Below are 57671 nucleotides of genomic sequence, written 5' to 3' on the forward strand. Positions count from 1 at the left end.
TGAGCAATTAAAATTAGCAGTCAAACTTTATCAAATGCACTCAACTACAACATTTAATCAAAATATACCAGCTGATTTAAAACAAGCGCTTAAAGAAGTTCTATTGACTGGAGAATATGGTTTAGAAGAAATAAACCTATTAGTCTTACTGAAATTGAAGTTTGACAACGTTATATTCCGAGAAGCAGAATTTATCAATATTATTCATAATTTGTTATCAAGTATCGAACACAATATTGATAAGACTGAATTGTTGGGTGATTTATCTGCGGCGCAACAAAATGTCGTTTATGCTAATCAATCATTAGGATTGCGATTTGCATTTAGTGCGCTCTCCAGTATTACAAGCCCTATTAAAGCACAACAACATGTGGCGTCACTTTTCCATGTCATTGAACTCAACGCACGCGCAAAATACACACCAAATTCACTCTATAACTTTGCTTCTCAAAAACTGATTTATATTGGCGAATCATATTTACTTGACTCACCAGATTACACTCAAGATTATTTAACATTCCGACAAGCTATTTTCACAATTTATCCCGATAATATACATCCCTTCATAGAAAATTTGAATTACGATTTATTAAAAATAAATTTATTCGAAAATACGATTTCTCCAGAAATGAAAAAAGCTTATCAACAATATGTTGTTGATAAGCAAATATATTAAGCATTATAAATGAACTACAGTAATTTACCATCCTTGATAACCATTGAACTAGAATGACCCGGTCCTCTTCTATCCGGATCAAATCTACGAATAGCAGCATTGACAGCATTTGGTGCTTCCCCAAAACCAATAGCAATTAAATCTGATTTGCCCACATAATGGCTAGCATCTCCAACAGCGTATATTCCAGGTATGCTGGTCTGCATTTCTTGATTAACATCAAATGCCAATCCTGCAACTTTTGGTTGAATATCCCATCCTTCGATGGTCTTGTTTTCTGAAATGAAACCATAATTAACAATTAAATCATCGACAATGATACGATTAGTTATGTCATCATTCTTGACTTCAGCCAAAGTAATTTCTAGTTGACCATTTGTTTGTTTCGTGACTGACACAATCTTTTTCGGTGTTTCCCTCACAACTGTTGACATCATAAGCTGATTCACACTTTGTTCCATTGCGCGAAATGTATCACGCCGATGTATAATTGTTGTTGATGCTGCCACACTGTTTAACATAGTTGCCATATCAACAGCTGAATCACCACCACCAGCAATTGCAATATGTCGATTTTCAAAATCATGGACATCATTCACAAAATAATGAACGCCCTGTCCCACCAACTTATCCACGCCTTCAATTTGAATTTTTCGTGGTTCAAACGCACCTTTTCCAGTAGTTATGATCACAGTTTTTGCTTGTAACGTTTCTCCTGAATGAGTAGTAATTGTGAACAACCCATCTGATTTTGCAATGTTAGTCACAGTAGTCTCTGTTTTTATTTCTACTGGAAATACATGTAATTGTTTATTTAATTCTGTAATAAATGCTGACCCTTTAATACCATAAAATCCGGCCACATCCAGTATGTTTTTTTCAGGGTAAAGTGCTGTGACTTGTCCACCAAGCGTTGCCAAACTCTCTATCAATACAATTTTTGTATCACGTAAACTCGCATAAAATGCAGTAAACATGCCAACTGGCCCACCGCCAATCACTGCTATATCATATATTTCCTGTTTCATAATGGAAGACACGTTTCCTTTCAACGACAATATCTTATTATATCACGCACTTTTCGTACAAAACCTTTCGTGAGTCGGTATAATAGAATTATTAATTCATGTGGAGGAAATGTGTCAGCAAGTAATATACGACACACAAACAATATGGCTCACAAAAAAATGATTCTCGATCTTGATACCGGTATTGATGATGCACTCGCTCTAGCCTACGCTGTAGGTGATCCAAATGTTGATCTCATTGGTATTATCTCTAGTTATGGTAATACTTTGATGACAACAGCAGCACAGAATTCACTCAATCTTTTACATTTACTCGGTGCTGATGACGTACCTGTCTTTCTTGGTGAAAGTCACTCGTCAACAACCAATCACTTTGATGTCATGCCAATTTCACAATTAATTCACGGTGAAAACGGTATTGGTGACGTCACTTTGGAAACGTCACCGCGATCTGTTGAACAACAATCTGGTGTCGATTTTCTAATTGAATCAGCACACAAGTATAATGATGACTTAATTTTTATTCCAACCGGTCCACTCACTAATCTAGCTTCAGCCATTAAAAAAGATTCAGCGGTTGCCACACTTATTGGCAATACGACCTTGATGGGTGGCGCGTTGACTGTACCAGGAAATGTGACACCATTTACAGAAGCAAATATTCACCAAGATCCAGAAGATGCTGATTTTGTATTCACACGTCAAAAAAACTTAACGATGGTTGGCTTGGATGTGACATTGCGCACGTTGCTCACTAAGAAGGAAACTACTGCTTGGCGTGCCTTAGACACAACGGCTGCCAATAAATTTGCTGAATTAATGGACTTCTATATTGATGCCTATGCTAACCTTAATATTGACAAAAAAGGTGCTGCACTTCATGATCCACTAGCCGTAGCTGTTGGAATCGATCATACTTACGTCTCAACTTTGCCTTTATCTATGCATGTAACATATGATAAAGAAAGTGGTGATTATGGTCGCACTATCGGGAATAAAGATAAACTATTTGAACCAACAACCTCAAAAGTAGCTGTACTTGTAGATACTAATCGCTTCGTATCTGATTTCCAAGCTATGATGCTCAGCGTACTAAAAAAATAATTTAATAGTTATTATGGCATAGAACCACTTAATAACATTTTTAAAAAGCGTCGAATTTTTAATAAATTCGACGCTTTTTCATGTAAAAAATAAGTGAAATATATTTAAAATATTGTTGTCAAATCGTTGAACTCATCAACAGTCAGATTGCCCTTTGAATCAAGATTAAAGACTGATACCGAACCGTTTTTAGGTCGATCTGCAGTTTGTAAATGAGCATAAGTTTTAGCTAAATTCCAGATTAATTGACCGTGTGTCACTAACAAAATAGTGCTATCGTCAGCGTAATTTTGTTGTAATTTAGCTAACGACGCATCCATTCTCTGCCAGAAATCAGCAGCATTTTCACCAAGACTTTGCGGATCAACATTATAAATTGTATCCATAATTTTTGTCATATCAACTTGTTTTGCCACTTCATCATGTGTCTGGCCAGTGATTTTTAACGCCTTTGCAACCGTGCGCCACATCTCTTTATTATCAGTACCTTCAAAACTACCGAAAAAGAATTCGCGCCAATCTGGTATGGCAACTAATTCTGGTTTTTTGTGTTCATTTTTTGACAAAATAAATTCTGCTGTGTGTATTGCACGTGACGTATCTGAAGATAAAGCAGCATCAAATTTAACATGTTTTAAACGTGCACCAGCTGCTAAGCCATCTTGTTCACCTTGATTAGTCAATGGGGTATCGGCCCACCCTTGAACCTTATCGAGCATATTAAAAATTGTTTGTCCGTGACGGACTGCATAAATTTTCATAATTATCCTCCTTACCTACTCTTAATTTTACCATACAAAAAAACAAACTATTATTATGATAGTTTGTTTTAAATCATATTATTCTCGAATTTGACCATCACCAAAAACTTCATACTTAATAGTCGTTAAGGCTGGCAGGCCCATAGGACCACGCGCATGTAACTTCTGTGTTGAAATACCAATTTCAGCCCCAAAACCGAATTCAAAACCATCAGTAAAACGGCTAGAAGCATTTTGATAAACAACTGCAGCATCAATTGTGTTCATGAATTTAACGACATTTTCTGTTGTTTGACTAATAATTGTTTCAGAATGATGCGTTGTATGAACATTAATCCATTCAATAGCCGTATCGATATCTTTTACAATTTTAATGCTCATGATCAAGTCATTATATTCTGTATCCCAATCTGCATCAGATACTGGTGCGATTTCTGAACTAATTTGACGACTGGCTTCGTCACCACGTAAGACCACATTTGACGCCAATAAATTAGCTACAATTTTAGGTAAAAATTCATCAGCAATTCTTTCATGAATTAACAATTTTTCAGCAGAATTACATACTGATGGTCTTTGTGTTTTAGCATTATGGATAATACGTAACGCATCTTCTTGATTAGCCGAATCATCTACAAAAATATGTGTATTTCCTGCGCCAGTTTCAATAACCGGAACGGTGGCATGCGTTACAACAAAATCAATAAATTTTGCAGAACCACGTGGAATTAAGACATCAATGTACTTTCTCATATGTAACAATTCATTCACCGATTCATGTGATGTATCAGTGATAAGCTGAATAATATCTGGATCCAATTGATTATCTTTTAAAACTTGTTTTAAAATTGACACCAAAAAACTATTAGTCAGAATTGCTTCTTTTCCGCCTCGTAAAATAACCGCATTACCTGATTTCAATGTTAAGGCAGCAGCATCAACTGTAACATTGGGACGCGCCTCAAACACCATTGCTACAACACCGAGTGGTACTATTTTTTTAACAATCTTTAGATCCACATGTGTCCGCCATTGATCATATGGTCCAGCCAATGGATCTGGTAGCTCGACAACTGAACGCAAAGAAGCCACAATATCTTGAATTGCTGGAGCATTTAAAGTCAGACGTTTTTGCATAGGTCCGCTTAAATTATGAGCATGATTTGCCAAATCTTTTTGGTTGGCAGCAATAATACCTTCTTTTTGTGCCAATAATGCCTGCCCCATCTCTAGTAACAATGCATTTCGCTTTTCAATTGATAAGAAAGCAATTTGACTACTTACTTTTCTAGCACGTTGCCCAATTTCTTGTACGGTCAATACCATAATATTACACTCCTTTAAATAGTGTGCCTATCTTCTTACCATTTACAACATCTAAAATGATGGCTGGATTTTTACCGTTAATTAATACCATCTGACGATTATTTGACATAAGGTACTCAGCTGCATAAAGTTTTGTTGCCATGCCGCCAGTTCCTAAGTTTGATGAACCAACTGCACCATCTAATAATTGCTGTGTTATTTCAGTTACAAGTGGTATGGCTACTGCTTTATCATCAACATGGGGATTAGCAGTGTATAACGCATCAATATCGCTTAACACAATTAAACCAGCTGCATTGGTCTCATGTGTTACAATTGCTGCCAAACGATCATTGTCGCCAAATGAATGTTGATGATCCAATTCGTCAACAGCAATGACATCATTTTCATTAATGATTGGTATAACTTGCTGTGACACCATAGCTTCAATAGCATTAATCGTATGTTGCAACATTTGTTTATTATTAAATACATCATATGTCAACAATACTTGTCCGACATGTTGCTGATAGAAAGCAAAACTTTGATTGTAAATGGCCATCAAGTAACTTTGACCAATTGCCGCCAATGCTTGTTGTGCGGGAATATCTGTTGGCCTTTTGGTCAAATTCATTTGTTGTAAAGCGACACCGATAGCACCAGAAGTAACTAAAATAACTTCGTAACCATTCTTTTGTAATTGTGTCAATGTTTGGGACAGTCGATTAATCACAGGATACTTAATTTCGCCTGCTGTATCAACAATTGTACTCGTGCCAACCTTAATAACTAAACGCTGCCATGACTTGGCACGGTTATTTTGTTCTGATGATACATGCATAATTTTCTCTTTCAAACTTTGTAGCAGCCGATTTGCATTTGTCGTTATTTTGATGTCTAAACAATCGTATAACGATTTCCTCATTTAATATCCATTATTATATCATGAAAAGCGATATTAAAATAAAATAGTCATAAAAATACGTTATGAAAGTTAAAAATTTCAACTCTCATAACGTTTACCTAACTATTACAATCTACTGATCATATTGTTTTAAAAATGATTGGATTTGCTGGCGGTATGCAACAGGATGATCATGAAAACTTTGAACATGTTCTGACCCTTTTCCAATCCACAGTTTTTTTGGTGCATGTAATGCATCGTATAGCGGATAAACCATTGCAGTTGGTACGAAAGTGTCAGCACCTCCTTGTATGAAAAAGGTTGGTCGCGTACTTTTTGCTACCTGCTTTAGTGGGCTAGCCTCACCGTAGAAATAACCTGCACGTACCTTGGAAATACCGGACACAATGTTAACCATTGGGAACCAAGGTAAATTATACATATTGCCTGCTTCATGCTTAACTTCATCTAAAACACTTGTATAAGATGAATCAGCAATCACTGCCTTAACTTGTTTTGGTAAGTCAGGTTCACCAGATGTTGACAGTACTGTTGCTGCACCCATACTCATGCCATACATGATGATATCTGAATTTTGTCCATTTTTAGTAATGATCTGGTTCAACCACTTAATGTAATCACGCCGGTCAAGCCAACCATATCCTATCATTTTCCCACTTGAATCACCATGAGCTCGGTTATCAGGAATCAAGACATTGTATCCGAGCTCATGAAAGAGCTCACCATAAATAGCCATGGTGGTTTTGTTATTGTGCCAACCATGGGCTAAAATAGCGGTTTTATTCGTTTTATCGGCTGCCGGTACATACCAGGCATCCAATTTCAAGCCATCATTTGATGTTTCATGCCACGTTTGTTTTGGACGCGCCAAAAAAGTACTTTCATAATGGTAGAGCGGATTACTTTTAGAGCGCAAAGTGTCTGGTTGATTTGCTGCTATATCGCGTACCTGTGCCACATGAAAGAAATACATGCTAGCTATCAATAAGGCTATCGCGATAATCAAAACAAACCCTATTAGCCATTTGACTAGGTTGTGCATATTCGTTTACCCCTTAAAACAATAATTTTACACCTCATGGACCATTGTCGCAACAAAAAGCATATATGGTAAATGACCTCTTACCGATGTTATAATAATTTCATTTGATTGCCATTATTAAATCATGGAAAATGGTATACTAAAATAAAACTAAAAAGAGGATTATAAATGAGTTACTCGCAAAAATGGGACTTAGAAAGTATCTACCCAGGTGGTATTGAATCACCACAATTAGCAGAAAAGTATCAACTTGTTGCTACCCAAATTAAAAATTTTGATACACAAGTAGCGGTAAGTACTGGTTCAACAGAAGAAATTGCTGATTTATCTGATTTAGCACAAACAATTGGATCTGGTCTAGGAACCATCAATATTTTTGTCAACGGTCTATCATCTGTTGATTATGGTAACAGCATCTATACACCACATTTTGATAAGATTGGTCATTTATTCGCTGACTTCTCATCGCCACTAAACAAGTTTCAAAAATTATTACTCTCCATAGATGAAACGAAATTTCACGAGTCACTTGAGTCACCAAGGCTCAAACCGATTGCTTTTTATCTCACTGAATTGCGTACCAACGCTAATCTACTCCTTGACGATACCACTGAATCATTAATTAACAAGTTTGATCTCGATGGCCAACAAGCTTGGTCTCAGCATTACGATACAATTTCAGCTTCACTATCAATGCAGTACACAGATGCAGACGATGGTAAAACACGCGAGATTTCTGCAGGTCAAGCTTTAAATATGCTTGATGGCGAAACAAACAGTGACACGCGTGCAAATATTATGTCCAACTATGAAAAAATGTGGGCAAATGCTGAAAATCTCACTTCTGACACACTTAATCATTTGGCAGGATTTCGCCTAACTAACCAAAAAGCACATGGGCGCCACTCACATTTAGAGCAACCACTAGAAATGAACCGCATGTCACAAGCTACTCTAGACACTATGTGGCGTGTTGTTGATGAAAACAAACACATCTTTAAGCCGTACTTTGATCGCAAAAAACAGTTGCTTAATATAGAAAAAATTGGTTGGCAAGATCAAGTTGCACCACTGAATAACGTTGGAGACTATCAACCAACAGAGGTATCATATGATGATACTGCTGCTTTTATTATTGAGCAATTTGGTAAATTTTCTCCAAAAATGGCAGCCTTTGCTAAGATGGCTTTTGAAAAAAACTGGATTGAATCTGAGAATAGACCCGGCAAACAACCCGGCGGCTATATGGAATCCGTACCTGACCTTCACGAATCACGTATTTTTTTAACTTACACTGGTTCCGTGAACGATGCAGCAACAATTGCCCATGAACTTGGACACGCTTTCCATTCATCGCAATTAACAGATTTGCCCCTATGGCGTGATGCTTATGCTATGAACGTAGCAGAAACTGCCTCAACGTTTGCTGAGTTAATTGTTAATGATGCTAATGTTAAAAGCGCACAATCAGATGCGGAAAAGTTGGTCTTACTAGATGCTAAAATGACTAACCCAATTGCAATGTTCTTAAATATTCATGCACGTTTCTTGTTTGAAGACGCCTTCTATACTGAACGAAAACAAGGTATTGTAACACCACAACGTTTAAATGAATTAATGGATGAGGCACAAAAAGTTGCATTCGATGGCATTCTTGATGTTCGTCACCCGCATTTTTGGTCATCTAAACTTCACTTTTTCATTGATTCTGTACCTTTTTATAATTTTCCATATACTTTTGGTTATCTATTTTCGGCTGGAATTTATGCTCAAGCACAACAAGATGGTGCCGGTTTTGAAGACAAGTATATTGCTTTACTTCGCGATACAGCAAATATGACATCTGAAGAACTTGCAAAGAAGCATCTCAATGTTGATTTAACACAACCTACTTTTTGGCAAAATGGCGCAGATCTTATCAAAGCAGACATTGATGAATTCTTAAAGTTATCCGAACAATTCATATAAAAAATAAATCTATAACGTAAAATAAAGTTGGAAACGTTGGAAAAACGATTGATATTGCAACAATTGCGGCTGGTGCTGGTTTTTCAGCGAAAAGCACTACTGCAGTTTTGAAATCTATTAAAGCACATCGTGCAAATATTAACAGGGCTTTATACGGCAAAATCAAAGTAATGCTAGGAACATCGGCGGTATCTTGGGTAGGCACGGCGTTAGACCTTGCTTCAACAATTTCAGGATACAGCATTGGTTCAGTACTAGCAGAAACACTTGATCGTCTGGATGGGGAAAATGATAATTTCGTCTTTGCATAAAGAAGGTATTTTTAATGAAAAATAAAAGTGTTTACATGAATACAAACGTCCCATATGTCTATGCAACAATTTTGTTAGCTGGACCTGTTGGTTGGATGATGTTAGACATGTTTGATTCTGCACCGTCTCAACATCAAGTCATTACGACGTTTATCAGTATTTTTGGTCTTTTCGCAGTTGGCTTCTTCTGGGGTCGGACATCGCGAACAAATGAAATTCTAAAATTATCGGAAGAAATTGATAAATTAGAGCAAAAGACTCATCGATTAGATTAGTTATTAATGTTGAAAGGGCATTCTGTGGATGTCCTTTTATGTTGGAAATACTATATATTTATCAAAATAATTAGACCGCTGCTTTTGTGTTAATAAGTGGCGCTATTACTCATAGTGATCAAGTGTTCAGATGTTCATTAACACGTTGAAGGATTTTGGCATGACGCAAATCATGAGCCGTAACCCGACACCAGTCGACAATGCACCGATTAAGAGCTTTTTCCATGTTTTAAAAGCCAATATCGTGCATCTTAAACAGTACGAATCGTTTCACGATTTCAAAGTGGTCGTGATGCCTTTATTAATTATTACAACAATCAACGCATCAAGCAAAAACTCAATGGTCTGTCGCCGGTTCGATATCGGCAACTCACCACTGAGTCTGTTAGTTAATTAATTCTATTTTGTCCAACTATTGGGGTGCACTTCAAAATAGTGTATACGATACGTTTTTTTATTTTAACTTTTGTTCTAAATGACTCATCCAATAACCCAACCAAATACCGATTACCAATAAAACAATACTGGCTACCACACTGATAGCTGTGAAGCCAGAATAATCTGCCACCGGTGGTACCACAATCAATAACGTTGATACAACAACAATACCTAAGATAAAATGATAAACTTTGGCATGATAATGTTGCAGTAGGTAATTCATAATTTTTGAAAATAGAATCAATGTTATCAATCCACCAATAGCCATTGGTAGAAAAACACCAATATCGGCATTTTTAAAACCTTTAATCATGGGATCAAATAAACCAAGATAAAGCAAAAGATTAGATGGACTCAAACCTGGTACGATCACACCCAATGCAATTAGACCTCCCGCTAAAATCCACGAGAAGAAATTTACTGGCATGTCACCAAATATTGCTGTCATATTATACAAAAATAGGCCACCAAGAACCATCGTTGCCAAAAAAACATACCAATCAGATCGTTTGCGACCATATTTAGCGCTTTCTCTAAACAATGACGGTAGCGTACCGATAATCGCACCAGCAAATCCCCACAAGACAATAGCTTTATAAGTTGTTAGGAGATACTCAAGTGGATTACTCAACAGAATAATACCCGCAATACCACCCAATCCAACTGGTACAAAGTACCAAAAGTCTTGTTTAAAGTTTTGTCGAATGTGTGCCATAAAGTTTAACATTCTCTCGTAAAGACCAAGAATGGCTGCTAAAACGCCACCTGAAACACCTGGTAGTATAAAACCTAACGCAATAAAAATACCTTTTATAAAACGCGTCAGCCAATTTTTGATATTATCTTTTTCCATCATTTCCTATATTCTAACTAATTTAGTAAACCAATCGAAACCATATAATAAAGCAAAACTATAACAAGCTATGCCTATTGGTTTGCTCAATACTAATATCCACGTAAATTTCTTAAACGACATCTTCGTCAAACTTGTCAATAAAACTAATGTATCATCCGGTGCCATTGGCATAACCATCAAAATGATAAATATTTTGGTCCAACCATCACTATTAAGTTTATCAATATATTTGTGATGTGTCTTGCGCGAAACAAATATATCAACAAGTGGTGTACCAAAGAGACGTCCAATTTGAAATAAAACTAAAGATCCAATAATAATACCAATATAATTATAAACAAATCCTAGCCAAGGACCAAACAACATTGGACCAACAGCCAGTGTAATGCCACCTGGAATAATTGGAATGATGACTTGAACCATTTGTACACCAATGAAAGCCAAAGGCCCCCATACGCCGAGACTATGAATAGTTTGACGTAATAATGTTTGATTTGTTAACAAACCGATACGCCAAAGGTATAAACCAACACCAATTGTAGCAATCAAACCAACAATACTAACCAATTTTATCAACCTTCGTGACATTTGGCGTTTTCTAATACTTAATGTAATTTTTTGCATACTGAATAATCCACACTTATTATTTCATTAACAGCACACATTTTTTTGGAAATTCTGTGTACTATTCAATTTCAATATCCCCATTCTCATTTTGAATAACAAATGCAACCTGCCCTGATTGTTGACCCGGAACCGTTGGTGATATTTCAGTTTCGCCATTTTCAGTATGTGCTGAAAATGTTGGTAACTGTGTTGTTTCTATTGAGATATCACCATTTTCATTTCGTAGATAACCGCCCGTTTCTATTTTACTATGTTCGAGCTCAGCATCACCATTTTGTAAGTCAGCTTTTAAAGTTTTAATTGTGCTTCCTGCAAGTGTCAAGTCGTCATTCTCTAAACCAACCTGCAAGTTATCAGCTGTCAAATTATGAAGATTAGCTTCCCCATTTTGTACATCAAGGGTAATATTTTTTGAAATCACACGCGTTAAATTAACATCTTCATTGTCAGACTTAACGGTAATATTTTCAGTATTTAAATCAGACAGTGTTACCTCACTATCACTTTGTGTGACATCAATTGTATCAATTTTTGACGTTTCCGGCACGGTTATAATTATTCGTGGCATCCTGATATCTGAGTCATCTAAGTCAAAAGATAAAATACGACGTACACCTGTTGTTGCCTTAACATTTAATTCACCATTTAAATAGGCAACTTGTGCTTTATCCTTACTATCAACATGAGTTTCTGTCACTGAAAATTGATTCCCTCGTTGAATATAAACGTTTTTACTATTTGATTCGATTTTAATTTTTTTGATAACTGATGTATCTTTTGGTAACTGATTAGACAAATTTGTTTCTTTCATATCAGTTGTTTTTTGATATGAAATACCATTATCCCAGACCACTGTTCCGGGTTTTTCAATTATTGCAGCAGTTGTAGCCATCACAACACCAACTGCTAATAATGATGCACCAACAATGACTTTACGCTTCATAATTCTCTCCTTTTTTTATAAACTGTCGACCAATCCACTTAATTAAACTGGCAAACCCATTAAATACTACGCGCATACCGGCAATAAATAAGGGACCAACAAGTATTAACAATCCGATTGCAGCTAGACCGATACCTATTGAAAAAATACCGCCCGTAACCGAACTAAATATAATAGCAACACCGCTCACAATGCTAACGATGGCAATAATTAATATTGTAAACAAGACAGCTAGTATAGTCACAATAACTGATCCAACAACTGCAACTATCGCGATTAATATGGCTATTATCAAAATAGCTACTGGTAAAATAACTGGTGAGGCTAATATAGCCAATATGACCATCCAAATCATTTTTATTTGATTTTTGGGTTTCAATTCAGTCGTGTTTTCAGTATTCATATAGTAATCAGCTACTAGACGTCGTGCAAAATGTTTTGGTGTTCCAAATTTTTGTTTTGCTTGCTCGTCCGTCAAATGAGCATCTGTAAAATATTCATCATAATACGCCAATATCTCGTCACGCTCTTCACGTGGCATTGCATATAATTGTGTTTCTACATCGTTTAAATAACTCATTTGTGTTCTCCTAAAATTGCATTGATACCAGATGAAAAATCTTGCCAATCACGCTTTATATTTGTTAAATGTTGTCGGCCATCATCAGTTAATTGATAATATTTTCGCATACGACCCTCAAATGGTTCACTATATGTCTCCACTTCCCCACCTTTTTCAAGTCGACGTAATACCGGATACATAGTTGATTCTGAAATTTTTACATGTTGCTTTACCTTTTTTGTCAGTGCATATCCATATAGATCTTGTACGTCTAATATTGCTAAAACTGTGCCATCAAGTAATACGGTTGGTGCTTGTATACTCATATCAATTCCTTTTTCTATTATCATATTGTTTATACCTATACTATACAGGATATAATATTGTTTTTCAACTAAAAAAACAGCAATTAAAATTGCTGCCAATACTGTAATATATTACTAATATCATTATTTTGACTAATCATACTGATGACTGCCACACCAGCAACCTTTGTCGCTACAACAGCCGCCAGGTTATCACGCTCAATACCTCCAATAGCCACCACTGGCCACCTACTTTTTTGAACTAATTCTTTGAGGCCAATCAGTCCTATAGCAGGATTTGCATCAAATTTGCTTGTTGTCTCAAACACTGGACCAACACCAATATGATCAATCCCTTCAAACTCCGCAATATGATTATATTCTTCTAGCGTAGAAACTGATACACCAACAAACAATCCTTTACTGGCGGCAATATTTGCTTCAACGCTGCCATCCCCTTGCCCAAAATGTACACCGTCAGCTGCAACAAGATGCGCTAACGCAATATCATCATCTATTACAAGGGGTACTTGATATGCTGCGGTCATCTTCCTGACACGATACGCGACGTTTATTTTGTCCTGCCCAGTTAAAGATCCTACACCCTTCTCACGATATTGAAATAAGGTAATACCATGACGTAAAGCTTGTTCTAAAATAGAATAAAAACTCTTTTCATCAGAAACATCTTGTGTTCCTAATATAAAGTATCGCGTTAACATTTTTTTATCAAATTTCATCTAAAACCTCTGGCTGATTTAATGCCGATACAATCGCTAAGTGATTCAGTGGTCCATGACCATGCCCCACCTGAATACCATTTCGAATAGTCGCATCAACATAGGCTTTTGATTTTATAATTGCTGTTTTCATATCTAATCCCAATGATAATTGTGCTGTAATCGCAGCTGAAATCGTATCACCTGTACCATGTGTTCTTTCAGTTTTAACACGACTATTTTTCAACCAAAAATGATGACCATCAGCTAATAACACATAGTCATAAACATCATTGCCTTCTCCATGTCCGCCTTTTAATAAGATATTTTTTGCACCAAGTACTTGTAGTTTTTGGGCAGCTTGATCGATATCTTCTGGTGTATGAATCACCATATCAGCTAACACTTCGGCCTCTGGTATATTTGGTGTTACCAGTTCTGATAGTGGTAGAAGTTGTCTTTTTAAGGCTGAAATTGCATCATCATTTAATAACTTTGCACCACCCTTTGCTATCATCACTGGATCTAGCACATATTTACCAAAGTTATAGGATTTTAACGCGTCTGCAACAACACCGACCGTCTCAGGATCGCCTAACATCCCGGTCTTAACAGCACGAATATCTAAATCAGCAACAATAGATTGTAACTGTTTTAAAATAATATCAGGTGTCAGCATCGCAACATCCTGTACACCGCGCGTGTTTTGTGCCGTGACTGATACAACAACATTAGCACCATACACACCCTGAGACATAAATGTCTTCAAATCAGCTGATATGCCTGCACCGCCACTTGAATCTGTGCCGGCAATCGTCAAAACTTGTGGTGTCTCATTACTCATGATTCACCTCACGCTTGATGAAGTCTTCAAGTTCTGCTTGTTGTAATAAATATAATTCATCTAGTAGTTGATTAACAAAAAAACCTGGTGTTGTCACTTTTTCACTGGCTTTTTTACCGGCCAATTTCATTGTTGCCATTGCACGCACTGTATTATCAATTGAAATAACGTCACTATTGTAAGTCCCAATCAATGCTGATAAACCATCACCAGTTCCAACATTTGTTGCCAGTAAAGGCACATCAACTGGTATCACCTTTGTTGTGTCACCATCACTAACGACGTCTATTTTCCCACTCAAAGCAATTATTGATCCAGTTTTTTTAGCAGCCAACGCTGCTATTTTTTTAACATCCCCATTGCCTGTCGCATCAATACCTTGACTCAAAAATTCGATGCCTGCAAACCAGGCAATTTCAGCAGCATTACCGCGAATAATATTCACTTGTGCATCAGCCATCAAAGCCGTTACTGGTATACTTCTTGATGGTATACCCACAGCAACAGGATCTAAAACAACAACCTTACCTGCATGATTCGCTAATTGTGCAAGTTTAATGGTTTCAAGTAACTCTGCACGACGCCAAGTACCACTATTAATCACTACAGCATCACTTGCAGCAACCAAGTCTGGAAATTCTTCAATTTCACGTGCCATGAGTGGCGAACCACCAACGACATTGACCACGTTAGCCACAAACTGTGGTGTAACATAGTTGGCATAATTAAATACAAGTGGCTTTTTGTTTTTTATTTCCAATAGATTCATAAATTCATTCTCCTCGTGTAAATACCGGTATTTACTATATTTGTTAAAATATATCCAAGGTACACCAATAGTTTTTGAGTGCCTGACGAGACAAAAAACCGTCGACTGGTTTTCACGTAGGAAAAAACAGTCAACGGTTATCAAAAAGTGCTTAAATTTAATTTTCGTGAACGTATCTCCCTTCGCATGCATTATCATGATCAGGTTCGATGGGTATTTCTCAGCCAAAAGGCACCCCAGATATATTTATTTAGTTTATGAACTCATTGTAACTTAGAAAAAATGCTTATGCAAGACAATAATTGCTTAACCCCACCATAACTTATCATCAAAATCACGCATTTGTCGTGACAACGATAACTGTTCTGCTGATGTCACATGAATATAACTTGTTGTATAAGGATTTTTCATTAAATTTTTCATTTGCTTGTAAATGTCACCATTTAAAAATGTTGCTAATGCTTCATGATCAGGCCAAAAGCTCCATAGCATATAATCTGCGTGGCCGTTACTATTTTGTGCAAGAATTCCGTTTTTTGGTACCAGTTGTGTAATCAACTCATCTTGACGTCCTTTAGTCTGAAAAGCGATTTGATGTACAACTGTCCCTGTTGGATTAGCCATCACAACCAAACTATCAAATGACATCGGACGTTTAAAGTTTTTTACCAACTCTGGTGCATCAAAAATCAAGACATTTGTACCAGCTAACTGTGATTCTTTGCCAAGATAGAAAAAATTATTTGGCTGTGTGGCTTGCAAACTTAGTAGTTCAGCCGATGATTGTTCTGGCGCTAATACTAAATTAATTTTCATAAAAAAGGCTCCTTAAGTTTTTTTACAACATCTACGGATAAGCGTGATTGATTATCAATAATAAATTTATTGATACCTGCAAAAGAAGTGAAATCAATATCAGATGCAACGAGCTGATGGTGCAACAAAACTTTGGCAAAAGTAATATCTGCCAATGTTATCATATTCATTCCCCAATGTTCACTTAATAATAGTGTTTCCCAATGATTTGTTAATAACGCCTCTGCTCGTTGAAAACGCATATCTTTATCAATAAAACTACGTAATTCACTCGGATTTAATTTTTCATTCATTAAGTTAACCTGATAATACGTATCACTTCAATACGATTACCTGACTCCTCTCTTAGCGCTACATCGTCTCAATTTTACCAAAAGGCTGACTAATACTTAACTTTTTACCCCTTGGTAATAACCAATAGACACGCCCAAATTTTGTTTGCAACTTCTTTTTTTCGCCGTCACCATCTGTTAAAATCACAACAACAGTACGGGCTGGATCAAACTTTTCTTGTGCTAACTTATCAAAAATACTTTGAAATGTGGTGCCACCGCCTGTATGTCTAGACCAGTCATTGATTTTTTGAACTTCCTGCACCTGTGTATCAAAAGAAAAAACATGCATATCCGCATCAAATTGTTTGGTTATTTGCAATACTGTGGCTATCATCTTCCCAGCTTCCTGATCTGAAATGGATGCCGAATTATCAATAAAAATAGCAAGTTGCGTACTAAATGAACTCACTTCCCCCGCCAAATCTAATCTATAGGGTTGTCGTCGATTGAATCTCGCCCGAGAATCTTGTTTCTTATCTGGTACTTGACTGAGACCTACACGTAAAATAGCACGCCAGTTGCGTCTGGGCTGGTTCACTTCATCAACTTGCCTACGCACAGCACCTGGTAAAAAACCACGACCTGATCGTTTTGTATCCTCATCTGCTTTTTTAATCACCCTGTTAAGTGCTGATTTAGCTTCAGTTTCAGATCCACTCATATTTTGCCAATCATCGTGACCATCAATATTATTTCCACTAGGTATTGATTTTTTTTTGAGAAGAGTTGACATGTGATCAATATATACTGACGAATCTTCATATTCAGGTAAAAGTTTACCGTATAGATCAAAAATAGTCTGTAACGTTATTGCACCGGGTAACTTTCCTAATGCTTCTGGTAAATATTGATTAACAGCAAGATCTGTCCCTAAATCTATCAGCTCAGCTTGATTAATCTGTTGACGTTGTTCAGCATAACGTAACGGATGTTGCCAAATAACATGTAGTGCTTCATGAGCTAAAGCCAGCGCAATTTGCCTATGATTGGCAAAACGCTTTGTTAATAAGTCTGGATTAATGATTAGAAACCAACGATGATTTTGCCATTTTAATGATAATGCATTCAGAGACTTTGAATTACTCTCACGAGATAAATTCATAATGATGTTACCATATAATGGTGACTCATCTAACAAAGTTTTAATGCCATCAACAATTAAATTGTCTCTTTCAACTTTATTCATCGTGTCGCAATATCCATAATTTGTTGGTATAAAACATTCGCATAATGCGCATCAGAGGCATACAAGTCATCCAAAATAGGCGCACTAGTCATTTGCTTAACAATTGCATATTGCCCATCTGCAGACACCATGTTCAACAACTGGCTAAAGCGGCCAGCATTGTTATCTACTGTCATATCAGCTGTTAAAAGTAAGGTTTTCATCACTGTTAACTTTTGAATTTCAGACATCGCATTAAATTGTTCATAAATGTGCTTTGCTACTTGAGGACCGTCAGGTTTTGATTCAAATACCTCAATTGCTGTCAAACTTACCGTTTTTTCGTGTATAAAACTAACAAATTGTGTTGCCACAGCCTGACCCAAGTCACCGGCAACAATGTCAAACAACAACTCGCTTTGAATTTTAGAAGGTAATAGTTCTAACTCATAAAAGTTATCTGACACACGTTGCCACGCACGCGGCGTTGGATTAAGATCTATACTTCGCGTATCAGGATAAAGCAATTCGGCATTTTCAGCAATAAAACGATAGACAAGTTCATGAATATTTTGTCGTTGGTTTCCTTTTTTAGCCCAGTTCAACCAATCGCTAACTGACACAGACATCACTAATCGGGTCGTACGATCTTTAATTGCGGCATCTGATGATTGCACGGCATAATTGGACTCTTCAAAATCTGTCATTGAATCATCGGGATTTTCAGCCAACACTAATTTAACATTACTTGGCAAAATTAAATCATTGATTTGACGTTGTAACACCAAATTCATTAATTCTCCTTGTGCTGCTTGTGACCCACGATTAAATTCATCCAAAAACCAGATAATTGGTTGATTTGGATGACGTTCTGCTTGTTGGATAATTTGAATCAATGTATGTGTATATCCAAATTTGATATCAGCTAATTGGCCATAATTTTTAGTCATCAAAAAAGATGTATCTGTTAATGGCGGGATTGGAATCGCCAAATCACCTTTCTCTGATAATGAAACGACTGTTGTAAAAAGCTTAGCATTTAAATTTTTAGCAATATCTAGTACTAAAGCTGATTTACCAATACCCGCTTCACCAATAATGTTTGGCACATTACCGCCACGCATGACTAAAGGCACCGCTGTTAATAATTGTTGGTATGATAGTGACATTTATATCCTCTTCTGTTCTTACATCAATTTTACCGCTTATTACAGTTTCGTGCTAAAATAAAAGCATGACAAAACTATTAATTCTCGGTGCTAATGGTCAAATTGCAAAACTTGTAATTCCTATGTTAGCTAATACCGACACACAACTCAATCTCACTTCACTTCATGCTCGCCCAGAAAAAAGTATTAAAGCACTTGATGCCGTTAATGAAGACGCTTTAATCAAAGCATTAACAGATATTGACATTGTCTATGCCAATATTGGTGCTGAAGGACGACAAAAGTCAGCCGCAAATAGCATCGTTAACGCCATGCACCATGTTGGTGTTAAACGCCTAATTTGGGTAGCCACAATAGGTGTTCACAATGAACTACCTAATGATAAACGTAGCTTGTGGTCAAATTTATTAGGTACGCCAGATAATGAAAACACTTATATGGGTGATCAATCTGCTGCTGTAGCTCGTATCGAGCAATCTGCCCTTGACTATACTATTATTCGTCCAAACGAGCTGATTGATGACAATATTATGCAAACACTTAATGTTCAAACCAACCGTGATGAAGAAATTGTGGGCGGACCAATATCACGAACTAGTGTTGCAGAATTTATTACTCAAATCATTTTGAATCCTGATTCCTATGTCGCAGAATCAGTTGCCATTTCAGAAAAACTTTCAAAATAAAAAACTTGAACTAAACTGTTCAAGTTTTTTATTTTGGCTTTGCCTCAACATATTGCCAGTAGGCATCAATAATTTTTGCCGATATCTTACCATTGGTTCCATCCAAATAGCTGTTCATACCGGGAATAGCCATTGCTACTGCGAACGGTTGTCCTGGTGTATATGCAACCATGGATTCTGTAAATGTATCATTCCCATTTGTTTTGGTTTCCGCAGTCCCTGTCTTAGCATATACATGTGGTGTTACTTTGTGTAAGTCCGCACCACCTGTATTCCAAGGATCGGACCCATTAGCGACACGATTCATACCATCCTTAATGATTTGCCATTCCTCGGCGCTTAGTTTCACTTGCCCTTGAATCGTTGGCGTAGCAGTCCATACTGTCTTTTGTTTATCACTGTTTGGTTGACTCTGAGTTACAGAACCAACAATATGCGGTGCTACGAGATAACCACCATTGGCAATGGCCGAGACATATCGAGCAAGTTGTAACGTTGTATATGAATCATACTGTCCAAATGATTCAAACAGATACTTTCCCTGAGCCTCACCGTTTGTGGGCCCACGATATCCTGCCGTTTCACCATCAATATCAATACCAGTCTTGGTCCCCAAACCAAACTGACCTAACCCATTACGTAACGTTTGAAAAGCATCAGAACGCAACCCCAACGGAGCGCCTGGACTATATGTTTGTCCACCAATTTTCATACCTAATTGCACAAAATACGTGTTAGAGGAACGTTCTAAGGCTGTTCCTGCATCAATTGGTATTGGTGTTCCTGCTTGATTCCAATATGATGTAATCTGAGGTGTTCCCTGAATTTTGATACCTTGATCATTTAATACGGTGTTACTTGGCGAAATCACACCGTGCTGAAATCCTGTTGCCAATACAGCTGGTTTTACAACAGAACCCATGACAATAGCATGATTCATATTTCCTAGTGGATCGACTGTCTTCTGACCTGTTTGATTATCACGATCAACACCAGCCATTGCGTATATACCACCTGTGTAGGGATTAATAACTGTTGCGTAAGCACCCTCGACATCTCCTCCAGGCAAATTATCTTCTAAAATTTTTTGAACAGCATTTTGGAATCGCGCATTGATCGTTAATTTAACATTGTCCCCCGCTTGTCCATTATATTTTATTTGAGATGACTTAACTTCGCCTTTATTGCCAGTTGTGACAACTGTTTGTGAAGCAGATCCTTTTAAGATAGATTCATAATCTTTTTCAAGACTGGAATTGCCGACTGGCTCATTTTGTGAATAACCTTGCGCTAATAGTGTATGTAAACGGTCCTCTGGTAATCCTGTCGCCTCATTGGTGACAGAACCAACTAATGATTTAAACTCCTCACCTTCAGGATACTGACGTGACCAACTTGTTCCCAACTTAATTCCTGGAAATTCACTTAAACGTTCGCCAATTTCAGCTAATTCTGTATTACTGACATCAGATTCTTTTATGAAAGTTGTTGAAAGTGTATAAGCGCCACTCATACGTTGGAATATCATCGCTGCGTTACTATCAACGTTGTCTGCAAGATTAGAATTTTGCACGTACTTAACTTTATATGTATTAATTTGTTCAGGTGTCAAAGCTAATTTATCATTTTTATGTTTTTTGGTAATGATTTTAGTTATTTTTTCATTGTTAGTTTGATTGGCCAAGTAAAAATCTATCTTGGAACGATTGCTGAGCCGCTTTGTATCAATTGTCATCAATTTGCCAAGCTTTATGGCTGTTTCACGCATTTCTACCGCGCTCACTGCTGTACCACGCGTAAAAGTAATCGCAGCTTGAGCTTTATTTCCTACAATTGGACGACCAGTCGCATCATAAAACATACCGCGTGGTACGTTGCCCTTTTCAATGGTTTCATCATTTCGGTTTACTTCACTTTGATAATATGCGCCTTGTTTAATCGTCAAAAAAGCCAGTTGAACAATTAAAGCAATCATCAACGTTAGCGCAATACCAAGTAATATATTTAAACGTACTGGCAAATTAGCACTCGCGTTATTTTTTTTATCACGATCTTCTAAGTAAGGGTTGCGTTGCATGTGTGACTCCAATTCCATGAATAAACTACTTAATTAGATTACCACAAATCTAGTTTTTCCGCTAAAAATAGCATTAAAATTTGTTATATTAGTATTATGAACAAAAAAAACCTTTTTATTTCACCATTAGCTATAAGTTTTTGGCTACCACTTCTAGTCATGCTTGGCTATTTTATCTATCGTGGCATGGCACCTTTTGGTACAAACTCTATCTTAACAGTTGATTTAGGCCAACAATACATTGATCAGTTTGCTGCATTTAAGCATACACTATTATCCCACCCAAGTAGTTTTTTTTATTCCTTTAGCAATGCGTTAGGTGGTGATATGATTGGTGAATGGGCCTATTATTTGATGAGTCCTTTTAATTTAATTTATGTATTTGTACCGATAACCAATTTGCCATCCGCAATTTTAATCGTTACTATTTTAAAATTTGGTGCAGCTGGCCTATCTATGGGTTATCTTTTACAACGTTTAAAGTTCCAACAAGGATACTACATTACATTATTTGCTATTAATTATGCCCTATCTGGGTGGTTCATTGCTAATGATCTTAATTTGTTATGGCTTGATGCAGCCATACTATTACCTTTTCTCATTTTGCAACTTGAACACCTATTTAAAACGCTGACATGGTGGCCTTACACAATCATACTAAGTCTAACGATTATAAGTAACTATTACATTGGATATATGATTGTAATTTTCCTAGTGCTTTACTTTTTTTGGCGTATAAGTTGGCCAAAACAAATACAACCCCGTTGGCAAGTTTTAAAACAATTTATTATAGGTAGTTTTGTTTCGGCTGCACTAAGCGCTTGGTTAATTTTTCCTACCTACTATCAATTAAAACTAGGAAAAGCACAGTATAATTCAGACTGGTCATTGAGATTTGATAATGATCCACTCAAACTACTATTAAAATTAATTCCTGGTAGTTTCGATTTTAACCAAATGCAAAACGGCCAAGCAAACTTCTATATTTCAGTAGTTGTTCTTGTAACATTAACTGCCTTTTTTACCACAAAAACATTACATTGGTCCGTTAAGGTTGGTGGTGTAAGTATTCTCTTCTTCTTATTTCTGGCAACCACTTGGTCGCCACTAACCTTATTATTTCATGGTTTTCAATATCCTGTTTGGTATCCTTATCGATTCAGTTTCATCATCAGTTTTTTTATCATTTACTTAGCTGCCTTTGCATGGCAACCGACTTGGCGACCAAATTCCAGTACAATTCTTGTACTGATAACTATTTTGATTGCTTTTACACTTTACGCTACCAAACTGAACGCCAAAATTGCCTATATTGACCAAAAAAGTATTGCAATATTTGTTGGCCTTTTCCTATTAACGTTGACACAATTTATGCTAGGCCGACATCAAAAAATAAGTTTACCTATTTTACTATTAATCACAACCATTGCATTGACAGCTAATGTTATTTTATCTCTTAACCGGTTCTCTTATCTCACAAATACAGAATATCAAACTGCTGTTAAATCGCTCCAAACAGCTGATGCAACACTTAAAAAAGATTCATCATGGTATCGTGTGGCACAAACTTTTCAACGAACTCGTGGGGATGCTATGTTGCTTGATTACTACAGTGGTTCACATTTCAGCTCAGCCCTACCCAAAACAACGCCCAATTTTTTTGGAAATTTTGGTCAACCTGATGGTGATAATTACGTTGTTTATAGTAATGGTAGTTTATTATCAGATGCACTACTTGGTATGAAATATGTCATTACTCCAAATGGCAAGGACAAAGGGCAACCTGGAGATCCTAGCACACATCTTATCGGCTACCGACCAGATACAGCACGTTATAACTTAAAGGCTAACAATCATAGCACTAGCGTGTTAGAAAATCCTTACGCACTACCCGTCGCATTTTCTGCTAGTGCTAGTGCCTTAAAAACAAAAATGCTCAACAATAATCCGTTAGAAAACCAAGGTAACCTTTGGCAATCATTAGTAGGTGATCTCACATCACCTGTTAGCGTGGAAAACTTCCAAAAATCAATTGGCCATAACGTTAATGCACCCACCACGATTACAGGCGCAACACTCATAAAGAAGAACAAAAACAACCAGGCACAACTAGATTTACAATTCACACCGACAACTCATGACAGTTATTATCTCACTATCGGACCTAGCTTATCTATTAAAGACTTTGATTTGCTGATTAATGGCAAAATTATAACGCAATTTAGTTCTTATCGACACACTGTATTGGTTAATTTAGTAACACATGCCAAAGATAAGCAACAAACCATCACTATTCGCTTTAAAAACACTACGCAACTCACGTTAAATAATTTCACCCTTTATCGTGTGAATATGAATCAATTTAAAGCCAATCAAAAAACATTGGCGCAAAATCCTCTTAAAATAACAAAGCGCAACGAACGTTTCATTGCCGGGGAAATTACAACATCAACACAACAACCTCTGATAATGACAACAATTCCTGATTCACCCGGATGGCACGTCACATTAGATGGTCACAAAGTGCTACCATACAAGGTAGCAGATTACTTTATCGCAATTAAAGCAAAGCCTGGTAAACATACCATTCAATTCAAATACACGCCACCTTTATTTTCTATCGGTCTACTCATCTCACTATTGGGCGCACTTGTTCTGCTATTTACAATCACTCATCAAAAAAAACTTGCAAGAAAACGTTCTGCATGATATGCTCATTTTGCTTATTATTTACAGTAAATTGCAAACTTGAAAGGAATCTGTTTTATGTCAGAAGAAAAAGTATTTCCAATGACAGCTGAGGGACGTGACAATCTTCAAGCTGAATTGGAAGATCTTATTACAAAACAACGCCCAGAAATTACAACAAGAATCCAAATCGCACGCTCGTATGGTGACTTATCAGAAAATTCAGAATATCAATCAGCCAAAGATGAACAAGCCTTTGTTGAAGGTCGTATCCTAACGCTTAAGAAAATGATTGAGAATGCTGAAATCATTGATCCTAATGCCACTGCTGCAGATGAAGTATCCCTTGGAAAAACTGTAACATTTAAAGAGTTACCAGACGGTGACCCTGAAACCTATGCTATTGTGGGCTCAACAGAGTCAAATCCAGCAACCGGTAAAATTTCCAATGAATCTGCTATGGCTGTCGCATTACTTGGAAAAAAGGTCGGCAACAAAGTTACTGTTCCACTACCTAGTGGTGATAGTATTGAGGTTGAAATTTTAAAAGTTGAAAAGTAATCATTGCAAAAAATGAAATAGCATATTATGCTATTTCATCTAAGAGACCACTATGATATTAGTTGGTCTTTTTTTGTACCCAACTATCTATCTTCACATTAACTTATATATCTGTTAAGTCATACCTATTATAATTTGTAATAAAAAAAACCAGAAAATACATTCTGGTTTTTTAAGCAAATTTATTAATATTTCCAATAATAATGGCACCAACAACAACCAAAATTGTCCCTAAAATAATAAGCTTCATTTGATAACTTGATTTCTTTTCACCTAGAATATAAATACCACCAAATGTGGCTACAATGATACCTAACTGTGAAAAAGTTGTCGCAACTGTTTGACCAACTGCTGGGTTAGCGGCTGAAATAAACATAAAGATGTTTCCAACGCCCCAAACAAGTCCTGTTAGAATATTTTTCCATGTTGGTTTGGCAAACATTGTGTCTGCTTCCTTTAAGACAAACACAACAATCAAAAATGCACCAATAACTTGACCAACAGCCTGAGGGCCGACGATAGCTGTCATATAATCAATCCCATTATTTTTATTCTTTATGGCATCTGATATGTAATGAATCTTGTTTAAGAAGTTTGGTAAAACAAAGTAAATCATGAATCCCATAGTCGAAATAACCAAATAAACTAAACCTTTAGTCATGCTTCTCTTTTTTGTTTCCGCAGTAATACCTGAATTTGAGGCCCTATCACGAGCTGAAATTAATGTTGCACCTATCACCACGGAAATAATTGATACAAGGCCAATGGCCCACATTTTCCCTGTTTTCCAGTCGCCTAAAACAGCTGCTGCCATCAAAGCATTAGTCACAATCTGGCCCGCTGTAGACAATGGAATAGCTAACGAGACACCCAAGTCTTTAATTGCCAAAAATTGACCGGCTGTTCCAACTGCCCAAACCAAACCAGAAACAATACCAACGGTCCAAATTTCAGGTCCTAAATAAGCATGTGCTGGCATCACATAAAAAAGCATAGTTGCCAAACTAAAAATGAGCGCGCCAAACGTCATTCCCAATGTTTGTTGACCGGCTGTTCCACCAACTTTTGTATTAACGAGACCAACTGATCCCCACGCTAACGCTGGTACTAACGCCAATAGAATTGCTAAATTCATAATGTTACGACTCCTTATTTCTCAACATGTGATGATCACATGACAATTTATTAACAAAGACTATTGTACATGAATGAAAACGTTTACACAAGATATTATTAATTTTTGTAAACGTTTTCAAAAATAATAACATTTTGCATAGAAAAAAGCACCAAATGTTTTTTCTATTACATTTAGCGCTTTTACTATTATTATTAGAAAATACCACTTATTTATCGTAACGTTGCATATTCCATGTTTCAATGACATTGATTAATAACTTTGTATAATTTACATCAGTTGCATAATGATTATCATAAAGCGCCTTCGCTGCTTGCTTATAGTTTTTAGCAGCAATGACATCCTTAAATTGATCCGGATTCCACGTATTACCATTGACAATGGTTTCGGCATGCTCTCGCATACTATCTTTCCAGCTATCATAAATTGCAAAACGTGCCTTTTGAGTCTCTGGTTTGCCATCTACATATTCTGTCGTATCCAGAACAATTGACTTCCCAGGTGTTTCATCTTGTGTTTTAACACCATAAAAGTTATTATATTTTGAAGACAATTGTGAATTATCCCAATTAGACTCATGAGCGGCCTGTGCAATTGATACTGAAGCTAAGAGACCATATTTTTTTGATAACTCTTGTGCATATGGTGCGATTTTTTGTACAAACGCCAACCGACGTTCAAATTCGGCTTTACCAGAAGTCGCAAGTAAAGCCATAACACTAGGTGTTGCTAGCCCATTTTTTCGCAAGACATCATAGTAAGGTTTCATCGTATCATTTGATTGATCTAATAATGTGGTAACGATGTCATTTGCCGTTTTATCCTTAGTAACATCAAATGCTTGGGGATAAACATAATCCAATAATTTACCCGTTTTCGTATTTGAACTCTCAACGCCACGTAACAAATCAGGATATTTTTTCTGCATTTTATTAATCAGTGTTTTATCATCAAAAGCCGTTGTTATTTCCTGAGCAGATACACCTTTGACTTCGTTAGAAATACGCTGTGCAACCTGATCAGCTGTTAATCCTACTGATACCAACACATAGCCTTTAGGTAACTTTGGTTCAGCACTTGGTCCACTAGCCATTTGTTCAAAAATTAACTGGATAGTTTGTGATGGAGACAGCTGGTATGTACCTGCTTGTAACTTTTCAGCACCCTGAGACATCGCGTACTTATAAAAATTCTTACTACTTTTAATTATTTTTTTGTCTTGTAATATTTGCCCCATTTGCGACGCAGTAGATCCTTGAGCAATCTTAACAGTTTTAAATGTTGTATCATTAGGGTCTAATGCTGCATTTTTATCACCAAACAACGTTCTCACAGTAAATACAATACCAATGACTAAAATAATAGCCAATATAGCAGCAATGAACCGATTTCTTGTCCCACGTCTCTTTTTGCGCTTACCATTTGGTTGCTTATTGTGATTATTTAATGAGGCAACATGTGCTGCGTCTAACGACTCAGCAGCTTTAATTTCATGTTGATGTTTTTCTTTTCTGGATTCCATGGTTCTAACCTCTAAAATTTAGCTTAATATAATAAAGCGACTAGCATATAACACACTAGTCGTCTTTTTACATTTTATCATATTTTGTTGACTAAGAGATTAAAATATCATTTCAAAGACTCTACTTCTCGTGCAATCATCAGTTCTTCATTTGTTGGGATTAGTAATGCTTTCACACGTGATGCTGCTGTTGAAATTTCAACCTCTTGCCCGCGAACATTATTAGCCTCAACATCTAGTTCAATGCCAAAATAACTTAATCTTTCAATAATCATTTGACGAACAGGAATTGAATTTTCTCCAATACCAGCTGTAAATATAATCGCATCAACACCGCCCATTTCAGCAATGTATTGGCCAATATACTTAACAATACGATTAACAAAAATTTTGACTGCAAGTTGTGCATGATCATTAGTATCCTGCACATCCAATAAATCACGCATGTCTGAAGATATAGTTGATATTCCTAGTAAACCGGACTTTTTGTTTAATATGTTTACCATATCATCATTTGATAAGCCTTCATGCTCTTGAATATAGTATACCAATGATGGATCTACATCACCTGAACGTGTAGCCATTGTTACACCTGATAACGGTGAAAATCCCATTGATGTATCAATAGATTTACCATCTTCAATCGCTGTAATTGAAACCCCAGCACCCATGTGTAGAGTAATTAATTTAAGTTCACTAAGATTTCTATTCATCATTACTGCTGCACGCTGTGACACATAATGATGGGATATACCATGAGCACCATATTTACGCGCACCGTATCGTGTGTAATATTGATAAGGTAGTGAGTATAAGTAATTTTCTTTTGGCATTGTTTGGTGAAATGATGTATCAAAAACAGCTACAGATAAGGCGTTTGGCAACAGCTTTTGGAAAGCACGTATACCCATGGCATTAGCAGGATTATGTAACGGTGCATAATCAGACAAACGATCAATTTTTTCCAACACTGAATCAGTCACAACAACCGAATGATTAAACCATTCGCCACCAGCAACAACACGATGTCCGACTCCTGTAATTTCGTTAAAGTCTTGAATAATATCTAAAGTAGTTAGCTGTTGTAGTACAAAATTAATTGCCTGTTGGTGATCCTTAATTGCGAGTATATTTTCGTACTTTTTACCATTTTTGGTATGCGTAACATGTGCATTATCTTCTGAATGAACAGCCAATTGTTCTGCTGATCGTTGTTCACCATACTTGATTGTCACAATAGCATCATCCATACCAATTCGTTCGATGACACCATTTGCAATTACACGTTCTGCTGGCATTTCCAATAATTGGAATTTTAATGATGAACTACCCACATTAACAGCCATTGTCTTAGCCATGATTTACTTTTTACCTGTCTTTCTTAAACGTTTTAATAAGCACAGCAAATAGTATTATTACTCGAAACAAATCTCATCGAAGCATCATAATTTTTGCCCATGCTTACAAAATCACGCTTCATCCTGTTCTTTGTCCAGTTTAACCCAATCTTGAATATCTTGCAAAAAACTTTTTAACGCATCAATATTTTTCAAAGTCGGGTATTGTCCCATCAATACCTCACTCTTGCTACCTATCCCATTCTTACGAAGTACAAGAATAGCCTTGGCCGCACGTTGATCTTTGAAAAATTCAGTTGGTAACTGTAGGAAAGCCTTGAGTTGTGCTTTTTTTGCAACAAACTTTAATAAACTTTTAGCATTATCACCGGTTAGAACATTTGCCGGTACAATTAAATAAGCCCAACCCTCATCAGTTAAAAAATCTAAGCTCTTTTCAATTAACAAATGATGTACAAACGAACGTCCTTCACTGACACGTGTATCATAAGTATTTCCAGGGTCTAGTGGATAATAGCCAACTGGTAAATCTGCAATAACGACTTTAGCTTTAGGAACATCTTTTAATGACACAACATCTTCTTGAAATAATTCCGTTGCCCCAGAATTTAAGAGTGCATCTGTAGCAGATGCCAGTGCAAGTTGCATATCGTCATTATCAATACCTATTTGTTTGACTTTCACATCATTCATTAATAAAACATCATTAACCGTATTAAGTAAGTTACCAGTCCCAACCGTCAAGTCAATAATTGTATCACCGTCTGTTAAATCAGCTGTTTGCGAAATAAAATCAGCTAATAAATAACCAATACCATCTGGTGTTAATTGATGATTAGCTGATACTTTATCATCACGACTAGCCTTTAAAATAGCCAGTTGTAACGTTTTTCGCAAATCTGTTCGAGGCATTTCATGCCAATTGAAGTTAGCTATCATATTTTGTATATGCGCTGTTACTTCAGGGGTAGGTTTGCCCAACTCATGTTGGACATCGCCCCTATAAATGTTTTCAAGCACCTCAATTAATGCATCAGTCATACTCATGTCTGCATCTTGTGCTAGTTCGTTGGCACTTATTGTCAGTGCATCAAAATATTCTGCTATTTTTTCTTGTGTCATAGCCTTATTCTAGCTTGTTTTTTTATGATTTTCAAGGTGTTTTCATAAGTAACTCTCGTGTATACATATTATTTCCAAAGTTAATGGTCATACTATCATTTTTAACAGTGACTTTAAAATCAGTATGTTGATAAATTTTTTGGTTATTTTTATGATAATTTAAGCTTGCTTCTAATTGAATTTTATCAATTTTTGTTAACGTAATCATTTGTGATCTAGAGGTTAATTGTGAATTCAACGCCATATTTTGAAAAATAAAAACACCACTAAGCACAGCAAAGAACATTAAAGTTGACACCAATATTGATGCTTTTTTCCTTTTAATCATGTTTCTTCTCACTTCTAAGATAGAGTATACTGTTTGCTCGTTGTGCATCTTGATCAACTAATTCCAATTGTAAATGACTAACTTTGTCTGTTACGTTTAATTCATTAATATTCTGTGCAAGAATGATCTGTCCTGCACCATTGGCAGACAATTGTAATTTATTTTTGTAGACCTCTAAATGCATCAACTTTCCATCACGACTTTTCAAGCTGACGCGATGTTTATCAGCTGATATAAAACTGTATTTTTGAGTTTCAATTTGATGACTTATTGTAAACATTTTAATATCTAATGACGATTCTGTATGGCTTTTTAACAGCGGTATACTAAGCTGAACAAGTGTTAGCACCAGACCCGTAACTAATAGTGCCACCAAAGATTCTAATAATGTAAAGGCACGTTTATTTCTCAACATAATCATGCCATGATTGTAATGCAATTTCCCGTTCTTTCAGTGTATTTTGAAATTGTTTTTTTAATTGTGCATCCTGCCTCTGAAAACTTTGAACTTGTTCATACTCAAAAGCTACTGCTAAACTAATCAGTATTAACGACATTAATGCTTCTGCTAAAACAAAAGCCGATTGTTGATTTTTCAACACGGTAATCTCCTCCTCCTAAACTAAAAATCAACTTAATTGTTTTCCTACCACTCTTCAGTGTCACTGTTGTTGGCGCAACATAGCCTGTCTTCAAAATGGTTAATTGTTTAGGCACAGTGTTTTGATATGTTCTTGGATATTTAAATTTTTCACGATCAAACACAATACCATCTTTATCAAAATTAACGATGATGTTTTTTTGCGTTTGTTGTGCTGTTAAGCGTGTACGCTGCCATTGATTTTTGAAAGCTGGTTCCCACTGATTTATCTGGTTCTGATTAGGACGCAGTGTGAAACTAATTAATAACATCATTGCCACAATAGTGAGCACAATCAATGATTCTAATAGCGTAAATGCCTTATTTGTGCGCTTCATTATTTGCAACTGTAATGTTTAAATCTTTAATTTTTTGAGCCTGCTTTGGTGTCAAATAATCACCTGTAACTAAATCATTTATTGTTACCGATTGTGCCTCGGGATGTTCGTTAACATATAAATCAATCTGAGTTTGTACTGTAGATACCATAGCTGTTGCATGTGTTTCAACCGCTCTTTGACGTTGTGCGTTTAGATTAGGCAAAATAAGTAGCATGAGCAAACTAATTATAAATAGGACAATTGCGGCCTCAATTAAAGTAAAAGCCTGACGTTTTTTGTTGATGTTTTTCATTGATATAATCCTCCAATAGATTTGTACATAGGTAACAACATAGACACGTATAAACTAACAATTGCGATACCAATCACACCAAAAAACAGTGGTTGAATCACGCCAATTAAACGATCTGTCTGTTGCATAAGTAATTGAAACTGTGTTTTCGCATAATAAGATAAATATTTTGCTAACACTTTTGGTTCATGACCACGAGAAAAATATCCCGCTAAAGATTTATTAAGATAAGGCTGTTCCAAAATATAGCTTTCGATTGTATAACCCTTTTGAAGACTTTGACGTGCATGATTAGCAATCATAAACGTTGTGCGACCATCAACCAGCTTTTCCTGACTGATTTCATCTAATATTTCAGGTATGGTTAACCCGCTAGCAAGTAAGATTGCCAACTGTTGCGTCACCTGATATGTGACGATTGTTCTTATAATAGTTCCAAAAACAGGTATTTTGGCTAATAATAATAGTTTTTGACGGGCATTTTTTCTAATCCACATGATACTCACTATTCCTAGAGAAAAAATGATACTGCCAGCAAACAAGTAGAAATATAAATAATATGCCCTATGATTAGTCAAAGGATTATCTTGCCATTGATTTAAAATCGGATATAAGAAATATTTGAGATCTATCAACATAGCACCTAAAATGCCTAATAAAATAAGTGGATACCGCATAACTTGCTTCACTTTGTTTTGTTGCTGCTGAAGATTAGCTAGGCTCTTTCCAATTGCCACTAATGTCTCAGATAAATTACCATGCTGATCAGCTAGTTTTAACTGTAACAAAATTTGATTATTGACATCTTGTTTAAGAATGCTATGTAACGGTTGCCCCTGACGCAATTGTTCTATAACAGAAGATAACCAACTTTGCCATTTGATGTGTGCGCTGGCCAATATATCTAAACTTTGTGAAATACTATAACCTGACTGCAATAATTCACCTAATTCTTGAAAAAACAATACCTGTTCATAAGTATTAAAGCGCTTGATATGTTTGGTACGTTTTCTGAGAAATTTGATTGTTTGAAACGGCATCATCTAAAACCTCCTGCCACTTTTTTGAAAATTTAGGTACGGGATTGCCATCTAATGTGTTATTAATATCATCGCTGTCAAACAAATCTATCACGGCAGCTTGTTGATTATCACATGTGGGCACCAAACGCTGATAGGCAACACCAGACAATGCGGTAGCAATCTTTGTTTTCTCGACACCAAGATCCTGTAGTCTCAAAATGACGTCACGCGCAGACATTGCGTGCACTGTACTCAATACTAAATGTCCACTCAACGCAGCCTGAATAGCGGCTCGTGCCGTTTTTCCGTCTCTTATTTCTCCTACTAATAGCACCTCAGGTCGATGACGTAACGCTACTTTAATTAAATCATCATAAAATATCTCTGCATCCTCATTAACCTGTAGTTGCACAAAATTAGGTTGTTGAATCTCTACTGGATCCTCTATCGTGAGTACCAATTTATTTTCAGAAACTTTATTTAATAAACGATACAGTGTTGTTGTTTTTCCTGATCCTGTTGGTCCTGAAACTAAAAATAGGCCTGAATTAGGCAGTAGTGCGTATAATTGTTCAAATTGATTTGGTGCCAACCATTGTTGTTCTCCCTGCTGTTGATATATCATACGTAACACTATTGTTTCTCTATTCAAAAAATCACCAACAGAAGATACTCTAATCCATATTCCGGTGTATTGAAATCTTCCCAGCTGTGGTCTCCGACGTTCTGAAATATTCATTTTTGCACGATACTTAATAGCTGATATCATAAGTTGTGCTTCTTCTTCACTGATATTTTTAAATACAGTAGATTGTCCATCAACATGAAATTTAATAACATATTTCCCTTCAATTGTTGGTAATATATAGATATCATTAGTTCTTTGCGTTATTGCTTCCGCTAAAATTTTGTTCATCGCTACAACCTTTCTAAACTACAAGATATAATACGTCCACTGCACCATAAATACACAAAAAAACATTCAAATTTCTTTGAATGTTTTTTGTATATTATAATAATTGGACTACTTAGTTAATCTTGCACTGAACTTTTTTGTTGCTTCTTCATAACCAGGCTTGCCTAACAATGCAAACATTGCCGTCTTATAAGCTTCAACACCAGGTTGGTTGAATGGATTGATACCGAATGTGTAACCAGAAGCACCAACAGCCATTTCGAAGAAATAAACGAGATAACCTAATGAATAGGCATCTTGTGCTGGTAAATGTACCGCTAGGTTAGGAACACCGCCATCTATGTGAGCTAATGTCACACCTTGAGATGCTTTTGTATTAACCTCATCAATTGTGATACCCTCCAAATATTGCAAGCCGTCATTGTTTCCTGCTTCATGTGGTAAGTCCAAATTTGATACTGGTTCGTCAAGTTTGACAACCGTTTCAAATAAGTCACGACGACCTTCTTGAATATATTGTCCAAGTGAATGCAAATCTGTCGAGAAGTTCGCTGATGATGGGTAGATGCCCTTTTGGTTTTTACCTTCAGATTCACCCATTAATTGCTTCCACCACTCTGATAAATACTGCATAGATGGTTCCCAGTTAATAAGTAATTCTGTTGTATAGCCCTTATCATACAAGATACGACGAGCAGCGGCATACTTATAAGCTTCGTTTTTTGTAATATCTGATTCCGAATATTCTTCTTGTGCGTCTTTAGCACCAGTCATCAAATCTTGAATGTTGGCACCAGATGCTGCGATTGGCAACAAACCAACAGCAGTCAGTACAGAGAAACGGCCACCAACACCATCAGGTATCGTAAACGTTTCGTAACCCTCGATCTCTGCTTCATCATGCAATGCACCATGTTTTGCGTCAGTTGTTGCATAAATACGCTTTTTAGCATTATCTGCACCATACTTTTTCTCAAGTAGCTGTTTGAAAACACGAAATGCTATTGATGGTTCAGTTGTGGTACCAGATTTTGAAATAATATTAACTGAGAAGTCCTGATCACCAATGACACGTACCAAATCGTTTAAATATGAAGCAGAGGTTGAGTTACCGGCAAAATATATTTTAACACCTTGACGTTGTTCGTCAGCCAATTCATTATTAAACATTGGGTTAAGAAAATCAACGGCCATTTTAGCTCCAAGATACGAACCACCAATACCAATAACAACCAAAATTTTTGATTCTTGTTGTATCTTTTTAGCTGCTTCTTGAATCCGAGAAAATTCCTTTTTGTCATAATCAGTTGGTAAAGTTACCCAATCAGAATATTCTGCACCAGCTCCTGTACGATTACGTAGTTGTTGATCAGCCATTGTAATTAGTGGTTGCATTTCGGAAAATTCATGGTCAGCCACGAAATTTTCGATGTTCTTTGTATCAAATGTGATGTGTGCCATAGTATTAATAGCGTGTTCACTTGTCTCAAACGAACAACTGAACACATTCCTCCTCATATATTGTTAAGCGCTTACAACCTTATTCTATCACAATTTCGATGCTGCTGCGTCATCAATAATAATTGTAACGTCTTCATGGTTTTGTAATATAGAAGCTGGTACATCTTCTGTTACTGGACCGTTTACCGTTGCTGCTATCGCATCAGCTTTATCTGCTCCAAATGCAAGTAATAAAATCTTTTTAGCTGACATGACTGAAGCAATACCCATTGAAATGGCTTGTGTAGGGACATCTGATTCATTATCAAAAAAACGCGCATTTGCATCTATAGTTGATTGTGTTAAATTGACAACATGAGTAGTTGATTCAAATGATGTTCCTGGTTCATTAAAACCAATATGACCATTACGACCAATGCCAAGTAATTGTAAATCAATTGGATGATCAGTAATAATGTCATCATATTCTTTAGCCGCTGCATTATGATCCGCACGCAAACCATCAGGTACATAACTATGTTTAAATGGTTTTTTGTTAAATAGATGCTGGTTCATAAAATAACGATAACTTTGTGAGTCATTACCAGACAAACCTAAATACTCATCCAAATTGACTGAAACAATGTTTGAGAAATCTAAATCACTTTCAACCAACTGATTATACAGTGCAATCGGCGTTGAACCTGTTGCCAGTCCTAAAACCTTTGCTTGTCCATGAGAAAGAATGTCTTTGTAAATTTGAAACGCCTGTTGTGCGCCTTCTGCTGAATCTTTAACTTTTATAATATTCATAATCACGCTCCATATATTGGTCTATACCGATTTGGTCTATACCAATATGATAACACAATTCACCTTATTTGAACAGCTATAAAACTAAAAAACGTTTATTGGAAAATAGCACGCCAAGATCGTACAAACCAATTAGCTCGTGTTGTGGACTGTTTGGCAACTAGCATTATGCTTTTATTCTCCGAACTCGTGTTTGGTAAATAAGATATATCTGGTGAAGTAATATTAGCACTACCAACAATTTGGCCTTTTTTTATATTTTTACTTTTTATAGATTTAACTGTTGTTTTAATACTTAAATCTGTTTTCTTGTCTGCCCAAAAAGTTTTTGTTTTAGCAATGGTAACAGGCATATGATTTTTTTTCATACTTTTCAAATTTAATGTTGAATTGCTTGGTAAGGTACTATTTTTTTGATAACTGATGGGCACTTTTTCTGCTAAAACATCATTCACTATATTCAACGTAATTTGATAACGCTGCACCTCATCCATATAATCACCAGCGCCATTAACAACAGTAATAAATTCATGTCCATTTGTGTCTTTGATGATACCTGTAAATGCTGCACCAGATTCCGGTGTCGATCCAGTCTTCAATCCTTCAAAAACGAGGTTATTAGGATTTGATATTTTGGCTAAATGTTCATTTCGTAACACTGACTGGTCGGTTGGCTCCTTCACAACATAGCTTGGTGTTAAATGATAGGTAATATAGTCTAGTTTTGCAAGCTCACGAATACTTGGATCAAGTGTTAGTATTTCACGTGCCATGATTGCCAATTGTTCAGCACTTGCCATGTTTGCAGCATCTGCAGGTGCTGTCTTGATTTGATTCTCGAAGGCATTACTATTAACTTGACCCGCAGCATTGTACCATTTAGAGCCTGTTAAATGAAGCTCTTTGGCCCACATTTGTAAAGCCTCTTGGGTTGACATACCCTTTGGCGTCATATATTCACCTAATGCAAATGAGGCATCATTTGCGGACATAGCGAAAACCGCATTATATAGCTCACGTACAGTTAATTTGTCACCCGCTTTAACTGCCAAATGTGAAAATAAATGCCCATCTTCACGCGATAAATCTGATTTTTTAGTAATAGGTACTTGATCTGTCCATTTGATTTTACCTTCATGTATACCACGCAAAACAGCATAAGCCGTAAGCATTTTTGATTGCGATGCAATCGGTCCCTGTTTGTTAACATTCTTTGTTGCTAAAATCTGTCCAGTTGTAGCATCGACAACCATTGCCGAAGTGACGTTTTCAGTTAGTGATAACGGTTTTAATCCTTCATTAGCCGAAACTGTTGTGACCATAATTGATGACGCAACAATACTCGCCCCGATAATGCTAATTCGCTTCATAAATTTCTCCCCCTAATTTTGCTTCAATGGTACTGTAATAATAAATGATGTTAAATCATCATCAGATGTTGCTGACACAGACCCATGATGCTGTTCTATAATGCCCTTAACAATTGCTAACCCCAATCCTGTACCACCCGTTTTACTATTACGAGAGCTTTCAACACGATAAAAACGGTCAAATATATCCTTAATAGCGTCACTAGGAATTCTAATCCCATCATTAACAACACGTATTTCAACATTTGATTCCCGAATTTGCGCTGTTAACTTAATAAACGTTGCACCTTCTCCGTACTTCATCGCATTAGTAATTAGATTCATTAGTACACGAGCTAATTTATCAGAATCAGCTTCCAACATGATTAATTCTGGATTCGTAATTTGTGTTAACTCGATTTGTTTTTCTTGGGCCTCAATTTCGTAACTTGCTAATAATTGTGCAAATAAATCACTCAAACTAAGCGTTGTAAGATTAAGAACGGCATCATGAGCCTGTGTTTTTGAATATTCAAATAAATCCTCAACCAATACTTTCATTTGATTCGATTTATTATACGCTGTGTGAACGTATTTCGCTTTTTCTTCTGCATTTAAAGTATCCGCATTCATTTCAACAAGACCAAGATACCCAATGATAGCAGTTAACGGTGTCCGCAAATCATGAGAAATATTAGTAATCATTTCATCTTTTGATTGCTCACTTTCGCGTTCTTCTTCACGAATTTTACGTGTGTTTTTAGCAATTTGATTATAAACATCAATAAGTGCCTGTGTTTTGGGTGCATATATTGCATGCCAATCAATTGTGCTATCTGAATTTTCTTGAGCTATCCGATTCATATCACGAATCAAAGATAGTAAACTTTCCGACTGACGCCATTTCACATACTGCCAAATCATGATAAGTATATTTCCAGAAATGAGTAGTAGTAGTAATAACCATTGGTTTGTAAGAGCGGAAAAATGCCAATATTCTCTTAGGCTGCCTATACCGCTCACAACAGACCAACTAAAAAAAAGCAGTAACAAAATTGTCACTACCGCATAGTAAATCTTTGTACGATTGTGTTTTAGAAATAACGCCAAACTTTTCATTAGTTTACTTCAATCTTATAGCCAACGCCCCAAACCGTTTGGATAACCTGATCACCATTCGTTGCATCTTCAATCTTGTCACGTAAATGAGAAACATGTACCATAACAGTTTTAGCTGAAACGACTGATTCTTGTTGCCATACGCGTTCAAAAATATCATCAGCGGAAAACACACGATTTGGATGTGATGCTAACAAATAAAAAATACCAAATTCTAATGCTGTTAAATTAACCAAATCGCCATCTGCCGTCTTCACTTCATGGCTATCCTTATTAATTACCAATGATCCAATATCTAAGACATCCGGTGTTTGATCTTGGACTGAATTTTCTGCTCGTCGCAACAATGATCGCACCCGTGCCATTACTTCTAGTGGATTAAACGGCTTAGTCACATAATCATCGGCGCCTGTGATTAGACCTTGGATTTTATCCATGTCGCCAGATTTCGCTGATAACATTAATATTGGAATGCGACTATCTTTACGAACAATTTTGACAACTTCCAGACCATTCATATTTGGCATCATGACATCTAAAATCATAAGCGCTATATCTGGGTTCGTATTAAGCTTAGAAATTGCTTCTTTTCCATCGATTGCCATCACAGGATCATAACCTTCATTCTTCAGATAAATCTCAAGTAATTCAGCTATTTCAATATCATCATCGACAACTAAAATTTTCATCCTAAGCTCCTTTTACTTTTTCACTTGTGCAGACTCTAAACGTGCTTGTTGTGATAATTGACTAATGGCTAAAAATCCACCACTTAATCCAGAATATTGACGATTCCATCGGAATCCACCATATGCTACAACGGCAAAAATAATATATGCAAGTGGTGGCAAAGTCGGATTAATTGCTTGTGGTAATAACCCTAATACAACGAAACCAACTATCCATGCTGCTACTGCGCCAATCAAGTAAAACCAACGACGGCTTTTGTGTTTCCCGTTTTTTACTTTCTTAGGATCCGGTGTTAATTTCAAAACCACCTCAGTATATATCGTTCCACCAAGTGCTGCAATCAAAAGTATCGATACAATACCGGCGCCTTGACTATTAGCATTTTTTGAAAAGAACAATGAGAATCCAAAGACAACACAGAACAACATCAATATCGCTAAAGAAGTGTCTAAAGCTAGCGTCCAGAATTTGTAGTCATGCAATTTTTTAGCTAATTTTTTTGGATCTAAATATTGTTGAACAGCTTGTGTTGGTGTACCATAAATTTGTGCCGCAGTTTGTCCAGTCCCTTGGGCTGCATAGAGTTGTTCCTCAACCTCATTTGTGATTTCTGCTACTTTTTCAGTAGACAATTTGCTGTTTTGTAACAATAATTTTTTAAAACGAAAAATAAAGTCTTCGTTTTTTTTAGTTAATTGGTGCTTCTTTTCTGACATTTTTGTTCCTCCGGGTAATATGTACACAGGATTCATCCTGTTTAAGTATGTTTTAGAACATTTCAAACGATTGAAACATTAGACATTAAACCTAAATTCAATAATGTCTCCATCAGCAACAACGTACTCTTTTCCTTCTGAACGTAATTTACCGGCCTCTTTAACTGCTTTAACTGAACCCAACGCGTTCAAATCATCAAAAGCAATTGTTTCTGCACGAATAAAGCCACGTTCAAAGTCTGAATGAATTGTTCCAGCTGCTTGTGGTGCTTTCATGTTTGCTTTGAATGTCCAAGCACGTGTTTCTTTGCCACCGGCTGTGAAAAAAGTCCGCAAATCAAGTAAATGATAAGCTGCGCGAATTAATTTGTTTAAACCTGGTTCTGTTACGCCAGCCATTTCTAAAAATTCGGCTCTATCTTCATCAGCCAATTGCGCAATTTCTTCTTCAGCACTGGCAGACAAACCAATAACATCAGCGCCTTCAGTAGCAGCGAATGCCTTAATTTCATTGAAATAAGGTGACGATTCTGGATCAGCCATATCATCTTCTGCCAAATTAGCCACATAAAGAACTGGCTTACTTGTTAGCAAAAACAAGCTTTTTACAATTTTTTGTTCGTCTTCATTAAAGTCAATTGAACGCACACTTTTGCCTGCCTCCAATGTTGGTTTTATTTTTTCTAAGACTGACAGTTCAATCTTTGCAAGCTTATCAGGTCCCTTTGCTGCACGTGCTACTTTTGCATAACGCTTATCGATTGTCTCAAGATCAGCCAAAATCAATTCAGTATTAATTGTATCAATATCGTCTAACGGATCAACCACACCATTGACGTGAATAATATCATCCCCATCAAATGCACGTACAACGTGAATTATCGCATTAACTTGTCGAATATTTTCTAAAAATTTGTTCCCAAGGCCTTCACCCTGAGAAGCACCTTTAACAATACCTGCAATGTCTGTAAATTCAAAAGTTGTGGGGATAATTTTATCAGCAGGTTCTATTTCTTGAATACGTGCTAAACGATCATCTGGTACTTCAACCATCCCGACATTTGGTTCAATTGTGGCAAACGGATAGTTTGCCATCTCGGCCCCTGCTTTTGTAATTGCATTAAATAGTGTTGATTTGCCGACGTTTGGTAACCCGACAATTCCAGCTGTAAGTGACATATTAATTACTATGTGACAAGTCGTTTGCACTGTGTAATTATATTTTATTAAGATAGATCATTTTACTAAAATACAACAACTGTTAGTGAACTTTGACTTAAATCACGTTTCCTTTCTTAGTTCAAATCGACTAATTTGTTTCAGATACTACTAGAATTTTTTTTAATCGCTTATTAAAATCAAACCGTGGCATCATAATTCCTCGTCCACAATTTGTACAAGATAGTTTGATGTCTGCACCAACACGAGTTACTTTCCAAGCGTTAGCACCACAGGCATGCGGCTTCTTCATCTCAACAATATCGTTTAATTTATAAACCAATGGTTCCGGCATATTAGTCAACCTCAATATCTAATAAATTTAAAATACGACTCAAATCATCATTTGAAGTATAGTTAATTTCTATTTTACCATTACCCTTGTTACCAACATTAACTTTGACCTTCGTGCCAAATTTTTCTTCGAGCTGTGTCGCTAATGAAGAGACAAATGGTGAGACAACTTTTTCTAATTTTTCAGTGGAGCCTTGATTTTTTTGCTTAACTAGCGCTTCAACTTGTCGTACGTTTAAGCCTTGTGCAACAACTAATTGTGCTACCTTTTCAATTTGTGTTTTAGATTTTAAACCCAGTAATGCACGAGCATGTCCCATAGAAAGATCACCTATTTCTATGAGCATTTGTACTGATTTTGGCAACTTCAATAAGCGTAATGCGTTTGCAACAGTTGTACGATCTTTTCCTACCTTTTCAGCCACTTGCGTCTGTGTTAAATGCAATTGTTGCATTAACGCATCATACGCCTGAGCCTCTTCAATAGCATCCAAATCAGTACGTTGCAGATTTTCAACCAGTGCCACGGCAGCCATCGTATCATCATCAACATCACGCACTATGGCACTGATACTTGATAAATCAGCAAGTTTTGATGCACGAACACGTCTTTCACCCGCAATAATTTGATACTTATCTTTAAAACGACGAACAATGATTGGCGTTAACACACCATTAGCTTGGATTGAATTGGCGAGTTCTTGTAACTTTTCATCATTAAAATGATGCCGTGGTTGAAATGGATTGGCCTCAACTTCAACTAATTTAATTGGCACTACACGTTCACCATCTGTTGCCTTTTTAGTAACAGATTTCGTATGTTCCAATGCTTCTTCGGTCACATTATTTGCATTAAATAAGCCACCAAGTCCTTTTCCAAGACCACCTTTTTTAATTGCCATATTGTTCTAAGACCTCCTGTGCGAGATTACTATAGACCTGTGCCCCAATTGAACGTGGGTCAAAATCAATAATAGCCTGACCGTACGAAGGTGCCTCACTCAAACGCACCGAACGCGGAATGACCGTTGTATACACCTTATCACCAAAATAATTACGCACTTCCTCAGATACCTGTTTTGCTAAATTAGTTCGCGCATCGTACATCGTCAGTAAAATTCCTGAGATATCTAATGCTGCGTTAAATTGTTGGCGAACAAGTTCTATCGTATTTAAAAGTTGTCCCAGACCCTCAAGTGCATAAAATTCTGTCTGCACAGGAATAAGTATTGCATCAGAAGCTGTAAAAGCATTGACAGTCAATAAGCCTAATGCTGGCGGATTATCAATTAATATAAAGTCATAATCATCAGCAACTTCAGATAACGCTTTCTTTAGTCGATACTCACGCTTTTTTTGACTTGCTAATTCAATTTCAGCACCAGACAATTGAATTGTTGCGGGCAACAAATCATAATTATCTGTTGCCACTATAACTTCTCGTATTGGTACAAGGTCAACAATTACGTCATAACTATCACGTTCTAATTCAGATTTATCAATACCAGAACCGCTTGTTGCGTTTCCTTGTGCATCGATATCTACAAGTAAAACACGTTTACCCGCTTGTGCAAGTGCTGCGCCCAGATTAACACTTGTCGTTGTTTTTCCGACGCCACCTTTTTGGTTGGCTAATGCAATTATTTGTGCCATGTGGTTTTGGCGTCCTTTCTGTCAACGTATCTGGTGCTGTTTACTAAAAAACAGTCAATATACTCCCTAAAATTGCTCATATAATTAATGACCTATAGGTTTTTTATTAGGTGTTCCTGCTTGTCTAGGATATTGTTTTGGGGTCTTTTTATTTTTGTTAACAATTTGAACATAACGCTTATCACCATTTGGTAAGGAGAAATCAAATGTTTCATTCAAAGTACCACCCAAAAGTGTTAAGGCACGTTGTCCTTCTGCAAGTTCTTGTTCTGCAGCAGATCCTTTCATGACTAAGAACGATCCACCAACTTTAACAAAGGGCAATGTGTATTCTGCTAGTACACTTGTTCGTGCGACAGCACGTGCTGTCGCATAGTCAAATTTTTCACGATAATTCGGATCTTGACCGATATCTTCTGCACGACCATGCACAATTTCAACACCAGACAAGTTCAATTCCGTCACAACATCTTGTAAAAAATTTACACGTTTTTGTAGTGCATCAACCATTGTAATTCTCAATTGTGGGAAAACAATTTTTAGAGGCAACGAGGGAAACCCAGCTCCTGCACCAATATCAATTAATGTTTTATCATCTGTTCTAAGAGCGGAAACATAAAACGCAACAGTTAATGAATCATAGAAATGTTTTAGATAAACATCGTTTTTTTCAGTAATGGCTGTTAAGTTCACTTGCTTATTTCGGGTAACCAACATATTAAAATAAAGTTCAAATTGTTGAATTTGCTGTTCGGTTAAGTTAATACCAGCTTTTTCTAATGCTATAATAAACGCTTCAACTGTCAATTTTTTGCTCCGTTTCAAGTTTGTACAGCACAAATAGCGCTAATTACAACTACTACTAGAATACCTGAAAAATGCCTAATTTTCAAGCTTTGTAGCTTTAGTTACAACATCATATTTTTTGATCGTTACTCGATAAACCAGCATTGCCGATGCGCTATTCTTTGATTGATATCATGACCGCTATGATTATCTAATAACCTTATTATATCAAAATTTATATTGATTTTTACGGTATTAAACTGTATACTTTAGGCAATCTAGGAAAGGGGGTCATAACTTTTGAGCAATTCGAATAGAAAACGCGCAATTGTTTTGGCCGCTTAAAGGAAAAGCGGTCAAAATAATTGCCGCCGTCACAACACAAAATTTGTGTTGTGACTTTTTTTATCACTTTTTCAACAAAAAACACATGTAGCTGGTATTATACATGTGTTTTTGAATTATTTGCGTGCTGCATTTTTAAAATCTAAAGGTACACCTACCGCATGATGATAAAATCCAGTAATTTCAGGATTTACCAACTCTGGTTGTGCTTGATAATATAACGGATTAAAAATGGCTTCTTGATGAATAATTTTTTCCATGCCCAACTCATCTGCCGAGCGCTTCGTATCATTTGTCGCATCAACACCCTTGGCCTTATTCCAAAGTGCGTCATATGCTGGTGTACTATTATGAGAATAGTTATTAGCATTCCCAGTCGATGCTAGATCTAAGAAAGTCGTTGGTTCAGCATAATCAGCGCCCCACTGCGTCAACATAATCTGGAAGTTCTTATTTGTACCATCTTGTAAACGTTGTTTAAATGGTACAAATTTTTCTGTCACCTTCAAACCAGGTAATTGCTTACTCCATTGACCTTGCAAGTAGTTAACAATATCTTTGGCGTTGGCAACTCGGTCGCTATCAGCTTCAATTTCTAATGTAATTGATTTTTCACCCAATTCAGCTAACCCTTCTTTAAAAATTTTTTGTGCTTCCTTGGCATTGTATTCATAATTTTGATTAGCATACTTCGCAAAATCCTCACCATTAACCGTGCTCAAACCTTTGGGTGTGAATGTTTTTGCAGGTGTTGATGTTCCTGAAAGCACTTGTGAATTCAATTCAGTCCGGTTTGTTGCTAAATTAAGCGCTTGTCTTATTTTTGTATTTGTTAATGCCTTAACATTGCCACTTTGATTGTAAGCCAAGTAAATTGTTGTTGCTTGTGGTGTTACACGATAACCTTTATTATTTTTATTTGCTTGAACCAACTGTGGCGTGTTAACTAAGGCTGCATCTAGCTTGCCAGATTTATACATTTGTACAGCAACTTCGGGCTTTTGAACAACCTGCAAATCAATTTCAGAAGTTTTAACATGTTTAGCATCCCAATAGTGATTATTTTTTACAAGTTTAAACCTATTGTTGGTACCCTGCCAACCTTCAAATTTGTAAGGCCCATTATAAAGTGACTTTGCAGATGTTGTTGCAAATGACTTTCCTTGTTTTTCAACAAACTTTTGTTGCTGCGGAAAAAAAGTCGGAAATGTTAGTAAGCTCTTAAATTGAGGCAACGGTTTTTCAAGCGTCACTGTCAAAACATCTCCTTTTGCAGTAATTCCTAACGACTTTTTGTCTGCCTTACCATTTTGAATACTATCAGCATTTTTTATGCCGCTATAGAGATAAGCATATTCAGATTTAGTCTTCGGATCATTTGCACGCTGCCAGCCATAAACAAAATCTGCTGCAGTTAATTTGCTACCATCTGACCATTTTAGGCCTTTACGCAGAGTGATTGTCCACGTTTTCCCATCCTTTGATACTTTAATTGATTTGGCTTGTGCTGGTTGCGGTTTTCCTGACTTATCAACTCTCAATAGTCCTTCACCAGCATTACCTGCTATATCCATGGAATATTCATCGGTGATAGTTGCCGTATCTAATCCATTTAAAGGTGTTGGAATTGAAAAATGTAATACTTTTGAATTTGCATCATCATTCTTTCCCCAAAGACCAGCTACACGAGTACCGGCGCCTACAACTACGACAGCAATTCCACCGATCACAACTTTTTTCCATACAGTCATCGCTTTTCTCCTTGTTAATTAGATTAAATCTCATTTTACTCTAACTAATAAATAATGCAAGTCTCTTATTCCATAACAGTCATAGTAATATTACTTTGTTGAATTAACAATATTTTAGCTCGAAAAATTAAAATATTCAGATTACATTCGTTAATATTATGAAGACACATTATTATCGTGATAGACCTTATTTATAGTTTGATATTGAATTATGTGTTATATTAGATACCTAAATAAATTTTTATTATTGAAGGTAGACATTATAATGACTGGATTAGAATACAACCTCATTGTCGAATGGGGACGTGAAGTATATGCCAAAAACACTGGTGATACAGACTTTCAAGAAGTACCTACACGTGTCCAACAACTATGGGACGATTTCTATGCTGCACACCAATTACCACATGACGCTCAAATTAAAGCGTTTGATCGCATTTTAACTGACTTCCAAACACATGGTTGGTCAGCTTAAAAATGGTTGATAATTTAATAAGAATCCTTGCTTCGGCAAGCTGATTTTTTATTCAATATTTTGACATACGTTGAACAGAAAATTATGCACATTCAATGTGAGATATCCTCACATTGCTAATCGTTTCAAATTTCTAATAGCCTCAGTTCTATCTATATACAGCTAAAATTATTCTAAACTTAGGTACAGTAACTTAAAAAAGTGGTCGATTAGACAACAGATTAATATCTGCTACCTAATCGACCACTTTTAATTGATGCCGTCGGTGGGAGTCGAACCCACACGGTGTTGCCACCACTGGATTTTGAGTCCAGCGCGTCTGCCAATTCCGCCACAACGGCTAATACTGTTTGCTTTAAACAACTATATAAGAATACCAAATATATTCAAAATGGTCAACCTTTTTTCTCTTTTAGATATTTTTATGTTGAAAAGCATGTGATACGTGCTTTAAAGCATTATCCAATAAAATTAAGATATGAGAGTCACTAAGGCAGTACAGGATTTCTCGGCCCTTTCTCGTAGTTTGAACGAGTTGTGCTTCCCGTAACACTTTTAATTGATGTGAAACTGCAGACTGTTCCATATTTAAAATATTAATGATCTCAGATACAGAATACGAACGCTCACGCAACAACTCAAGAATTGTTAAGCGCTGTTTATTTCCCAGTACCTTAAATATTTGTTCCAGTTCAATAATAATTTCTTTTTTCATAATTCTATTATAACAGGATAGCCCCTGTTTAAATGCTCAAAAAAACACCTCAACGGTCATAAAACGCATTGCGGTGTTTTTAGTATATAAAAAGCCGCCCGTAGACGACTTTCAAAAAATATATAAGTACTAGATTAGTTACTTCTTCGAGCAACCATTGATGAAATTTTGGCATGACGTGCAATATATGCTGCTTGAGATCCTAACGATTCCCAAAAGCCATCTCGTGAATGTGCCCCAACAATGATTAAATCAGCATTTACTTTTGGTACAACACTTTGTAATAATGCTTCGCCCGCTTTAGGACCATCAGCAAAGATTGTTGTTACATGCTTTGCCCCTTGTGCTTCAGCATATGCCTTATAATCAGCTAAGTTAGCTTCGATTTCAGCTCGCTTTTCTTTAATGAAATCTAAGTGTAAAGCATCAATTGTTGACAAATCTCCCATTTCCAACACTGATGCAATAATCAAGTTAGAATCATCTTCTTGTGCTTGATGAATAGCATTAGCCAAAGCAAAGTAGCCTTGTTCTGATTCATCAACACCAACAACGATGTTTTTAAATTGTGTTGGTTCAATGTTTAAATTCAATTTACTCATGTTGTTCTCCTTAACTTCAAAGATTATCCAATCCAACCAGATACAATATCAAAAATTAATTTAATATTTAAACCAGTTAGAACAACAAACGAAAGCCATCCTAATACTGTCATCCATTTTGGATTAGCAAACTCACCCATTATTTTTTTAGAAGATGTAAACAGAATTAATGGCGCCATGGCGAATGGTAATGCAACAGATAGAAAAACCTGAGAATTTAGTAGCAATTTATCTAACTCTGTTTCTGATCCACCATAATAAAGTGTGCATGCAATAACTGGAAGCAACGCTAGCCCACGCGTAACAACTCTACGAAGCCACATTGGGATTCGCATGTGAAGGAAACCTTCCATTATAATTTCACCGGTCAATGTTCCAGTAATTGTTGAATTTTGTCCTGATGCTAACAAAGCTACAGCAAATAATGTTGATAATATCGGTGAAGCAATTGCTCCAGCGATACTGTTATCACCCAAGGCATTATACATAGCACCAAAAGTTCCAACGGAATCAGCTTTTCCAAAAAATAATGACGCACCCAAAATCAATAAGAAGGAGTTAATAACAAAGGCCAATGTTAACTGTAGGTTTGAGTCCCAAGTCATAAAGCGAACCGCTTCTTTGATAGCACCTTTGTCCTTACGGTCAACTTTACGTGTTTGCGAAATTGATGAGTGTAAGTACAAATTATGAGGCATAACCGTTGCACCAATGATACCCAGCGACATTAATAGTGGTGAATCAATACCTTTTGGTCCGTTAGGTGACACTGCTTGTAGTTGTGGTAAATACCCCCCAAACAAATCGACTAAATTAGGATTAGATAATACAACCAAATAACCAAATATAAGCAAAATCGTTAAGATTAAAGTCATAACAATCGCTTCAATCTTACGGAATCCAAACTTCATTAAGAGAAGTAATAAGATAACATCAAACGCTGTTGTCAAAACAGAAGCAATCATTGACCAGCCGAAGAGCAAGTGAAGCGCAATTGCACCACCAATAACTTCAGCAATATCTGTTGCCATCAACGCTAATTCGGTCATAATCCAAAGCGCAATACCGCCTGGCTTATTAGTCCGATCACGCGTAGCTTGAGCTAAATCTTCCTGCCTAACAATGCCTAATTTACCAGCCATGTACTGTAACATCATAGCAATCAAACTAGAAATCAAAACAATTGATAACAAAACATAGTGGTACTGCGCACCACCACCAACAGATGTTACCCAGTTACCCGGATCCATATAGCCTACAGCTACCAAGGCGCCTGGACCTGAAAAAGCTAGTAGTTTTCGCCAAAAAGAACCATCCTTCGGCGTTTCGATTGAGCCGTTGACATCGCTCAAACTTAAAGAATCAGTCGCATCTTGAACGATGTGATGATCTGGTGTTTTTGTAGAATTCTCCATTCTAACTCTCCTTTAGATTACTCCTCAGGACAAAAACAAACGAATTTTGACTAAAAAACGCATTCATTATTCACTTTTAAGCTACTTAACGGTGAGCTAAACACGTATTATAGTGCTAAATAATTTTCATAAAGGATTTCATTCAACTCAGTTGTTGAAAGCTTATGAAAGGTATCTAACTCGACTATTTCTGCCCTAATACATAATACATATTACACTTTTTTATCAATACGTCAACACAAAAAATAGCCATTGTATCTGCTTTTATTTTTTACATTAACGTTTCTACGCTTAAATGACAAACTTACATTAATTAATTAGCTTTTGTAAACCCTTTCATGAGAATGTTACATTATCATTACGTATCAAATTAAGTTACATGGTTTTGCCACAGGATCACTTTCGATTTGAATAGTAACATGATTAACATTATAATCACGACGCAATGTTGTTGTGATATCTTTTAGTACTAGTTGCGAATCAGCAGGCTTTGTTACTGCCAAATGAACTGTTAAAGCAGTTTCCGTTGTTGATAATGGCCAAATGTGTAAATCATGTAAATTGGCTACACTGGCATGTTTGGTTAGATAGTTCAATATTGCCGTTTCATCTACGGTATCCGGTACGCCATTGATAGCCAAATTGAATGTCGATGCCATTACTGGCCATGATGTTACTAAAATAATGACGCCAATGATCATTGATATAATTGCATCAACGCTTCCCCAACCTGTCAACTGAATTAATAAACCACCTGCAATCACACCAACTGACACACCTGCATCCGCTAATAAATGAATATATGCCGTTTTTGAATTAAGATCTTGCTCATGGTGATGTCCGTGTTCGTCAGGTGCACCACTTGCTTTAAATAGCATAGCTGTAAAAAAATTAATACCAATACCAATCGCTGCAACAATCATGACTGTTGCACCACTCGTGGCCACTGCAGGTGGGTTAATTATATCTGATACGCCTTCGTAGAAAATAATAATAACTGCACCTATTAATAGGATCGAATTAAATATACTAGCCAAAATAGATAAGTTATGCCAACCATATGTGTGCCGTCTAGTTGCCTTCAAACCAAATACAATCACTGCTAACCATGCTATCACAAGCGCTAATACATCACTTAAATTATGAAAAGCATCAGCAAATAAGGCTGTTGAGTGGGCTAACTGTGAAAACACCAATTCTGCCAAAACAAATATTAAATTCAATGCAATACCGACAATATAGGGTCCTTGTTTCATTCTCACTTGTTCATGTTCCATCTGTGTGCCTCACAATTTTTTCTTATATACTTAATATACCACTTTTAAATGAATTTTGTTTCATATGTTTATAAAATAAAAAGTTACCAATATATCTATTGATAACTTTTAAAAATTATTTCGACAATCCTTCAGCAATTTTATCCAAATTCCACTTCATCATGCTGTAATAAGTATCCCCTTGGACACCCTTTTTCGCAAGTGAATCTGTGTAAATTTTAGAGTATATTGAGAGACCTGTCTCTTTTGAAACTTTCTCCATTGCTTTTGGTGAAACTGAACTTTCTAAGAATAATGATTGTACCTCACTACCACGTATCTTAGCTAATACTTGTTTCATTTGTTCTGGTGTTCCTTGTGATTCTGTGTTAATTTCCCAAATAAATGCAGGTGTTATATCATATGCAGCAGAAAAGTATTTAAATGCCCCTTCAGAAGTGACAAGAACTCTTTTATTTTCCGGAATACTCTTAAACTTTGTCTTTGCACCTTTATCTAACTCAGTTAATTTAGCAACATATGCCTTGGTATTTTTTTCATAAGTACTACTGTTCTTTGGATCTTTATCGATTAAAACTTTTTCGATGTTTTTTACATACTTAATACCATTTTGAATATCAAGCCATGCATGTGGGTCCAATTCGTTTTCTTTTCCTGCATCAGTTAAATGCTTTGCTTCTACATTTTTTGAAACAGCATAAACTTCTTTATTATTTTTTTTACCAGCGTTTTGATACATTTTCTTAAACCAACCTGAACCACCTGTCTCTAGGTTCAAGCCATTATGAAACAAGATATCAGCTTCTTGTGTTGCTGACACATCTTGAGGGCGTGGCTCGTATTCATGTGGATCCGTGCCACGTGGGACAATCGTGTGTAGATCAACTTTGTCTCCTGCAATCTCTTCAACCATATTACCAATAATTGAATTTGTTGCAATAACGTGCAATTTGTCATGTTGTGTGGTTTTACCACCTTTACTACCGTTAACAAACCATAATACGCCCCCGATAATAACAGCTGCAGTAACTACGATAATACTCAAACGTTTAATCATTTTTTTCTCCGTCTATTTTTAACATTGAAACGCGAATTAGCTTATTTTTTTCTTGAAAATAATGCCTTGTTTTGGTGAAAATAAGAAAGCCACACTAAAGAAAATTGCAGCTGTTAGAACAATAGCTGGACCTGATGCCCAGTTAAAGGTAAAGCTTAAATACAAGCCAATAACTGATGAAATAACAGAGAAAATTGCCGCAACAATCATCATGTGTGACAACCTATTGGTGAGTAAATAGGCTGTTGCAGCAGGTGTAATTAGCATCGCCACAATTAATATGATACCTACTGTTTGCAAGGCCGTTACCGTCACAAGCGTCAACACAAGCATTAGTGAATAATGCATAACCTGTGTTTTCAAACCGTATGCTTTTGCAAATGTATTATCAAAGGATGTAATTAATAATTCTTTATAAAAAGTTACAACAAAAATCAAAACAACCGCTAGTACAATTGCTGTAGTTACTAAATCACTATCTGAAACTGCCAATACATTACCAAATAAGATATGGTGCAAATTCGTTGCTGATTCAGCTAGTGAAATCAAAATAAATCCGAGTGCAAAAAATGCAGAAAACACGATACCAATTGCTGTATCATTTTTTAGTTTTGATTTCATTGTCACTAAACCAATAAGTAACGATGCTAAAATTCCAAATATTGAGGCACCTACCAGTAAATTAATGCCTAATATATATGCCACAGCAACTCCTGGTAACACGGCATGGGAAATGGCATCTCCCATTAATGACATACCTCTTAAAATAATAAATGATCCAATGATGCCGGACATAATTCCTACTAAGATTGAGGTAATTAGTGCTGTTTGTAAGAAATTATATTGCATAAGACCATCAATAAACAATCCAATACTACGCATTTTCTGGCTCCTTATCTGAGAATAATATCGTTGACAGATCACCACTAAAGGCCTTTGTAATATTTTCTTTTGTAAAGACTTCTGTCGTTGTGCCTGAAGCAACAATGCCACGATTAATGATCACCAAGTTGTCGAAATACTTGGTCACCTTGTTGAGGTCATGATGGACAACAATAATTGTCTTGCCTTCTGCTTGCCACCGTTTTAGAATTGACATAATTTCCGCCTCGGATTTCATATCAATACCAACAAATGGCTCATCTAAAATAATAACATCTGCTTTTTGAACAATTGCTCGTGCCACAAAGACACGTTGCAATTGCCCACCGGAAAGCTCACCAATTTGACGTTGCGAAAATTCTGACAAGTTAACATCAGCAAGCGCCTGGCTTGTTGCTTCTTTTTCTTTTGTACCAGGAATATTAAACAATCCCAAGTTGGGGTATGTTCCTGTCATAACTGTATCAAACACATTGATTGGAAACGTCAAATCAAGTGCAGCACGTTGTTCAACATAAGCAATATTTTTCAATTGCTTAGATACTGGTTTATCATGCAAGGTGATCTCTCCACCTTGTTTATGAATCAACCCCAGTAAACCCTTAATCATGGTCGACTTACCGGCACCGTTTGGTCCGATAATACCAGTAATTTTTCCAGGTTCAAACGTGATTGATAGGTTCGTAAATATTGGTGATCCACTGTAGGCCACCGTCATATCTCGGACTTTTATCATTGTTCGTACTCTCCTAATGCTATCGACATTATCTCGAGTGTAAACTTTTAAATTTAGAATGCTTCAGCCAAAAAACTTTCAAGCACGCAAAAACGGCGCGTTTAAAATCTACAGTCGAAATAAGTGCGTCGAAACATTTTTTATTTTTTAATTGATGAACTATCATCTGGTTGCTTCTTGGCTGACACAACTAGATGATAATTCTCAATATAGGTTTATATTATCATATCCTTTTCTTAATGGCTATACTTATGTCTTATGTTAGAATGATTCCATTTCCAAATACATAACTACCCAACTAACCAAAATATTTTACAATCATATAAAAAATAATACATTAAAAAAGATAACAACTACAAACGTTATTATCTTAGAAACCTGATTGCTTAAGTGCTTTTTATTCTCATACTTGTAATTCATTAAAAAAAGTCGTAGCATCCCCGATAATTTGATTAATCTCAAACGGTGTTTCAATCAGTTCAAGGTTAATTGACATTATTGTGGCGTCTTTTTGAGCATAATTTAATAAACCAGCAAATGGATATACTTGAAAACTTGTACCAACAATCACAATTAAATCAGCCTCATGCACCCAACTAACAGATTTATTCACCTCAAATGGTGTTTCTTCATAAAATGTAATACGTGGTCGCAACAATTCACCATCTGAGCGTCGCATACTTTTTAAATAATCTGATACAGCAGCTTTTTGATGATCACTTGGGGCGTAAACATCGTACAAGTTACCATGAAATTGAATTAAGCGCTCAGAAATTGTGTTTGCCTTCACATGTAAATCATCAACATTTTGTGTAATAATTTTTGCTTTCTGATTTTGTGTTAACTTGGCCATTTTTTCATGAATAACATTTGGTAATGCGTCAGGAAAGTACATGTTATCAATCATAAATTGATATTGTTTCTCTGGTTCATTGTGAAAAGCAGTTGCCGATAATAAATATTCTGGCCGTAGGTTAATACCGTTGTATATGCCATTCTTTGAGCGATAATCAGGTATACCAGAAGGTGTCGAAATACCAGCGCCAGTCATAAAAACAATATTCTTGGCTAAATTAAATTGCTGTTGAATCTCTGCTGTGACAATCATTTTTGAACGCTTTCTTTTAAACACGGTGAATATATGGTAAAGCAAGTTGTTTAAATAAATCACTCACTTTCATACGATACAGTGCTTTAAAAAAGTCCGCTGAATCTTGATCATCTGGCTTGGTAATGACAAAACTATTTTGAGAATCTACTTGTCCTAATCCTACATATGCTGTTTTTTGTGTTTGAAAATCTGTCATTTCAGAATGATAAATAGTAAATACCTGACTTACTGGTAAATCTAATTGACGTTTAGAAAGGACACTCGTTAATGTCACATATTCTTTTGCATTAACCGTTGGCTTGCCCCACGCTGTTAATACTTCATCAACACCAGTAAACAGCATAGTTATTTGACGTCGAATGTGTCTTGGTTGTGTCAAATCAGCAGCTAAAATTGGTGCTACTAGTTTTTTGGCTGCTGTGTATGCCAACGGATACAACGTCCCTAATTCAGCAAAATCAGCCCCACTTGCATCAGCAAATATCAATGCATCAAGGATCATTAAAAGACGCCATAAGCTTTCATCGTCTAATTCACCATTCTCAGGTGTTAATTCAGATTTAACACCTGCTAAATAAGCCAATCTTGTTTCTGATGTTATGATTTCTTGTTTCTCTAACTCATGATAAGTAATTGCATGTACCACTGTTCGATGCATTCGTGTTGCAATTTGAATCAACTGTTGGTCTAATTCGTCATTTTTAAACGTCAATGCAAAAAAGACCTGCGGTACCACACCATTTAGCGTTAGTAATATCTTTAATAATTCATTACCAAACAAGAAATCAGATTCAGTTCTATCATCTAAGGCAATAAGCAGACGACTCCCTAATACTTCTTGTGTCATACGATCAATATGTAATTCACCAGTAGCATCACCTGATGCACGAGTCATGACAGTTCCTGGATAAACCTCATTTACGGCATCTAACAACGTTTTAATTTTTGGATTCATCTCTCATCTCCATTAATATTTTTTTCGCAATTTCTGTATCTACTTGTTTCAATGCCCGCAACTTTGTAACAAGTGTTTGTACTTCTGCAATCGTTGCACCAACCTGTATAGCTAGTGCACGATATTGCATTTTCATGTGTCCTTGTTGAATGCCACCAGCAACAATCGCCTTCAATGCTGCTAAATTTTGTGCCAATCCAACTGCTAAAATAATCCCCCGTAGTTGATCCGCTGTTTCCACAGCCATCATGCGCAATGCCCTTTGGGCCTGTGGCATTGCTGAAATAGCACCACCTACTGTGCCAACAGATATTGGTAAAGTTAACTCACCTTGGAGATAGTCATTTTTAATCGACCATGTTGTCAATGATTGATATTGTCCATTATGACTAGCATATGCGTGCCCGCTTGCTTCAACAGCACGCCAATCATTTCCGGTTGCCATGACAACTGCACTCAAACCATTAAATAACCCTTTATTTTCTGTTGTCGCGCGATATATATCATGTTTAGAAAATTTACTGAGTGACACAATCTTCTCAGCAACTTGTTGACCCCCAACATTTGCAAATGGTACACGTCCAGTAACCGTCACCAATTGATCGATTGCGTAATTGCTTAATATTGCACCAATAAATTGATTCTTAAAATCAGAAAAAATAGTAGTTTCTGCTTCTAAAATGGTATTAACAATATTAGCTCCCATCGCATCCTTTGTATCAATGGTAAAATCAACACTGACATCAGAATCAGTAATTCTTCGTGTCACAACTGAAAGTAATCCACCACCGCGTTTGTATATTGATGGTTTTGACTGTTTAGCACACTCAAACAATATTTTTTGATGTGTCAAAACAAATTGGTTAATTGTATCAAAATCAATATTAGTGAATAATAGTTGTCCTGTTAACGCTGAACGTTTTGGTAAAACAACTTGAACACCACCACCAGCATTTAGCATTTTTGCCCCATTATTTGCTGCAGCAATAACACTTGGCTCCTCAATAGCCATTGGAACTGAAACTTGGTGACCGTTGACAATAATATCTTGCAATATGCCCATAGGTAGACGAAAATCAGTAATATAATTTTCAACGATTTGAGTATTATTGTCACTTTGATTATCATGCCAGGCACTCTTATCTTGATCAGATAATTGCAATAACGCCAGACGTTCATCTGGGGATAGTTCATAATATTTTTTAGCCATTGTTTTTTATCGTTTCAGCAATTAAGCCTTCACGTACACCGCTTTCTGAAAAAATAACTTTTGGTGCATGAATATGCGCCATTAAATTTAATAGGGGCAGCAAACCACTAATGATAATATCTGCACGTGACACCTCTAGCCCAGCAATGTTTTCACGTTCAGATCGTGTCATATATCGAATTTTGTCAAAGATAGTAGTTACGCCTGCAGCTGTCATATTAAATCCATGAAAGTTGTTCACCACTGATTCTCCAAGAGATGTTCTTCCCATACGAGCTAATGAACGGTTTGCACCACCAAGTAATATGACTGGCAAATTTCTTTGTTCTGATAACCAAGATAGCGTCCGAAACTGTTCTGAAATACTTTCACATGCTAAATGAATATCATGTTGATTGATATCATTTGCTAAGTTGAATCGTTCTGATAAAGTTACTGCTCCAAATGGTAGACTTGCAGCAGCAATATTTTTACCTTCTTTTACAACAATGACTTCAACCGATGCACCACCGGTATCTAAAATGACCGCATTGGTAACTGGTAGCGTAGCAACGACACCCAGATAGTCATAGTATGCTTCTTCAGTGCCCGTTAATACCTGAAATACGATACCTGTTTCTGATTCCACTCGTGATAAGAACGCACTCTGATTGTGAGCCATTCGCACAGCAGCAGTGGTAATCGCCCGCACTTCTGGTTCAAATTCAGCGTACTTCGTTTGAAAATATTTTAACGCCGCAATTGTACGATCCATGGGTTCTTCTTTTAAAATACGCTCTGGTCCCATGTTTTGTGCAATGCGTGTATCTTGTTTTTCACGGACTATCTCCGTGTATGTGCCGTCATCGTGTAATTCTTCCACTACCATACGAGCAGAATTACTACCGAGATCGACAATTGCTAAATAGCTCATGTTGTCATCCTAGGCATTATTTATTACTTACAGTATATCAAAAAAAGCCCCTACACGGGCATTTAAACATGTTACAATATGGTTATGAAAATATTTTACACGCTACTTGGTCTCATAACTTTCACAATTGGTACTATCGCAATCTGGATCCCTGGATTACCAACCACGGGTTTTTATGTTTTAACTGCTATTTTGTGGTCAAAATCATCACAACGTCTCGAAAATTGGCTCCAACAAAACCGTTATTATATAAAATATGTTGACGAAGCTGTTTTTAATCGTAAATTACGATTACGTGGTCGACTCGTAATTTATGCTGTTACGGCAGCCATGATGAGTGTGCCCTTTTTTACAACCGATATGTTGTGGTTAAAATTCATATTACCTTTTACATCCCTATCACAAATATTAGCTATGGAAAGTTACTACCGTGGTTATTTATGGTTTGATGGTATACCTTTTACACAAAGTATGAAGCGTTCGAACTCAAGAAATTGAATTCGAACGCTTTTTTATTA

General features: G+C 36.4%; 63 protein-coding genes, 1 tRNA gene and 1 riboswitch (1 of these 65 only partly in view). Of the genes, 11 read left to right on the forward strand and 53 right to left on the reverse strand.

What is annotated here, in order from left to right; all coding sequences use genetic code 11:
- On the forward strand, positions 1–676 hold the 3' portion of the coding sequence (locus tag K5Q13_RS08115; RefSeq protein WP_246574220.1) for a helix-turn-helix domain-containing protein. Its footprint begins 305 nt before the window's first position; the window shows 676 of its 981 coding nt (coding positions 306–981); the start codon falls outside the window, past its left edge; the stop codon is at positions 674–676.
- Between the two features lie 14 nt (positions 677–690).
- Here K5Q13_RS08115 and K5Q13_RS08120 read toward each other — a convergent pair whose 3' ends face one another.
- A complete protein-coding gene (locus K5Q13_RS08120; RefSeq protein ID WP_220741192.1) occupies positions 691–1704 on the reverse strand; it encodes an NAD(P)/FAD-dependent oxidoreductase in 1014 nt (337 codons plus the stop codon).
- A gap of 144 nt (positions 1705–1848) precedes the next feature.
- Here K5Q13_RS08120 and K5Q13_RS08125 point away from each other — a divergent pair, with 144 nt between their 5' ends.
- On the forward strand, positions 1849–2808 hold the full coding sequence (locus K5Q13_RS08125) for a nucleoside hydrolase (protein ID WP_220741260.1): 960 nt from the start codon (positions 1849–1851) through the stop codon (positions 2806–2808).
- Between the two features lie 104 nt (positions 2809–2912).
- Here K5Q13_RS08125 and K5Q13_RS08130 read toward each other — a convergent pair whose 3' ends face one another.
- From K5Q13_RS08130 to K5Q13_RS08145, 4 genes are all read right to left on the reverse strand, one after another.
- Positions 2913–3569, reverse strand: coding sequence for a histidine phosphatase family protein (locus K5Q13_RS08130; protein ID WP_220741193.1), 657 nt, complete (start codon positions 3567–3569; stop codon positions 2913–2915).
- Positions 3570–3647: 78 nt separating this feature from the next.
- A complete protein-coding gene (locus K5Q13_RS08135; RefSeq protein ID WP_220741194.1) occupies positions 3648–4895 on the reverse strand; it encodes a glutamate-5-semialdehyde dehydrogenase in 1248 nt (415 codons plus the stop codon).
- 4 nt (positions 4896–4899) lie between these two features.
- Positions 4900–5715, reverse strand: a complete 816-nt coding sequence (gene proB / locus K5Q13_RS08140; RefSeq protein WP_220741261.1) for a glutamate 5-kinase — start codon at positions 5713–5715, stop codon at positions 4900–4902.
- Positions 5716–5911: 196 nt separating this feature from the next.
- Positions 5912–6841 carry an alpha/beta hydrolase gene (locus tag K5Q13_RS08145; RefSeq protein ID WP_220741195.1) on the reverse strand — a complete coding sequence of 310 codons (930 nt, stop codon included), beginning with the start codon at positions 6839–6841 and terminating at the stop codon, positions 5912–5914.
- Positions 6842–7009: 168 nt separating this feature from the next.
- On the opposite strand from K5Q13_RS08145, the gene K5Q13_RS08150 reads away from it, so the two are divergent.
- From K5Q13_RS08150 to K5Q13_RS09715, 4 genes are all read left to right on the forward strand, one after another.
- The gene (locus K5Q13_RS08150; protein ID WP_220741196.1) at positions 7010–8809 is read left to right on the forward strand and encodes a M3 family oligoendopeptidase; all 1800 of its coding nucleotides are present in this window, start codon (positions 7010–7012) and stop codon (positions 8807–8809) included.
- A 170-nt stretch (positions 8810–8979) separates the two neighbouring features.
- Positions 8980–9120 carry a hypothetical protein gene (locus K5Q13_RS08155; RefSeq protein WP_220741197.1) on the forward strand — a complete coding sequence of 47 codons (141 nt, stop codon included), beginning with the start codon at positions 8980–8982 and terminating at the stop codon, positions 9118–9120.
- Between the two features lie 14 nt (positions 9121–9134).
- Positions 9135–9395 carry a hypothetical protein gene (locus K5Q13_RS08160; RefSeq protein ID WP_220741198.1) on the forward strand — a complete coding sequence of 87 codons (261 nt, stop codon included), beginning with the start codon at positions 9135–9137 and terminating at the stop codon, positions 9393–9395.
- Positions 9396–9525: 130 nt separating this feature from the next.
- Positions 9526–9792, forward strand: a complete 267-nt coding sequence (locus K5Q13_RS09715; RefSeq protein WP_246574223.1) for a hypothetical protein — start codon at positions 9526–9528, stop codon at positions 9790–9792.
- Positions 9793–9849: 57 nt separating this feature from the next.
- Here K5Q13_RS09715 and K5Q13_RS08170 read toward each other — a convergent pair whose 3' ends face one another.
- From K5Q13_RS08170 to K5Q13_RS08225, 12 genes are all read right to left on the reverse strand, one after another.
- On the reverse strand, positions 9850–10686 hold the full coding sequence (locus K5Q13_RS08170) for a DUF368 domain-containing protein (RefSeq protein ID WP_220741263.1): 837 nt from the start codon (positions 10684–10686) through the stop codon (positions 9850–9852).
- 6 nt (positions 10687–10692) lie between these two features.
- A complete protein-coding gene (locus K5Q13_RS08175; RefSeq protein ID WP_220741199.1) occupies positions 10693–11313 on the reverse strand; it encodes a TVP38/TMEM64 family protein in 621 nt (206 codons plus the stop codon).
- 61 nt (positions 11314–11374) lie between these two features.
- Complete coding sequence (locus K5Q13_RS08180; RefSeq protein ID WP_220741200.1) at positions 11375–12259, reverse strand: DUF4097 family beta strand repeat-containing protein; 885 nt, start codon at positions 12257–12259, stop codon at positions 11375–11377.
- Positions 12249–12839, reverse strand: coding sequence for a DUF1700 domain-containing protein (locus K5Q13_RS08185; protein ID WP_220741201.1), 591 nt, complete (start codon positions 12837–12839; stop codon positions 12249–12251). Before K5Q13_RS08185 ends, K5Q13_RS08180 begins: the two co-directional genes overlap by 11 nt.
- Positions 12836–13147 (reverse strand): PadR family transcriptional regulator, encoded by a 312-nt coding sequence (locus tag K5Q13_RS08190; RefSeq protein WP_220741264.1) that lies wholly within the window; start codon positions 13145–13147, stop codon positions 12836–12838. The genes K5Q13_RS08185 and K5Q13_RS08190 overlap by 4 nt, the downstream gene beginning before the upstream one ends.
- An 83-nt stretch (positions 13148–13230) precedes the next feature.
- Positions 13231–13866, reverse strand: a complete 636-nt coding sequence (gene thiE / locus K5Q13_RS08195) for a thiamine phosphate synthase (protein WP_220741202.1) — start codon at positions 13864–13866, stop codon at positions 13231–13233.
- Positions 13856–14689, reverse strand: a complete 834-nt coding sequence (thiD, locus tag K5Q13_RS08200; RefSeq protein ID WP_220741203.1) for a bifunctional hydroxymethylpyrimidine kinase/phosphomethylpyrimidine kinase — start codon at positions 14687–14689, stop codon at positions 13856–13858. The genes thiE and thiD overlap by 11 nt, the downstream gene beginning before the upstream one ends.
- Positions 14682–15458, reverse strand: a complete 777-nt coding sequence (gene thiM / locus K5Q13_RS08205; RefSeq protein WP_220741204.1) for a hydroxyethylthiazole kinase — start codon at positions 15456–15458, stop codon at positions 14682–14684. Before thiM ends, thiD begins: the two co-directional genes overlap by 8 nt.
- A 160-nt stretch (positions 15459–15618) precedes the next feature.
- Positions 15619–15707, reverse strand: a riboswitch (TPP riboswitch).
- A 57-nt stretch (positions 15708–15764) separates the two neighbouring features.
- Positions 15765–16274: a hypothetical protein gene (locus K5Q13_RS08210; RefSeq protein ID WP_220741205.1), complete on the reverse strand. Its 510-nt coding sequence runs from the start codon at positions 16272–16274 to the stop codon at positions 15765–15767.
- Positions 16271–16567 (reverse strand): hypothetical protein, encoded by a 297-nt coding sequence (locus K5Q13_RS08215; protein WP_220741206.1) that lies wholly within the window; start codon positions 16565–16567, stop codon positions 16271–16273. Before K5Q13_RS08215 ends, K5Q13_RS08210 begins: the two co-directional genes overlap by 4 nt.
- Before the next feature lie 58 nt (positions 16568–16625).
- Positions 16626–17795 (reverse strand): vWA domain-containing protein, encoded by a 1170-nt coding sequence (locus K5Q13_RS08220; protein ID WP_220741207.1) that lies wholly within the window; start codon positions 17793–17795, stop codon positions 16626–16628.
- The gene (locus K5Q13_RS08225; RefSeq protein WP_220741208.1) at positions 17792–18943 is read right to left on the reverse strand and encodes a P-loop NTPase family protein; all 1152 of its coding nucleotides are present in this window, start codon (positions 18941–18943) and stop codon (positions 17792–17794) included. The genes K5Q13_RS08220 and K5Q13_RS08225 overlap by 4 nt, the downstream gene beginning before the upstream one ends.
- Before the next feature lie 65 nt (positions 18944–19008).
- Between K5Q13_RS08225 and K5Q13_RS08230 the strand changes: the two genes are divergently transcribed.
- Positions 19009–19629: an NAD(P)H-binding protein gene (locus tag K5Q13_RS08230; protein WP_220741209.1), complete on the forward strand. Its 621-nt coding sequence runs from the start codon at positions 19009–19011 to the stop codon at positions 19627–19629.
- Between the two features lie 28 nt (positions 19630–19657).
- Here K5Q13_RS08230 and K5Q13_RS08235 read toward each other — a convergent pair whose 3' ends face one another.
- Entirely contained in the window at positions 19658–21706 is a 2049-nt protein-coding gene (locus K5Q13_RS08235) for a penicillin-binding transpeptidase domain-containing protein (RefSeq protein WP_220741265.1), read from the reverse strand.
- Between the two features lie 96 nt (positions 21707–21802).
- On the opposite strand from K5Q13_RS08235, the gene K5Q13_RS08240 reads away from it, so the two are divergent.
- Positions 21803–24415 carry a YfhO family protein gene (locus K5Q13_RS08240; protein WP_220741210.1) on the forward strand — a complete coding sequence of 871 codons (2613 nt, stop codon included), beginning with the start codon at positions 21803–21805 and terminating at the stop codon, positions 24413–24415.
- Positions 24416–24472: 57 nt separating this feature from the next.
- Positions 24473–24955, forward strand: a complete 483-nt coding sequence (gene greA, locus K5Q13_RS08245; RefSeq protein ID WP_220741211.1) for a transcription elongation factor GreA — start codon at positions 24473–24475, stop codon at positions 24953–24955.
- Positions 24956–25127: 172 nt separating this feature from the next.
- Here greA and K5Q13_RS08250 read toward each other — a convergent pair whose 3' ends face one another.
- From K5Q13_RS08250 to K5Q13_RS08360, 23 genes are all read right to left on the reverse strand, one after another.
- Positions 25128–26090: a GRP family sugar transporter gene (locus tag K5Q13_RS08250; protein ID WP_220741212.1), complete on the reverse strand. Its 963-nt coding sequence runs from the start codon at positions 26088–26090 to the stop codon at positions 25128–25130.
- Between the two features lie 208 nt (positions 26091–26298).
- A complete protein-coding gene (locus K5Q13_RS08255) occupies positions 26299–27612 on the reverse strand; it encodes an endolytic transglycosylase MltG (protein ID WP_220741213.1) in 1314 nt (437 codons plus the stop codon).
- A gap of 107 nt (positions 27613–27719) precedes the next feature.
- On the reverse strand, positions 27720–28970 hold the full coding sequence (locus tag K5Q13_RS08260; RefSeq protein WP_220741214.1) for an acetate/propionate family kinase: 1251 nt from the start codon (positions 28968–28970) through the stop codon (positions 27720–27722).
- Between the two features lie 111 nt (positions 28971–29081).
- Complete coding sequence (locus K5Q13_RS08265; RefSeq protein ID WP_220741215.1) at positions 29082–30092, reverse strand: class I SAM-dependent methyltransferase; 1011 nt, start codon at positions 30090–30092, stop codon at positions 29082–29084.
- A gap of 31 nt (positions 30093–30123) precedes the next feature.
- Entirely contained in the window at positions 30124–30420 is a 297-nt protein-coding gene (locus K5Q13_RS08270) for a hypothetical protein (RefSeq protein ID WP_220741216.1), read from the reverse strand.
- Positions 30413–30835 (reverse strand): prepilin-type N-terminal cleavage/methylation domain-containing protein, encoded by a 423-nt coding sequence (locus K5Q13_RS08275; protein ID WP_246574226.1) that lies wholly within the window; start codon positions 30833–30835, stop codon positions 30413–30415. Before K5Q13_RS08275 ends, K5Q13_RS08270 begins: the two co-directional genes overlap by 8 nt.
- Positions 30822–30977, reverse strand: coding sequence for a hypothetical protein (locus K5Q13_RS08280; RefSeq protein ID WP_246574228.1), 156 nt, complete (start codon positions 30975–30977; stop codon positions 30822–30824). The genes K5Q13_RS08275 and K5Q13_RS08280 overlap by 14 nt, the downstream gene beginning before the upstream one ends.
- On the reverse strand, positions 30958–31398 hold the full coding sequence (locus K5Q13_RS08285) for a prepilin-type N-terminal cleavage/methylation domain-containing protein (RefSeq protein ID WP_220741218.1): 441 nt from the start codon (positions 31396–31398) through the stop codon (positions 30958–30960). The genes K5Q13_RS08280 and K5Q13_RS08285 overlap by 20 nt, the downstream gene beginning before the upstream one ends.
- A complete protein-coding gene (gene comGC / locus K5Q13_RS08290) occupies positions 31382–31693 on the reverse strand; it encodes a competence type IV pilus major pilin ComGC (RefSeq protein WP_220741219.1) in 312 nt (103 codons plus the stop codon). The genes K5Q13_RS08285 and comGC overlap by 17 nt, the downstream gene beginning before the upstream one ends.
- Positions 31690–32733 carry a type II secretion system F family protein gene (locus K5Q13_RS08295; RefSeq protein ID WP_220741267.1) on the reverse strand — a complete coding sequence of 348 codons (1044 nt, stop codon included), beginning with the start codon at positions 32731–32733 and terminating at the stop codon, positions 31690–31692. Before K5Q13_RS08295 ends, comGC begins: the two co-directional genes overlap by 4 nt.
- The gene (gene comGA / locus K5Q13_RS08300; RefSeq protein WP_220741220.1) at positions 32675–33631 is read right to left on the reverse strand and encodes a competence type IV pilus ATPase ComGA; all 957 of its coding nucleotides are present in this window, start codon (positions 33629–33631) and stop codon (positions 32675–32677) included. Before comGA ends, K5Q13_RS08295 begins: the two co-directional genes overlap by 59 nt.
- 108 nt (positions 33632–33739) lie before the next feature.
- Positions 33740–35092: a glucose-6-phosphate isomerase gene (locus K5Q13_RS08305; protein ID WP_220741268.1), complete on the reverse strand. Its 1353-nt coding sequence runs from the start codon at positions 35090–35092 to the stop codon at positions 33740–33742.
- An 87-nt stretch (positions 35093–35179) separates the two neighbouring features.
- On the reverse strand, positions 35180–35884 hold the full coding sequence (nagB, locus tag K5Q13_RS08310) for a glucosamine-6-phosphate deaminase (protein ID WP_220741221.1): 705 nt from the start codon (positions 35882–35884) through the stop codon (positions 35180–35182).
- Between the two features lie 95 nt (positions 35885–35979).
- Positions 35980–37254: a D-alanyl-D-alanine carboxypeptidase family protein gene (locus K5Q13_RS08315; RefSeq protein WP_220741222.1), complete on the reverse strand. Its 1275-nt coding sequence runs from the start codon at positions 37252–37254 to the stop codon at positions 35980–35982.
- A 12-nt stretch (positions 37255–37266) separates the two neighbouring features.
- Positions 37267–38352, reverse strand: a complete 1086-nt coding sequence (locus K5Q13_RS08320) for a sensor histidine kinase (RefSeq protein ID WP_220741223.1) — start codon at positions 38350–38352, stop codon at positions 37267–37269.
- Positions 38352–39041: a response regulator gene (locus K5Q13_RS08325; protein WP_220741224.1), complete on the reverse strand. Its 690-nt coding sequence runs from the start codon at positions 39039–39041 to the stop codon at positions 38352–38354. The genes K5Q13_RS08320 and K5Q13_RS08325 overlap by 1 nt, the downstream gene beginning before the upstream one ends.
- Positions 39042–39053: 12 nt before the next feature.
- Positions 39054–39758: a DUF1129 domain-containing protein gene (locus K5Q13_RS08330; protein ID WP_220741225.1), complete on the reverse strand. Its 705-nt coding sequence runs from the start codon at positions 39756–39758 to the stop codon at positions 39054–39056.
- Positions 39759–39836: 78 nt separating this feature from the next.
- A complete protein-coding gene (gene ychF, locus K5Q13_RS08335) occupies positions 39837–40937 on the reverse strand; it encodes a redox-regulated ATPase YchF (RefSeq protein ID WP_220741226.1) in 1101 nt (366 codons plus the stop codon).
- A gap of 130 nt (positions 40938–41067) precedes the next feature.
- Positions 41068–41271, reverse strand: coding sequence for a DUF951 domain-containing protein (locus tag K5Q13_RS08340; protein ID WP_220741227.1), 204 nt, complete (start codon positions 41269–41271; stop codon positions 41068–41070).
- Position 41272: 1 nt separating this feature from the next.
- Positions 41273–42172, reverse strand: coding sequence for a ParB/RepB/Spo0J family partition protein (locus K5Q13_RS08345; RefSeq protein WP_220741228.1), 900 nt, complete (start codon positions 42170–42172; stop codon positions 41273–41275).
- Positions 42162–42923: a ParA family protein gene (locus tag K5Q13_RS08350; RefSeq protein WP_220741229.1), complete on the reverse strand. Its 762-nt coding sequence runs from the start codon at positions 42921–42923 to the stop codon at positions 42162–42164. Before K5Q13_RS08350 ends, K5Q13_RS08345 begins: the two co-directional genes overlap by 11 nt.
- An 84-nt stretch (positions 42924–43007) precedes the next feature.
- Entirely contained in the window at positions 43008–43730 is a 723-nt protein-coding gene (gene rsmG, locus K5Q13_RS08355; protein WP_220741230.1) for a 16S rRNA (guanine(527)-N(7))-methyltransferase RsmG, read from the reverse strand.
- 440 nt (positions 43731–44170) lie between these two features.
- Complete coding sequence (locus tag K5Q13_RS08360) at positions 44171–45805, reverse strand: peptide ABC transporter substrate-binding protein (RefSeq protein WP_220741231.1); 1635 nt, start codon at positions 45803–45805, stop codon at positions 44171–44173.
- Positions 45806–46070: 265 nt separating this feature from the next.
- On the opposite strand from K5Q13_RS08360, the gene K5Q13_RS08365 reads away from it, so the two are divergent.
- Entirely contained in the window at positions 46071–46280 is a 210-nt protein-coding gene (locus K5Q13_RS08365) for a hypothetical protein (protein ID WP_220741232.1), read from the forward strand.
- Between the two features lie 257 nt (positions 46281–46537).
- Here K5Q13_RS08365 and K5Q13_RS08370 read toward each other — a convergent pair.
- The 12 genes from K5Q13_RS08370 to K5Q13_RS08425 all read right to left on the reverse strand — a co-directional run bounded on the left by K5Q13_RS08370 (position 46538) and on the right by K5Q13_RS08425 (position 57153).
- Positions 46538–46621: transfer RNA gene (locus K5Q13_RS08370), tRNA-Leu, on the reverse strand.
- Positions 46622–46692: 71 nt separating this feature from the next.
- Complete coding sequence (locus K5Q13_RS08375; protein WP_220741233.1) at positions 46693–46995, reverse strand: ArsR/SmtB family transcription factor; 303 nt, start codon at positions 46993–46995, stop codon at positions 46693–46695.
- A 134-nt stretch (positions 46996–47129) separates the two neighbouring features.
- Positions 47130–47597, reverse strand: coding sequence for a universal stress protein (locus K5Q13_RS08380; protein ID WP_220741234.1), 468 nt, complete (start codon positions 47595–47597; stop codon positions 47130–47132).
- A gap of 23 nt (positions 47598–47620) precedes the next feature.
- Positions 47621–49012: an Nramp family divalent metal transporter gene (locus K5Q13_RS08385; protein ID WP_220741235.1), complete on the reverse strand. Its 1392-nt coding sequence runs from the start codon at positions 49010–49012 to the stop codon at positions 47621–47623.
- Between the two features lie 365 nt (positions 49013–49377).
- Positions 49378–50289 carry a cation diffusion facilitator family transporter gene (locus K5Q13_RS08390; RefSeq protein ID WP_220741236.1) on the reverse strand — a complete coding sequence of 304 codons (912 nt, stop codon included), beginning with the start codon at positions 50287–50289 and terminating at the stop codon, positions 49378–49380.
- A 115-nt stretch (positions 50290–50404) separates the two neighbouring features.
- Positions 50405–51343 carry a metal ABC transporter solute-binding protein, Zn/Mn family gene (locus K5Q13_RS08395; RefSeq protein ID WP_220741269.1) on the reverse strand — a complete coding sequence of 313 codons (939 nt, stop codon included), beginning with the start codon at positions 51341–51343 and terminating at the stop codon, positions 50405–50407.
- 39 nt (positions 51344–51382) lie between these two features.
- Positions 51383–52228, reverse strand: coding sequence for a metal ABC transporter permease (locus tag K5Q13_RS08400; protein WP_220741237.1), 846 nt, complete (start codon positions 52226–52228; stop codon positions 51383–51385).
- Positions 52221–52964: a metal ABC transporter ATP-binding protein gene (locus tag K5Q13_RS08405; protein WP_220741238.1), complete on the reverse strand. Its 744-nt coding sequence runs from the start codon at positions 52962–52964 to the stop codon at positions 52221–52223. The genes K5Q13_RS08400 and K5Q13_RS08405 overlap by 8 nt, the downstream gene beginning before the upstream one ends.
- A gap of 403 nt (positions 52965–53367) precedes the next feature.
- The gene (locus tag K5Q13_RS08410) at positions 53368–54072 is read right to left on the reverse strand and encodes an NAD-dependent protein deacylase (RefSeq protein WP_220741239.1); all 705 of its coding nucleotides are present in this window, start codon (positions 54070–54072) and stop codon (positions 53368–53370) included.
- 16 nt (positions 54073–54088) lie between these two features.
- On the reverse strand, positions 54089–55030 hold the full coding sequence (locus K5Q13_RS08415; protein WP_220741240.1) for a nitrate ABC transporter ATPase: 942 nt from the start codon (positions 55028–55030) through the stop codon (positions 54089–54091).
- Positions 55014–56240 (reverse strand): hydroxymethylglutaryl-CoA reductase, degradative, encoded by a 1227-nt coding sequence (locus K5Q13_RS08420; protein WP_220741241.1) that lies wholly within the window; start codon positions 56238–56240, stop codon positions 55014–55016. Before K5Q13_RS08420 ends, K5Q13_RS08415 begins: the two co-directional genes overlap by 17 nt.
- Positions 56233–57153 (reverse strand): Ppx/GppA phosphatase family protein, encoded by a 921-nt coding sequence (locus tag K5Q13_RS08425; RefSeq protein WP_220741242.1) that lies wholly within the window; start codon positions 57151–57153, stop codon positions 56233–56235. The genes K5Q13_RS08420 and K5Q13_RS08425 overlap by 8 nt, the downstream gene beginning before the upstream one ends.
- Before the next feature lie 84 nt (positions 57154–57237).
- On the opposite strand from K5Q13_RS08425, the gene K5Q13_RS08430 reads away from it, so the two are divergent.
- On the forward strand, positions 57238–57651 hold the full coding sequence (locus tag K5Q13_RS08430) for a YbaN family protein (RefSeq protein WP_220741243.1): 414 nt from the start codon (positions 57238–57240) through the stop codon (positions 57649–57651).
- The last annotated feature ends 20 nt before the right edge of the window (positions 57652–57671 follow it).

Source organism: Leuconostoc miyukkimchii, assembly GCF_019656055.1.
Classification (GTDB): Bacteria; Bacillota; Bacilli; order Lactobacillales; family Lactobacillaceae; genus Leuconostoc; species Leuconostoc miyukkimchii.

Coding starts and splice junctions, on each gene's coding strand:
- K5Q13_RS08120 (WP_220741192.1), bottom strand. CDS start 1,704: ATGAAACAGGAAATATATGATATAGCAGTGATTGGCGGTGGGCCAGTT.
- K5Q13_RS08125 (WP_220741260.1), top strand. CDS start 1,849: ATGGCTCACAAAAAAATGATTCTCGATCTTGATACCGGTATTGATGAT.
- K5Q13_RS08130 (WP_220741193.1), bottom strand. CDS start 3,569: ATGAAAATTTATGCAGTCCGTCACGGACAAACAATTTTTAATATGCTC.
- K5Q13_RS08135 (WP_220741194.1), bottom strand. CDS start 4,895: ATGGTATTGACCGTACAAGAAATTGGGCAACGTGCTAGAAAAGTAAGT.
- proB (WP_220741261.1), bottom strand. CDS start 5,715: ATGCATGTATCATCAGAACAAAATAACCGTGCCAAGTCATGGCAGCGT.
- K5Q13_RS08145 (WP_220741195.1), bottom strand. CDS start 6,841: ATGCACAACCTAGTCAAATGGCTAATAGGGTTTGTTTTGATTATCGCG.
- K5Q13_RS08150 (WP_220741196.1), top strand. CDS start 7,010: ATGAGTTACTCGCAAAAATGGGACTTAGAAAGTATCTACCCAGGTGGT.
- K5Q13_RS08155 (WP_220741197.1), top strand. CDS start 8,980: ATGCTAGGAACATCGGCGGTATCTTGGGTAGGCACGGCGTTAGACCTT.
- K5Q13_RS08160 (WP_220741198.1), top strand. CDS start 9,135: ATGAAAAATAAAAGTGTTTACATGAATACAAACGTCCCATATGTCTAT.
- K5Q13_RS09715 (WP_246574223.1), top strand. CDS start 9,526: ATGTTCATTAACACGTTGAAGGATTTTGGCATGACGCAAATCATGAGC.
- K5Q13_RS08170 (WP_220741263.1), bottom strand. CDS start 10,686: ATGGAAAAAGATAATATCAAAAATTGGCTGACGCGTTTTATAAAAGGT.
- K5Q13_RS08175 (WP_220741199.1), bottom strand. CDS start 11,313: ATGCAAAAAATTACATTAAGTATTAGAAAACGCCAAATGTCACGAAGG.
- K5Q13_RS08180 (WP_220741200.1), bottom strand. CDS start 12,259: ATGAAGCGTAAAGTCATTGTTGGTGCATCATTATTAGCAGTTGGTGTT.
- K5Q13_RS08185 (WP_220741201.1), bottom strand. CDS start 12,839: ATGAGTTATTTAAACGATGTAGAAACACAATTATATGCAATGCCACGT.
- K5Q13_RS08190 (WP_220741264.1), bottom strand. CDS start 13,147: ATGAGTATACAAGCACCAACCGTATTACTTGATGGCACAGTTTTAGCA.
- thiE (WP_220741202.1), bottom strand. CDS start 13,866: ATGAAATTTGATAAAAAAATGTTAACGCGATACTTTATATTAGGAACA.
- thiD (WP_220741203.1), bottom strand. CDS start 14,689: ATGAGTAATGAGACACCACAAGTTTTGACGATTGCCGGCACAGATTCA.
- thiM (WP_220741204.1), bottom strand. CDS start 15,458: ATGAATCTATTGGAAATAAAAAACAAAAAGCCACTTGTATTTAATTAT.
- K5Q13_RS08210 (WP_220741205.1), bottom strand. CDS start 16,274: ATGAAAATTAATTTAGTATTAGCGCCAGAACAATCATCGGCTGAACTA.
- K5Q13_RS08215 (WP_220741206.1), bottom strand. CDS start 16,567: ATGAATGAAAAATTAAATCCGAGTGAATTACGTAGTTTTATTGATAAA.
- K5Q13_RS08220 (WP_220741207.1), bottom strand. CDS start 17,795: ATGAATAAAGTTGAAAGAGACAATTTAATTGTTGATGGCATTAAAACT.
- K5Q13_RS08225 (WP_220741208.1), bottom strand. CDS start 18,943: ATGTCACTATCATACCAACAATTATTAACAGCGGTGCCTTTAGTCATG.
- K5Q13_RS08230 (WP_220741209.1), top strand. CDS start 19,009: ATGACAAAACTATTAATTCTCGGTGCTAATGGTCAAATTGCAAAACTT.
- K5Q13_RS08235 (WP_220741265.1), bottom strand. CDS start 21,706: ATGCAACGCAACCCTTACTTAGAAGATCGTGATAAAAAAAATAACGCG.
- K5Q13_RS08240 (WP_220741210.1), top strand. CDS start 21,803: ATGAACAAAAAAAACCTTTTTATTTCACCATTAGCTATAAGTTTTTGG.
- greA (WP_220741211.1), top strand. CDS start 24,473: ATGTCAGAAGAAAAAGTATTTCCAATGACAGCTGAGGGACGTGACAAT.
- K5Q13_RS08250 (WP_220741212.1), bottom strand. CDS start 26,090: ATGAATTTAGCAATTCTATTGGCGTTAGTACCAGCGTTAGCGTGGGGA.
- K5Q13_RS08255 (WP_220741213.1), bottom strand. CDS start 27,612: ATGGAATCCAGAAAAGAAAAACATCAACATGAAATTAAAGCTGCTGAG.
- K5Q13_RS08260 (WP_220741214.1), bottom strand. CDS start 28,970: ATGGCTAAGACAATGGCTGTTAATGTGGGTAGTTCATCATTAAAATTC.
- K5Q13_RS08265 (WP_220741215.1), bottom strand. CDS start 30,092: ATGACACAAGAAAAAATAGCAGAATATTTTGATGCACTGACAATAAGT.
- K5Q13_RS08270 (WP_220741216.1), bottom strand. CDS start 30,420: ATGATTAAAAGGAAAAAAGCATCAATATTGGTGTCAACTTTAATGTTC.
- K5Q13_RS08275 (WP_246574226.1), bottom strand. CDS start 30,835: ATGTTGAGAAATAAACGTGCCTTTACATTATTAGAATCTTTGGTGGCA.
- K5Q13_RS08280 (WP_246574228.1), bottom strand. CDS start 30,977: ATGTCGTTAATACTGATTAGTTTAGCAGTAGCTTTTGAGTATGAACAA.
- K5Q13_RS08285 (WP_220741218.1), bottom strand. CDS start 31,398: ATGAAGCGCACAAATAAGGCATTTACGCTATTAGAATCATTGATTGTG.
- comGC (WP_220741219.1), bottom strand. CDS start 31,693: ATGAAAAACATCAACAAAAAACGTCAGGCTTTTACTTTAATTGAGGCC.
- K5Q13_RS08295 (WP_220741267.1), bottom strand. CDS start 32,733: ATGCCGTTTCAAACAATCAAATTTCTCAGAAAACGTACCAAACATATC.
- comGA (WP_220741220.1), bottom strand. CDS start 33,631: ATGAACAAAATTTTAGCGGAAGCAATAACGCAAAGAACTAATGATATC.
- K5Q13_RS08305 (WP_220741268.1), bottom strand. CDS start 35,092: ATGGCACACATCACATTTGATACAAAGAACATCGAAAATTTCGTGGCT.
- nagB (WP_220741221.1), bottom strand. CDS start 35,884: ATGAATATTATAAAAGTTAAAGATTCAGCAGAAGGCGCACAACAGGCG.
- K5Q13_RS08315 (WP_220741222.1), bottom strand. CDS start 37,254: ATGAAGCGAATTAGCATTATCGGGGCGAGTATTGTTGCGTCATCAATT.
- K5Q13_RS08320 (WP_220741223.1), bottom strand. CDS start 38,352: ATGAAAAGTTTGGCGTTATTTCTAAAACACAATCGTACAAAGATTTAC.
- K5Q13_RS08325 (WP_220741224.1), bottom strand. CDS start 39,041: ATGAAAATTTTAGTTGTCGATGATGATATTGAAATAGCTGAATTACTT.
- K5Q13_RS08330 (WP_220741225.1), bottom strand. CDS start 39,758: ATGTCAGAAAAGAAGCACCAATTAACTAAAAAAAACGAAGACTTTATT.
- ychF (WP_220741226.1), bottom strand. CDS start 40,937: ATGTCACTTACAGCTGGAATTGTCGGGTTACCAAACGTCGGCAAATCA.
- K5Q13_RS08340 (WP_220741227.1), bottom strand. CDS start 41,271: ATGCCGGAACCATTGGTTTATAAATTAAACGATATTGTTGAGATGAAG.
- K5Q13_RS08345 (WP_220741228.1), bottom strand. CDS start 42,172: ATGGCAATTAAAAAAGGTGGTCTTGGAAAAGGACTTGGTGGCTTATTT.
- K5Q13_RS08350 (WP_220741229.1), bottom strand. CDS start 42,923: ATGGCACAAATAATTGCATTAGCCAACCAAAAAGGTGGCGTCGGAAAA.
- K5Q13_RS08360 (WP_220741231.1), bottom strand. CDS start 45,805: ATGACTGTATGGAAAAAAGTTGTGATCGGTGGAATTGCTGTCGTAGTT.
- K5Q13_RS08365 (WP_220741232.1), top strand. CDS start 46,071: ATGACTGGATTAGAATACAACCTCATTGTCGAATGGGGACGTGAAGTA.
- K5Q13_RS08375 (WP_220741233.1), bottom strand. CDS start 46,995: ATGAAAAAAGAAATTATTATTGAACTGGAACAAATATTTAAGGTACTG.
- K5Q13_RS08380 (WP_220741234.1), bottom strand. CDS start 47,597: ATGAGTAAATTGAATTTAAACATTGAACCAACACAATTTAAAAACATC.
- K5Q13_RS08385 (WP_220741235.1), bottom strand. CDS start 49,012: ATGGAGAATTCTACAAAAACACCAGATCATCACATCGTTCAAGATGCG.
- K5Q13_RS08390 (WP_220741236.1), bottom strand. CDS start 50,289: ATGGAACATGAACAAGTGAGAATGAAACAAGGACCCTATATTGTCGGT.
- K5Q13_RS08400 (WP_220741237.1), bottom strand. CDS start 52,228: ATGCGTAGTATTGGATTGTTTATTGATGGTCTTATGCAATATAATTTC.
- K5Q13_RS08405 (WP_220741238.1), bottom strand. CDS start 52,964: ATGATAAAAGTCCGAGATATGACGGTGGCCTACAGTGGATCACCAATA.
- K5Q13_RS08410 (WP_220741239.1), bottom strand. CDS start 54,072: ATGATTGTCACAGCAGAGATTCAACAGCAATTTAATTTAGCCAAGAAT.
- K5Q13_RS08415 (WP_220741240.1), bottom strand. CDS start 55,030: ATGAATCCAAAAATTAAAACGTTGTTAGATGCCGTAAATGAGGTTTAT.
- K5Q13_RS08420 (WP_220741241.1), bottom strand. CDS start 56,240: ATGGCTAAAAAATATTATGAACTATCCCCAGATGAACGTCTGGCGTTA.
- K5Q13_RS08425 (WP_220741242.1), bottom strand. CDS start 57,153: ATGAGCTATTTAGCAATTGTCGATCTCGGTAGTAATTCTGCTCGTATG.
- K5Q13_RS08430 (WP_220741243.1), top strand. CDS start 57,238: ATGAAAATATTTTACACGCTACTTGGTCTCATAACTTTCACAATTGGT.